Origin of the sequence: Pedobacter sp. MR2016-19 (genome assembly GCF_014947265.1) — a bacterium.
GTDB lineage: Bacteria > Bacteroidota > Bacteroidia > Sphingobacteriales > Sphingobacteriaceae > Pedobacter.
Window position 1 is genome coordinate 57,672 of sequence record NZ_JADCNK010000014.1, and the last position, 57,671, is coordinate 115,342.

Here is a 57,671-nt window from a genome sequence, read left to right on the forward strand (position 1 = left end):
CGATGGTAATTTTTCCCTTTTGCATTATGCTAATCGAAAAATTTCCTTTTTCATCAGCCATACCCGATGCAATATTTTTCCCTTCCAGATCTAGTATAGCAATGCTTACAAAAGGTATTTCTATGTTTGAGCTTTTTTCTTTTACCTGACCGGAAAATACCCGTTCTTTCAACTGAGCAGAAGACTTTCCGCAAAAACAGATTAAGAGTGTGTAAATGATGGCGATTTGTTTCATATAGCAAGGTTAGTACTGCATCGCCGGATGTAAATAAAAAAACATGTGAACGGCTCTATATACTTTTAAAATGCACTTAGCCCGGTTATCTTTATATTACATTTGAAATATGAAACGCTTACTCCCATTCATCATTTTGGCTATTCTATTTTGTTCCTGTAAACAGCAAGTATTTTTTGAAGAACATGATCCGGTTTTTAAAACCGGGGATAATCCTACCTGGGCTGCGAAAAACTTAGACGAGCGGGATTGGTTAGCGGATCGCGGATTTACGGGTCGTCAGGTATTCTGGATCAGAGCACACGCAAAACTGCCAAGTGATATTCCTGGCGCACTGGGTATTCAGGTGAATGCTTTTGGTGGTTATGAAATTTACTGGGATGGTATTAAAATCGGGACGAATGGAAAGCCTGGCTCACCTGAGGCCCAGGAAATTCCTGGTACAGAAACCATGTATTACCCAATCCCTGACTCGCTATCGGTACCTGGAGCACATACGATAGCCATTCGAAGTACCCAATTTAATTATCCTGGATTGCAACGCGGCATGGGTTTCAAAATTGACACCTATGTTAACTTAATCAGAAAGCCTCTTTTTGTTTCTTCATTAATGTTTATAATGGCAGGCGCTTTTCTTGTGGCCTTCATTTATTATCTTCTACTATATTTCAATAGCCACAAGAGGCAATATCCGATATTGATATTTTCGGTTCTTTGTCTGCTATTTTTCTCGCTACTCATCTTGGAGTATCTAAAATTTTATATTGATATCCCCTACCCCGATTTTTTTATACGACTGGAGATTATAGGCTGGCTTACCTTTTCCATTTCTCTGCTCGTGCCCCTGTATTTCTGTATTCAGTTTGGGGTCAAAAGGAAGTACTTACTCCTGTCGCTCTTATTCAGCGTATTGTTGTTTATTTACTTCTATCATTATGGCCATTATGATATTACAGCATTTAATTATAGCCGTGTGATGTGGACAGTTATGTTACTTATTGCCATGGACGCCATTTACAGAAAAGAAAAAGGCAGTTTACTTGTTATGGCTGGTATTATTGCAGGTGCGATAATCAACTCCCAATTGTTTTACGATTTTGGTATATTCATATTTTACACCTTTATTCTACTCTCAATGTTGTATCTCCACACGATCAGAATGAGAAAAATTGAGCAGGAACATTCAGATGCTTTGCTGCTTTCATCCCGTTTACAACTCGAATTGATAAAAAAGAATATTCAGCCCCATTTTATTAAAAACACATTAACCTCATTAATGGACTGGGTGGAAGAATCGCCAAAAAAAGGGGCTGAATTTATTCAGGCGCTAGCAAGTGAATTTGATATTATGAATAGTATTGCTGAACAGAGCTTAATTCCGATCAAACAGGAAATTTCCTTGTGCCAGATGCATCTCAAAATTATGGGTTTTAGAAAAGAAATACTTTATATCTGGGAAGATGATGGAATTATCGAATCAGAAACTGTCCCTCCGGCAATTATTCATACTTTAATGGAAAATGGAATCACGCATAATATGCCTGATAAAAATGGAATGATAGGCTTTAGACTCTATTTTACTAAGGCGGCCGACTATCGCGAATATATATTTGAAACCCATGGTTATAACAGAGAAGAGCATCAAGGTCGGATTGGTGGAAATGGCTTTAAGTATATCAAAGCAAGGCTCGAAGAAAGTTATCCAGGTTGCTGGACATTCGAATCAAAAGCATCATCGCAAGGATGGGTTAGTAAAATTAAAATTACCAAAAAATTGAAATGAAGATACTGATTATAGAAGATGAAGCAAGGATTGCAAGGCGAGTTGAGCGGATGGCAGCACTTCATTTTGAAGGAAATGCACTAATAAGCATTTGCGATTCGTTTAAAAAAGGAATGGATTTTCTGGACAGGGAAACAATCGATATTTTATTGCTCGATCTTAATCTTAACGGAAGAGATGGTTTCGAGTTATTGCAATCCGTTACCTCCAGATCTTTTCAAACGATAGTTGTTTCTGCAAATACGGAAAATGCAATGCGGGCTTTTGAGCTTGGTGTATTGGATTTTGTAGCAAAGCCTTTCGATCAAGACCGCCTGTCTCTTGCCCTAAGTAGAGCAACAACGATTAAAAAAGAACTAAATGGCGCACTACGATTTCTAACGGTAAGAAAGAATGGTGGTGTTCGGCTGATTGAACTTACCAAACTCAGTTATATTAAAGGTGCAGGAATTTATAGTGAATTACATTTATTGGATGGAAGCAGCGTACTTCATGATAAAGGCCTCGATTCATTGGAAAAAATTCTCCCATCAGATTTCGAACGTATTCACAAGTCCTATATTATCCCAATCGGGCAAACAGATAATATCCTGATTGCTTCTGGCAGCAAATATTTATTGCAACTAAAAACCGGAGAAAACCTACCTATTGGGAGATCAAGATATAAAGATTTTAGAAAGCGTTTAACTTTAACTGACCATGACGTTGCTGCAGGTTCTTCCGAAGCTATAAGATCCCCAGACTATAAATGAACAAATTGACAGACAAAACCCACTCTGCTCATATTTGTAAGGGTACCTGGCCCCGTCCCTAAAGATGACCATAACCAATTGTTTTACCCTATAAAAATACCACTATATATGATTCAATGATCGTTAAGCTAAGTATTAGTTTGTAGCAATTCTGCGAAAACAGCTTCCGTTAATATCTTGAAAACTCTTTGATATGATACCTTTGCGTGACCATCATACACACTTTATTACTGATAGGTTCTTTTGTAGCTTTAAGCTCTTCAACAATTTCAGCACGATCGTACAAACGCTCTAAACGACTAATATCTTCTGGAAAAGTATTGATTCTTTCGATCAACAAATGAAGAATAAAAAGAAAGATCGTAAAACGTTGATAGATAAAATTGCTGCGCTCAATGCAAGAATAGAAATGTCAAGAGAAAGGATGTTGGATGATCAAATCGAGCCATCTGAATTTCGCAAGATCAAGGGAGAGACAAATCTTGAGATTGAGACCTTAGAAACAGAACTTTTTAGTATCGAGCCAGAAAAAAACACCTTCGCCTCTGTAAAACGTACTATTGAACAAGCCTTTGAATGCCTAAAAAATATTGACAAATATTATGACTTAGCAAGATTAGAAATGAAAAAAGAGATCATAAGTACCATTTTTCAGCAAAAATTGCACTCTCTGAAGGCATAGATCGACAGGTCGACAAATGCATTTGAGCGTATATATCTGATAAAAAAGAAATTAGAAGGCAAGAAAAAGGGGCAAAAGATTATTAAAAATCTCTTGCCCCGTTAAGGGTGGCTGATGGGGCTCGAACCCACGACCCTCGGCACCACAAACCAATACTCTAACCAACTGAGCTACAACCACCGTGTTTTTGATGTCACAAAAGTACGACTTTAAATATTCCTTGCAAATATTTTTTTCAATGTTTTTACAACAAATTTTTAATTCCTTAACATTCAATTATTTGAAATTGAAAAAAATATTCAGCAGCAGATAAAACAAGCTATTTTGAAGCTAAAAACATAACTTTACGGCGTTTATGATCGAAATTTATACAGACGGAGCAGCTAGCGGTAACCCCGGACCAGGTGGTTGGGGTACAATTTTAAGAGCAGGACAACACTATAAAGAATTAAGTGGTGGCTTTAGAATGACCACAAATAACCGCATGGAATTGTTGGCTGTAATAAAAGGATTAGAAGCACTAAAAAGCTTGAACCAGCAGGTAACCGTTTATTCAGATTCGAAATATGTAGTAGATGCCGTAGAAAAGAAATGGGTTTTCGGCTGGGCAAGCAAAGGTTTTAAAGACAAAAAAAACAAAGACCTTTGGATGCGCTTCCTTGAATTATATAAACTTCACAAAGTTAAATTCATCTGGATTAAAGGTCACAACGATCATCCTGAGAATGAGCGTTGCGACCGTTTAGCTGTTTTTGCTTCGCAAGACAAGCAAAATTTAGCGATTGATACTTTTTTTGAGGTAGAAAGAAGTAAAGCACAGCTTTAATCCAATCCACCGATAATATTTAAATCTTCCAGTTTAGCATCTACTTTAGCCTCAACAGAGATCGATTTTGCCGTGTATAGCAACATCATTTCTTCGGCTTTTTCAACCATTTTTTTTGATCCGATAAAAATCGGCACCCTTTGATGCAGTTCAGTTGGGTTAATATCGAGGATCCGTTCAAAACCTGTACTGGCCTTGCCCCCAGCCTGTTCAATAATAAAAGCCATTGGATTACATTCGTACAACAACCTTAATTTTCCATTTGGCGAACGTGAAGTTGTAGGGTAAATATAAATCCCGCCTTTAATTAAATTCCGGTGAATATCGCCTACCATCGATCCGATGTAACGGGATGTATACGGCCGTTTGGTCGCCTCATCTTCTACCTGGCAGTATTTAATATACTTTTTAACCCCATCAGGAAAATGCACATAATTACCTTCGTTTAACGAGTACATATAGCCTGTTTCTGGTATTTTCATCTGCGGGTGCGAAAGGCAAAACTCGCCGATTGATGGGTCTAAAGTAAAACCATTAACACCTTTTCCAGTGGTGTACACCAGCATGGTTGATGAGCCATAAATAATATAACCGGCAGCAACCTGTTGTGTACCTTTTTGCAATACATCTTCCAAACTGGCCCTCCCCTCAAGCGATTTCCTTCTGTAAATGGAAAAAATAGTACCAACTGCTACATTCACATCCGTGTTTGAGGAGCCATCTAATGGATCGATACAAACAATATATTTGGCATTCTGCGAAACCGGCGATTCAATATGAATAATCTCGTCTTCTTCTTCAGTTGCCACTATACAGCATTCACCACCACTGGTTAGTGCAGCAATAAACTGCTTATCAGCATAAACATCTAATTTTTTCTGTTCTTCTCCCTGGATATTTGTAGTGCCCATATCGCCAAGAATATCAACCAAACCTGCCTTATTTATTTCTCGGTTTACGATTTTTGCGGCAATACCAATGTCTCTTAGCAGCCTGGAGAGTTCACCTTTGGCATAAGGAAAATCTGCCTGTTTTTCTATAATAAATTGTCCTAGTGTTTTAACGCCACAAACCATACTTAGTGTACATTTTACATTATCTAACCGATAACTCTATGACCTCTAAGGTATGAATATTTTCATCAGTAATGCAAAATCTAACCAGGGTTCTCACCTTGTGCCAGCCATGTTTTCCCGCTGCACCGGGGTTTATATGCAAACATTTAATCTTTTCATCGAACATTACTTTCAAAATATGCGAATGCCCGGCAATAAATAATTTAGGAGGGTTAGTGTATATTTCAGGCTTTACAAAAGAAGAATATCTACCAGGATAGCCACCAATATGCGTCATCCATACATCTACACTTTCGCAGCTAAATCGATTTTGTTCAGGGAACTCCGCTCTGATTGTACCATCATCTATATTTCCGAACACACCACGCAAAGGCTTAAATTCGGCTAATGGCTCGGCTACATGGGGTCCAAAATCTCCGGCATGCCAAATTTCATCTACACCATCGAAGTGTTTAAAAACCGCATCATCTAAAAAACCATGTGTATCAGAAATTAATCCTATTTTTTTCATTATGTAAAGTTAATACCCATTGCGTTTTACACTTTTATTACGGGTAAATTATTTTTCGTCCTTTAAAAACAACTATAAAAAAGAAGCTTTTCAGCTTAAACGGTAAACAAATCCCAATAAATTATCATTTTTATTTATAGGATATTATCATTTGACAGAGATCATAATTAAGCCCGATAATCAGATTGTTCTTTTAGTTTTGCCTTACCTGCTTAAATGTTCCGTTTGGTTGTATAAACGAAACGGACGAAGCTGTTGATACGCCCTCTTTTTTCTCAAATTTTAAACTAAAGCCTTTTAGATTTTTAAAATTAAAAGTATCGCTTCCTACTGAAATGGTTTCATATTCTGGCTGACCGGGTACTGAAACAAATAAAATTTTGCCTTTTAAATACACCTTGGCCATCCCCTTTTCGCCGTAAGTACCGACATAACTTTCTAAGTCCGCAGCACTCAACTCAACAGTTCTTGGTTTGTATGTAAAAATGGTTGGTTTCATTCCCCGCTCAAGCGGAATGCTGATCCCTTCAATTTTGCCGTCCTGTCCGCTGATAAAATTAAAACGCAGATTACTTTCTGCAGTATCAATCTTCCCTTTTTTATCGATACCGCTGATACTGAACACATCATAATGATAGTGCCTAAGCAAAAGTTTCTCTTTTCCCATCATAGCAAAAAGTGAATCATTTCTAAACGATACATTGATTATACCATAAGCAGGATTATCAAACAGCCCATCGTAATCTTTTAAAGGATGTGAAGGTTTGGTATTTAAAACGTGGGTGCTTTCAGCTGTTTTTTTTGTTGCCTTCTCCCTTTCTTTCGCTTCTGCTTTAGCTTTAGTAACCCTCCCGTTCCAATCGATAGTTTTCAATCCTAACACCCTATCGGCAATACTGCTGTATACGATTTCCGGAACACCTGAGGTGTTTTGATTGGTTAAAACTACAATACCCAAACTATCGGTCGGAAAAAAGGATACACTAGCCGAGAAACCATTAATATTACCCCCATGCTCTACCATATAATGGCCTCGGTAGGAGTTGATCATCCAGCCAAAACCATAAGTAGACAGGTAAATATCATTGTCCTTTGCCGGCAGGCCCCCATCTCTCACCATTTGAGAACTCGCGGCCTCTCTAATATAAGAAACGGGTAAAATTTCTTTTCCCTTATAAGTCCCGCCGTTGATCCACACTTTTAACCAATGCGTCATATCGTTTACACTGCTATTGATGCTTCCCGCAGGTCCCATTCCATCTATATTAAAATAATCGATCTTTTCAATAGCACCTTTATCATTTATGGTATAGGGTAAAGAAGCATCATTATCCTTTTCGAATTCAAAAATATTAGTATTGGAACGGTTCATCTCCAAAGGATCGAAAAACTTTTCTTTAATGTTCTCCTCCCAGGTATTTCCGGTCAGTTTTTCAACAATCATACCCTGCGCCAAAAACATAAAGTTATTGTATTGCCATTTCTCACGCACAGGAGCGGTTGGCTCCATATAACGCACCCTCTGTATAATACTATCGCGATTGGAAGTATTAAAAATAAACCACGATAAGTCATAACGCGATAAACCGGTTCGATGGCACATCATATCGCGCACGGTAATCTGGCTGTTCATATTATCATTATAAAACTTTAACTGCGGTAAATAAGAGGTAGCAATGCCATCAAATGATAGCTTTCCTTCTTTTTGCTGCAAACCATGAGTGCGGAGGTAAAAGATTTAGTACTAGAACCAATAGCAAAAAGTGTATTCGGCGTAACCGGTTTTTTGTTTTCGACATCGCGGTAACCAAAACCTTTACTATAAATTACCTGATCGCCTTTTACCACAGCTACTGCAAAACCAGCCACCTGCTGATCTTTCAAGATTCTGTTTAGCAAAGTATCAATCCCGGCTAAAGGATCGCCGGTTTTTTGTTTTTTGGATTGAGCAAAAGAAGATAGTGCCATGAAACACAGCAAGAACACTTTTAGAATACGTTTCATTTTTAATTTAGGTGAGATTATGCCTCCTAAATTACAAATGATAATGAGATTAATCAGATATTGTTTGTGCTTTATTTGGTTTGATTAAGCCCTGCGGGGTTTGTGTTCAATATTTTTCAAAATTAAATCATCGTTTATGAACACAAAACCACTGCGTTTCAGGTTTGTTAGTACCAATTTACCTGAACTGCAACTGTTTTTTTGATTTTACCAGCTCCTGGGATTGACGGCGTTCTTCGGTAAACACTCTTGCTTTTCGAAAGGAAGCTTTTAAACCAACTCTAATAAGCCAGAAAAAAATCTTTCAGTAAAAGCTTATATGCTTTGGTATGCTCATTTAAAGATTCGTAAATATTAAAATCACTTTCTTTTAAAAGCGTTTTGCCTTTTTTCAAACAGATCATCTGCCTGAAAGCTGGCTTATTTTCATCGGAATGAATATTGATCCGTTCAGCAAGCGATAAATCATATTGGGATGCGATCGCAATCACTTCATCCGCCTGTTTTATTGGCAGAATAAGCCAGATCAATCCTCCATCAGCCAAAAGTGAGCTTGATTTTTCAACCAATAAGCTGAAAAAATCTTCACCTGCATGCCGGGCGATACCTTTTCTAATCTCTTCGTTCTTTAAGTCGTTTACAAAAAAAGGTGGATTGGAAACAATCAGATCAAATTTTTCATTATTGTTATATTGTTCAATTGCGATATGGTTAATACTTAACCGCTCACTGAAAACTGACGACTTGAAATTCTTTCCCGCTGTTTCTGCTGCTTGTCCGTCTATTTCTACTGCATGTATATTTGCATCAGGAAAACGTTGCGCCAACATCAATGCAATTACTCCGGTACCTGTTCCGATATCCAATATGTTTTTAGGCGCATGGTGATTTGCCAAAGCGCCAATTAAAACCCCATCGGTATTAATCTTCATGGCGCAACCTGTCTGATCGACTTCAAACTGCTTGAATTTAAAAACACTCATCTTAAACCTCGTACAGTTCTAGTGGTAAACCATCCGGATCAGCAAAAAAAGTAAAACGTTTATCCGTAAATTCGTCAATGCGGATCGGCTCAGTCACAATCCCCTGATCATTTAACCGCGAAATCTCCTTCTCAATATCTTCCACCTCAAAAGCCAAATGACGTAAACCCTGAGCCTCTGGCCGCGACGGACGTGCAGGTGGATTTTCGAAAGAAAAAAGCTCGATCTGATACACACCATTTACGGCAAGATCTAGTTTATACGATTTCCTTTCAGCACGGTAAACCTCAGCCAAAACAGTAAAGCCCAATTTATTCACATAAAAATATTTCGATTTTTCGTAGTCAGAACAAATAATGGCAATGTGGTGGATGCGAAGCATAAATAATGATTGAATTTTGACTGAGTAAATGAGCGACTTAGCGCTTAACAAAAATGCGCATTCTCTAACTGAATTAACCAATAATTATTTCAACATTCTCATTCAAAATTCACTCATTCCATCATCGGCCATTCTCTCATTCAATAATTCTCTCATTCAATCTTTATATTTTGACATTCAATCATTCAAAATTCAATAATTCAATCACTGTAGCACACCAGTTTTTTCATTTTAAAAAGCTATTTTTGCAACTTCAAAAAAAAAGCATGATTCATTTCTTCCTTAGTCAATCGCAGGCGATTTTTGTTCTACAAACAGACAAAGCGCTTTCTACCACTGATATTACTAAACTTGAATGGTTATTTGGCGGCGCCAAAATCTCGCAAGAAACAGCCCTGACAGGTTTTTTCGTTGGACCAAGAGCGGCAATGATTACCCCCTGGAGTACCAACGCTGTAGAGATTACCCAGAACATGGACATGCAGGGAATCATCAGGATTGAAGAATTTAAGCAGGTTGAAGAAAACTTTGCTGATTACGACCCGATGCTTTCTCAAAAATACGATAAGCTTGATCAGGAGGTATATACCATCAACATCAAACCTGAACCGATTTTAGAAATTATCGACATTGCGGCTTATAATAAACAGGAAGGACTTTCTTTAAGTGATGAAGAAGTTGAGTACTTAAATACATTAGCAAAAAAACTAGAAAGACCTTTAACCGATTCTGAGGTATTTGGTTTCTCGCAAGTGAATTCAGAGCATTGCCGTCACAAAATCTTTAACGGAAAATTCGTAATTGATGGTGTAGAGCAGCCGACTTCATTGTTTAAGCTGATCCGCAAAACTTCTGAAGAAAATCCGAACGATATTGTTTCAGCATATAAAGATAACGTAGCCTTTATTAAAGGCCCGAAAGTGCAGCAATTCGCACCTAAACGTGCAGATGAGCCCGATTATTACACTACTAGCGATTTCGACTCAGTAATCTCTTTAAAAGCAGAAACACACAATTTCCCAACCACAGTTGAGCCTTTTAACGGTGCCGCAACCGGTTCCGGTGGCGAAATCAGAGACCGTTTGGCTGGTGGCCAGGGTTCTTTACCTTTAGCCGGAACTGCCGTTTATATGACTGCGCTTTCGCGTTTAGAAGATAACCGCCCATGGGAACAAGGCGTTGAAGAAAGACAATGGCTGTATCAAACGCCAATGGATATCCTGATCAAAGCATCAAACGGTGCTACCGATTTTGGTAATAAATTTGGGCAACCGCTAATTACAGGTTCGGTATTAACTTTCGAACATGAAGAAAACAACAGAAAACTTGGCTTCGATAAAGTAATTATGCTTGCCGGCGGTATTGGTTATGGTAAAGCCAGCCAGGCGCAAAAACTTAAACCACAGGAAGGCGATAATATCGTGATCTTAGGTGGCGAAAATTATAGAATCGGAATGGGTGGTGCAGCAGTTTCATCTGCTGATACTGGTCAGCACGGAAGCGGCATTGAATTAAATGCCATCCAGAGATCGAACCCTGAGATGCAAAAACGTGCAGCCAATGCCGTTCGTGGTATGGTAGAAAGCGATCACAATTCGATTATTTCTATCCACGATCACGGAGCAGGTGGTCACCTAAACTGTTTATCAGAACTGGTTGAAGAAACCGGTGGTTTAATTAACCTCGATAAACTGCCAGTGGGCGACCCTACCCTTTCGGCCAAAGAAATTATTGGTAACGAATCGCAGGAAAGAATGGGATTGGTAATCGGCAACGAGCACATCGAAACCTTACAAAAAATTGCCGACCGTGAACGTTCACCTATGTATACTGTAGGTAAAGTTACCGGCGATCACCGTTTCACCTTCAAATCGGCCAATACCGGTTTAAAACCTATGGATTTTGAGTTGGCCGACATGTTTGGCAGCTCGCCAAAAGTTGTAATGGAAGATACCACGGTAGATCGTAAATACAGTGCACTTAATTATGATGCTACCCAATTAAATACTTACCTGGAACAAGTGCTTCAATTAGAAGCGGTAGCAGCTAAAGATTGGTTAACCAATAAAGTAGACCGTTGTGTGGGTGGCCGTGTAGCCAAACAGCAATGTGCAGGTCCCTTACAATTGCCATTGAACAATTGTGGTGTAATGGCTTTAGATTTTCAGGGAAAAGAAGGGATTGCTACTTCAGTTGGTCATGCGCCACTTTCAGCATTGATTGATCCGGCTGCTGGTAGCCGCAATGCCATTGCCGAATCACTTTCGAATATTGTTTGGGCCCCTTTAAAAGATGGATTAAAAAGTGTTTCACTTTCTGCCAACTGGATGTGGGCTTGTAAAAATGAAGGTGAAGATGCCCGTTTATATGCAGCGGTAAAAGCCTGTTCTGATTTTGCCATCGATTTAGGAATCAATATCCCAACCGGAAAAGATTCATTGTCGATGAAACAGAAATACAAAGATGGTGATGTAATTGCGCCAGGAACGGTAATTATTTCTGCCGGGGCAAATTGCGATGACATTACCAAAGTAGTTGAACCTGTATTGCAGAAAGATGGCGGATCGATATACTACATCAACCTTTCTAATGATACTTATAAATTAGGCGGTTCATCTTTCGCACAGATTTTAAACAAAATAGGTACAGAAACACCAGATGTAAAAGAAGCTGATCAATTTAAATCGGCTTTCAATACATTACAGCAGTTAATTAAAGCTGATAAAATACAAGCTGGTCACGATATTGGTAGTGGTGGTTTAATTACAACCCTATTGGAAATGTGTTTTGCCGACCGCGACTTAGGCGCTTCTATCGATTTGTCTTCTTTAGCAGAAGCAGATAGCATTAAAGTATTATTTGCAGAAAATATCGGCATTGTTTTCCAGGCCGATGCTTCAGTTGAAGAAACTTTTGCCCAGGCTGGCGTTGCTTTCCATAAAATTGGTGAGGTGAATACATCAACTAAGCTGGAAGTTAAGAATGCTGCAGATAGTTTCAACTTTGATATCGACCATTTACGTGATGTTTGGTTTAAAACTTCTTATCTGTTAGATAACAAACAAACAGGTAACGGTTTGGCGAAAGAACGTTACGACAATTATAAAAACCACGTTTTAAATTACACTTTCCCTTTACAATTTGATGGAAAGAAACCTGTAATCGACGAAACTAAACCTAGACCTAAAGCAGCCATTATCCGCGAAAAAGGAAGTAACTCCGAACGCGAATTGGCCAATGCCATGTATTTAGCCGGTTTTGATGTGAAAGATGTACACATGACCGATTTAATTACGGGAAGAGAAACTTTAGAAGATATTCAGTTTATAGGTGCAGTAGGTGGTTTCTCTAACTCTGATGTTTTAGGATCAGCAAAAGGTTGGGCAGGAGCATTTTTATACAACGAAAAAGCAAGAGTAGCTTTAGAGAAATTCTTTGCCCGTCCTGATACTTTATCTGTTGGTGTTTGTAATGGTTGCCAGTTATTTGTAGAGTTGGGCTTAATTAATAAAAACCACGCAGAAAAACCTAAAATGCTGCACAACAAAAGTGGCAAGCACGAAAGTATTTTCACTTCTTTAACCTTACAGGAAAACAATTCAGTGATGTTATCAAGCCTTGCTGGAAGCACTTTAGGCGTTTGGGTATCACATGGTGAAGGCAGATTCTCGTTACCATACACAGAAGACAAATATAAAATCGTAGCTAAATATGCTTACGAAACTTATCCGGCCAGTCCGAATGGTTCTGATTACAACACCGCAATGTTGTGCGATGAAAGTGGTCGCCACCTCGTGATGATGCCGCACATTGAGCGTTCATTGTTCCAATGGCACTGGGCAAATTATCCGCAAGGCCGTAAAGATGAAGTTTCTCCATGGATGGAAGCCTTTGTAAATGCACGCAAGTGGATTGAGAACAAGGGATAAGAGTTAATGGATAACGTAAAATGGATGATGGAATGAAAAAACATCATCCATTTTTTATTTATTAGTTATCCTTTCGAGCGGAGTGCCTTATAGCGCCGTCATCTCGACTGAAGCGAAGCGAAATGGAGAGATCTATAATAGATTTCTCGACTGCGTTGCTCTACGCTCGAAATGACGCAACTATTTAAATCAGATTACATAAAAAACGGCCTGGGCACCGCCCAAACCGTTCAATCCACCTAACCCTACATCTCCCTAAAAACCAGGAGCGTTAATAGAAAGTCCCCCATCATCCATCTTCCATCGCACATCTTCCATACCTTTCTAATTAGAAATCTGAAAGTTAATGGCCATATTATACCTTACACGCACCGGAACACCTTTATTTTTCCCAGGTTTCCAAAGCGGCGATTTTTTAATCACTTTAATTGCTTCCTCATCGCAGCCAAAACCGATTCCTTTAATTACCGATACATCAGTAATAGAACCATCTTTTTCTACCACAAAACTTACAAATACTTTTCCGGCTGCGCCTTCATCCTGAGCTCTTGATGGATACCTTAAGTTACGCTCCATATATTTAGACCAGGCTTTGGCACCGCCTGTAAATTCAGGATATTCATCAGCTCCTAAATAAATCTCTTTATCTTCAGTGGGTCCATTACCTTCTTTAGCGGTTCCTGCTCCATCACCATTACCTTTTGTATCTGGAATAACCAAATTTGGAGCTACAATCCCATCTTGTGTTCTATCACTGATCACAGCATTCTCGATTTCTTTAATCGTTGGCGGATCCGGAAGATTTACTTTATTTACGACAACTATATTATTGGATAAGGCTACTGTTTTAACCTTTACCGGTTCTGCTTTTTTTGGTTCAGGTTTTTCCTCTGGTTTAGGCAGATCCGGTTTCATCTGGTGAATCACATCCGTTAAGTCTATAATTTTTGCCGTTTCTACAACCGCTTCTTCTTTAGGAACCAATTTTGCATAAATTAAGGGAGAGAAACAGGCAAGTACAAATAAACTTCCAGATACAAAAAGTGCCCTTGTCATAATCTTCGAAGATTTAGACCTTAAATCGTAAGCACCATAGTTTTTGTTGCGGTTTGCAAATACAAGATCGAGCCACTCGGTTTTGTATACGTTAATTGAAGAGTTGAACATAGCTTTTATTTTTATACCATGATGCAGCGAAATCTTCAATTCCATAAAACATTCGAAAAATCTATTTTCTTTACAAAAAATGAAATTTCTCACCCGAAAAACATTTTTTTATTTCATTTTCAATAAAATTCATAAAAACAACACGATTCTTTGACGAGAATTAATAAAATATACTATTTTTGACAAAAAACATAACGAATTAATGAAAAGCTTAAGAACCATCGCATTAAAAGAGGCTCAAAACAGAATTTCACCAGAAGTTAAAGCACCAGCGGCAAAAATTTCTGACTTTTTTGGCGCTAATGTATTTGATAAGAAAAAAATGAGAGATTTCTTATCTAAGGACGTATATGAAAAATTAATATCATCTATCAACCAGGGTGAGTTAATTAATTCAGACGATGCCAACCAAATTGCAACCGCTATGAAAGCGTGGGCAATGAGTGCCGGTGCAACGCATTATACGCACTGGTTCCAGCCGTTGACAGGTACAACAGCTGAAAAACATGATTCATTTTTTGAGCCAAGTGGCGATGGAGCTATTGAGAAATTTGCAGGAAGCGCTTTAGTTCAACAAGAGCCAGATGCTTCTAGTTTCCCTAACGGTGGTATCCGTAATACTTTCGAAGCCCGTGGTTATACTGCCTGGGATCCATCATCTCCAGCATTCATTATGGAAAGTAAAGCAGGTAAAACCCTTTGCATCCCTACTGTTTTCGTATCTTACACAGGGGAAGCGTTAGATTATAAAGCACCTTTATTAAAAGCATTAGCTGCACTAGATAAAGCTGCTGTTGATGTTTGCCAGTATTTCGATAAAAGCATCACTAAAGTAAATGCATCTTTAGGTATTGAGCAAGAATATTTCCTTGTTGATGAGTCGTTATTTAACGCCCGTCCGGATTTATTGTTAACTGGTCGCGCTTTATTCGGACACATGTCTGCTAAAGGCCAGCAATTAGAAGACCATTATTTCGGTTCTATTCCTGAGCGCGTATTCAGCTACATGGTAGATTTCGAAAACGAAGCTTTAAAATTAGGCATTCCTTTAAAAACCCGTCACAATGAGGTTGCACCATCTCAGTTTGAGTGTGCACCAATTTACGAAGAAATCAACTTAGCAATCGATCACAACCAATTGTTGATGGATTTGATGGAAAAAGTTGCCCGTCGTCACCACTTCCGTGTTTTATTACACGAAAAACCATATGCAGGTATCAACGGATCAGGTAAACACAACAACTGGTCGCTAATTACCGATACAGGTAAAAACTTATTGGCACCAGGCAAAACGCCAAAAAACAACTTAATGTTCCTTGCTTTCTTTGTAAACACCATCAAAGCAGTTAGCGAGCATGCCGATTTATTACGTGCAAGTATTGCATCAGTAAGCAACGATCACCGTTTAGGTGCTAACGAAGCGCCGCCTGCAATTATCTCTATCTTCTTAGGTTCACAATTGAACGATGTATTAGATGAGATTGAGCACTCACGTATCAGCAAAAAAATCAAAGAAGATAATGCACTTTGGTTAGGTATTCCTAAAATCCCTCAGATTTTATTAGATAATACCGACCGTAACCGTACCTCTCCTTTCGCATTTACAGGTAACAAATTTGAGCTTAGAGCTGTTGGATCTTCAGCAAACTCTTCTGCCCCAATGACGATCTTAAACGCAATTATGGCCGAGCAATTGGTTAAATTTAAAGTTGAAGTTGATAAATTGATCAAAAAAGGTGATAAAAAAGACATCGCTTTATTAACTGTGATCAAAAAATACATCAAAGAATCTAAAAACATCCGTTTCGAAGGTAATGGTTATAGCCAGGAGTGGGAAGATGAAGCTGCAGCACGCGGTTTATCAAACATCAAAACTACACCAAAAGCTTTAGATGCTTATTTAACGGAGAAATCTGCTGATTTATTTGCTACTACTGGTATTTATAGCGCACGTGAGATTCATGCCCGTCATGAAATCATGTTAGAAAACTTCTACAAAAAATTACAGATCGAAGCACGTGTAATGGGCGAAGTAGCTAACACGGCTATTATTCCTGCTGCAATTGCTTACCAAAATTCTTTAATCGCAAACGTACAGGGATTAAAAGCAATTGGTGTAGATAGCAAAGTTTCTATTGATATCGTTAAAAAATTAACTGAGCACTTAGAAATTGTAAAAACCAATATCGATGCGATGTTAGAAGAACGTAAAGTAACCAACAAAATCGAAGATACCCGCGAAAAAGCGATTGCCTACGATGAGAAAGTTAAATCTTACTTCGATATCATCCGTTACCATGCTGATAAATTAGAGCAAATTGTTGACGATAGCGTTTGGCCTTTACCAAAATTCAGAGAATTATTATTCATGAAATAAGAAAGGCGTAAGCTAAAAGGTTTAAGGCGTAGGGTTTATACTCTACGCCTTTTTTGTTTTCATAAATCCGTCATTGCGAAGAGGAACGATGAAGCAATCTTACAACGATCGCTACTAAGTAAGTCCATCAGCTGCAATTCCGAAGTAGCGTACTCCTGAACTTGGTTCAGGATCTAATCGAAATTGCTTTACGTTGGCAAAGGCTTTTTTCTGGAAAAGCAATACCAGTACTTCTCGGTTATAGCAGTCCTGCTTTTCTTACTGCTGTAATTTTTTTCTATGTCTTTAATTCATCGTTCACAGCATCCATCCAATCAGGTTTATTTAAACCAGGCCTGTGCAAAATATCATTAAGTTCAGGGATAAATCTCAAAAAGATGTCACCCTGAGGGGTAATCTATGGTATAAATCAATATGAATGACAGATTTTTAGCGAATTATAGGCTGCAAGAAATCGTCATTCCCAACTTGATTGGGAACCACGGAGTGCTCATGAATGCCTTTGAAACAAGGGAAACTTATGAATAATCGTAATGCAAGCGCTTTAAGATTCCCGCCTGCGCGAGAATGACGGCCGTACTGAGAGGTTCTGTCTATCATAACGTAGTCCAAGGGCATTTATTTGCGATTTATCAACCACAAGAAGTCTTCGACTACGCTCAGACTGACAACCGCCGCGCTTAACTTAATGACATTGGCCTGTAGAAGAAAAAAATCAGCCACAAGGAACCAGCCCGCTGTACCTAAGCCCGATTGTACGGATGCCGTTTTAATCGAAAGTTTTTTAATACCCGAAATTTAAAACGGCAGGAGGAAAAGCGGGTCCGAAAGCCGCCATGGAATACGAACGTTCACTTCAAAACCTCTTAAATTAGCTACCGTTATCCCCACCACAGCGTCCTCCTGAACTTGGTTCAGGATCTAATCGAAATTGCTTACGTTGGCAAAGGCTTTTTTTTTGAAAGCAATACCTGTGCTCATTGGTTAATACAGTCCTGCTTTCCTTCCTGCTGTAAATTTTTCACCGGATTTTTAATTCATCGTTTACAGCATCCATGCAATCAGGTTTATTTTAGATAGGCCTGTGCAGGAAAAAACCCAGCCACAAGGAATCAGCCCGCTGTACCTAAGCCCGATTGTACGGATGCCGTTTTAATCGACAGTTTTTTTAATACCAGAAATTTAAAACGGCAGGAGGAAAAGCGGGGCTGAAAGCCGCCATGAAAAATGAACGCTCACTTCCAAAAAAAACGAACTCCTACCTTTTACAACCTTAAATCTTTGTGCTCTTTGTGCCTTTGTGGTAAACAAACCAGGTACTTAAGGTGGTAAAAAAGCCTTGCCATTTAGCCATAAAAAACCTTAAGTATTTAGCTTTAGTCTTTCCCCTTAAAACCTTATCTTTGCGGCAACATGAGTGATAACAGGTACAATCAACGCGGCGTTTCTGCCTCAAAAGAAGATGTGCACAATGCCATCAAAAACATCGACAAAGGAATTTTCCCTAAAGCGTTCTGCAAAATCATCCCCGATATTCTAGGTGGTGACGAGGATTATTGCAACATCATGCACGCCGATGGTGCCGGTACCAAATCTTCTTTAGCTTATGTATACTGGAAAGAAACCGGTGATATTTCGGTATGGAAAGGTATTGCACAAGATGCCATTATCATGAATATCGACGATTTAATCTGCGTGGGCGCTACCGATAATATTTTGTTATCCTCAACCATTGGGCGGAATAAAAACCTGATTCCCGGAGAAGTAATTGCGGCTGTAATTAACGGAACAGAAGAAATTTTAGCCGACTTACGCGAACAGGGCATCTCCATCTACTCAACAGGTGGCGAAACGGCAGATGTTGGCGATTTGGTAAGAACCATTATCGTCGATTCTACGGTGACTTGTCGCTTAAAGCGCGAAGACATCATCAGCAATGATAACATTAAACCTGGCGACGTAATTGTGGCCTTAGCTTCATCGGGACAAGCGACTTACGAAACCGAATACAATGGTGGCATGGGATCGAACGGATTAACCTCTGCCCGTCACGATGTTTTTGAAAAAGCTGTTGCCAATAACTACCCTGAAAGTTTTGATCCGGCAGTACCTTTCGACCTGGTTTTCTCCGGAAAGAAACAATTGGCCGAAGAAATCGAGATTGAAGGTTTCGGCAAAACCACTGTAGGTAAACTGGTATTATCGCCAACGCGCACGTATGCACCTGTAATTAAAAAGATTTTAGAAAGCTACCGCAGCCAGATCAATGGAATTGTACATTGCAGTGGCGGCGCACAAACAAAAGTATTACATTTCATCAATGATGATATCCATGTCATCAAGAATAACCTCTTCCCTATTCCGCCGCTATTTAAATTGATACAGGAACAATCGGGCACCGATTGGAAGGAAATGTACAAGGTATTTAATATGGGTCATCGCATGGAACTATATGTACCACAAGAAATTGCAGATCACATTATCGAAATTTCTAGAAGCTTTAATATCGATGCGCAAATTATCGGTCGCGTAGAAAAAGGTGATCAGAAACAGGTAACTATCGAAAGCGAAAAAGGAACTTTCGTTTATAATTAACGATCAGGATACAATTTAAAAAGCCTGCTGAAATTTAATTTCAGCAGGCTTTTTTGTTATTCACGCTCTACAAACTTATGAAAGGTACTTTCTTCACCATCTGCTTTTTTATCCTGATACAAAAAATCAAGTTTGTTGTCATCAAAGGTCTTAAAAAAAGTATCCCAATCTGTTTCCTTTAAGTCTGAAGAACTATCGCTGTGTTTTGGAAAGTGTATCCTTAAAATACCACCACCATTTTTTTTATCTGTATCTGCAACTATTGCCGGTACACCGCCATGTTCCTCTGCTCATGCTTTTATGGTAGCATGATCATGGGTTTGTTTTGAACTGCTCATTGTTTTATAATTAGTTTTTTAATAAATAGATTAATATTAAAATCGCTTTTGAGCAGAAATGGTTTTGATTATAATAAAAAAGCTATCTATCTAATGACTTAACTTTATGAGATTCTCAGCCCTTATTACAAATCGGCAAGAACAATCAGGTTCTGATTGGGAAGAATTTCTAAGGCGTTAACTAGAGTACCGAATGGGGCTTTAGGCCTTTCAGAAGGTTATGGAAAAATTATCAAAATTTCTAAAGCTTCAATATTGATACATGTTTATAGGTTTCGTAGAAAAAGGTGAGCAGAAATAGCTAATTATAGAAAGTGAAAAAGCAACTTTCGTTTATAATTAAGAAATATTAAAAAAGGCTGAAGTAATTTCAGCCTCTTTTTTTAAAAAATAATCATAAAAATAATTTATGAAAATTATGGTTAGGTAGAACTAATTTTAATTTTATAAAACTCTAAGGCGCCAAATGGTAACCACCAAAAGGGGCTAAAGAATAACCGCTCGTATTATTTTGTATTTCGGTTCCATAAGAATATGTAATATCTGTTACAAAAGTACCTAAATCATAAGAGGTAGCACCATTGGGAACTAAAAATACTCTGGTCAACTGCGAACTACCAGAGTATTCGAATACTTTGACTACAAAGTTATTACTTGTTGTATACGGTACTGTTAAATTTTGATCCTGATAAAATTCTAATGTAAAATTAGTACTTAATAAGGTACGATCATCACAGCATCCAATTAGGTAACTTTCATCACTTATTAGTGTGTTAACTTGCTTCACATATACATTTCTTAATCTTGGATATGTTCCATTTAAAGCCAATATATCTTCATCAATAAATGGTCTATCAACTCCATTTGCACATGCTAACATCCAAGACCCACTTACAGGATCTGGCGATGTTCCTCTAACATGATTTGCATTGCCTCCTTCATTATTCCCTTGAGTTACTTGACCACAACTGAATGCTCTGTTCATATAATCCGTATGCCTAAATCCAATAGCATGACCAATCTCATGAGCAAAAGTAGAGGCAATGTCAGAATAAAAAGAAGAGGTATTGTAATAATAAGTATTAACCAAAATTTGATTATACGGATTTCCATTTGAAGGCAAACCGGATGCCATTAGGTAAGCAGTTACATTACTTGGTTTATTATTTGGATCAATAAAAGTTGTTGATATTACAATGTTAGCAGAGGATGAGCTCATACTTCGTGAAAATGTTAAGCCGAATTCTAACGCATTATATCTTGCTATCGCCAAATCTAATCCATCTATAATGTATTGTTGAAAAGAGGGAGGTATATAGATGCTGATATTCTTAACTCCACTATTAGCAGTTAATAAGTTAGATACATAATGGCCAACGGGATCTTTAGATTGTAATAATCGATCTTTAATATTCAAGCCAAGAGTAATTTTCGACTTAGGATTTTCACTTAAACCATCAATATCAGTTTTCGTCAATAAAATATCGCCTTCTACAATATAACCATCGCCATGCTTATGTAATCCTTCGGTAGTATCAAATCCAGCTGCTTTTAACTTTTGAATAATTTCAATGGGTATTTCAGTATTATTTTCTGCACGGCCATTATCTTTTTTACAAGCACTAAGAATTGTGATGAGTAAAAAGAAAGCGTAATAGATTTTTTTCATGTTTAAATGTTTTAAATTTTAATTCATATAGATTTAATCGTTAGGTAAAACAATGGATGATCTATTATAGAAAGCACAAAAGTTTAGGTATTAAATTGAATCAGATTAGGAGGGATGAACTGCTTAAAAGCAAAACATTATAATCTAATTGGCGAAAAGGAATATTTTCGTAGAGAGCGTGCGTTTCATAATAGTATTTTGTTTTCCGTTATAAAAATACTTATCTACTATTAAGCAACTATTGTTTTTTACATGAAGTAGTTAGTTTATTACACGAAATACTTCCCTGAATAGATAATTAGCTTGTTTTAAAATGGTGGTAAAAAACAAAAGCCCCGATCGAATGATCGGGGCTTTTGTTTTTATATAATTTAGTAGGTATTAGTTAAAAATATAACGAACACCAAACTGCATATAATATGTAGATAAAATGGTTTGAGATGTGCCAAAGGTATTTCTAACGATATCACCTTGTGCCGCACCTAGAATAAATGTTGGTTTTGTAGTTCCATTAACTAATGCAGCATTTTGAGGAACCAAAATAGATGCATTATTAACAAAGTTTACGTTACCCCATTTACGGTTCAACAAATTACCAACGTTGAAAATATCAGCTGTAAATTCAAAAGTATTTTTTGACTTACCGTAATTCTTGAAGATTTGTTGAGTGATTCTTAAATCGAATTGATTTCTCCATGGAGAGGTTGCCGCATTACGTTGCGCATATTCGCCCCTATGTTTGCTCAAATATGGATCCTGCGCTATATAAGTTTCAAAAATAGCACTTTGTTCTGCAGCAGTATATGATCTAGGATATGCTCTGGTTACAGTAGAAGTACTTACTAAGTTGGCTGGTACAGCAACAAAATTTATTTCAGATGCATCTTTAGGGATATAAATCAAGTCATTTCCAGAAACACCATCTCTATTGTAATCAGCTCCATAAACATACGAATATCTTCCTTGTTGAGACCCCTCATAAAACAATGAGAATGAAGTAGCAAGGTTCTTCAAATATTCTTTTCTATAAGATACACTTGCGATAATGCGATCTGGATTTAAATTTTGAGAATAACTCAAAGTTGGTATATTAGGATTGGTAGATGTTGCTGGGATAGACCATAAGTTACCTAGCTGATCTCCGCCACCATCTCCATAATTACGTTGATCAGAACGTGTATAAGCAAGCATTGCTGATATTCCACTATTAAATTGCTTAGTTAACTGACCAGTAATCATCCAGTTATAACCGCCTTTAGCATTGGTCATCTCTGTTACGTTTAATGCAGATGTTCCGTTAGTAGTTGGAATACCAGCACTGTTGATGTCTACCTCTTGTCTTCCAGCAACAGAGCTAGGATATAATGGTCTATTATCTGGATAACCTGAGATATTAGTTGTAGTTGGATTTACCAAGTTGATGTTTTTAGCAACAGCGACATTTAAATCTTTACCATAAATACCTTCTAATGTTCCTACAATTCCCCAAGGTAATTTAACATCAAATGCTAAACTTGATTTCCAGGTCTGAGGGAATTTCAAATCAGGAGCCATAACACTAATCGTTCCTGGTATACTTGTTCCAGCTGCTGGTTTAGTCGCGGTAAGTAAGTTCGGAGCAATACTTGGATTAAATGAGGGAACAATTCCACCACTAAGGCTTGAATAAGTTTGTAAATATTGTAGTAAACCTGCATCACTAGATTGTGATACAATCCATACAAAAGGAACACGGCCAGTAAATATACCTGTTCCACCACGAACTTGTAACGAACGATCTCCCATAACGTCCCAGTTAAAACCAAAACGTGGCGAATATGATAATCTATTTTCAGGTAAAACACCTGTATCTACTTTTCTTCCATCATGAAAAGTTTGAGCAGCTACTAAAGGATGTGTTTGAATTTCTGGAGCGTCCGGATAAGTTGCTTGTTCAATACGTAAACCAGCAGTTAATTTTAAGCGATCAGAAACGGTAAATTCATCCTGTAAATACGCTGAATATTGAGCGAACTTAAAGCTAGGGAAGGCTTGAGAACCATCAGCAGTTAATGGATAAGTTACAGAATATTGTAGTGGCTTAGCTCCATTTTTGAAGTCATCCCATGATTTGAAAGTATAGAAACCAGTACCAAAACGCTGAAATCCATTTTTAGTAGTACTGAATTCCGCTTGCAAACCTAAGGTAATATTATGCTTTCCTAAAGCTAAGCTCAAGTCATCAGAATAAGTATATCCTTTAACATCTCTTAAGTTCCCGTAAGTGAATGGTTCGTACCCAAAAGTGGTCAAAACATTTCCTGCATTTGAAGCATTTTGAGTTCCATCCAAGATATCAACTAAAGGAAATGGAGAACTATCCGAATTTCTTGGATCGTTTTGATGCGAGTAAGTAGCACGTGCAACATTTGTTAGTTTGCTACCAAAGTTCGACGTCAACTCAGCAACTGCAGAATATAGGTTTGCCGCTTGGTAATAATTAGAATTATAAAAAGGTAATCCCGCATTATTTGCAGTACCCGACCTATTATTGTTATAACTCAACGCACCAGTAACTCCTGAGTTGGTTACAGATGTACTCGCTGGAGAAGGGCTTTGACTTTCAACCTGATTATACCTTACACTAAAACGATGATTTTTAGTAATATTCCAGTCTAAGCGGGCAAACATTTTTTCGTTATCACTTACATTTGAATATCCTTGATATGGTCCTGTTTTATAACCATATTTAGCATCTAAATACGAAGAAATTTCGTTCAAAAGCAATTGACTAGCCGGCACAACAGTATTCGGGGTACCTGGAGCTCCGTATGGCAAGCCAGGGGAAGAAGCTATTCTTGTTGTTCCTGGTTGAATAGTATGCTTTTTTTCGTAATTAACAAAAAAGAACAATTTATTTTTTACAATCGGCCCACCTAAACTAAATCCATAATTTTTCTCGTCCAATTTTTGAATTGAAGCATCAGGAATACGATACGTCTCACCAATTCTTTTACCTTGTTGTTCTTCACCACGCATGGTATAGAAAGCACTACCTTGGAAAGTGTTGGTACCTGAACGTGTTACAGCAGAAATTGAACCACCAGTAAAACCTGTTTGACGAACATCGTAAGGTGTTACATTGATCGAGATTTGCTCTAACGCATCAATTGAGATTGGAGAACCACCCGCAGGAATGTTTTGACCGATGCCAAATTGGTTGTTAAAGTTAGCACCATCTACAGTAAAATTGTTAGAGCGATAGTTACCACCACCAATAGCACCCTGAGTGCCCGAAGATTGTGGCGTTAAACGGGTTAAGTCGTTAACGCTACGTGTAATCGTAGGTAACGATTGAATTTGCTGCCTTGAAATTACTGTAGAAGTTCCATTTTTGTTTGAATTCAAAATACTATTAGCGCTTTGACCAACAACTTTAACCTCAGATAATGTTGAACTATTGTCAGTTAAAGTTAAGTTTACCAAATAAGGCTCACCTATTTTTAAGTAAACTTCAGTTAATTTTTCAGGTCTGTAACCAACAAAACTAACTTCAATGGTATAAGGCCCACCAACACGCATACCACCAATGGTAAAACGACCATCGCTATTGGTAGACACAGAATATACTGTACCCGTTGGCGTATGTGTTGCTTTAACACTTGCACCAGGTAAGGCGCCTTTGGCGTCTTTAATGGTTCCTGTCATTGACGATGTGGTTACCTGTGCTTTCGCACCAACAGTAATACCTACAAATGTAACAATAACCAGTACTAATCTTAAAAGTAAAGATTTCTTCATACTTTGTTTTTTTAAATGTTTTTTTGTTGTTGAGTAATCTAATTAATGATATTATTCCGCAAATGTACCCAATAAAATTTAACACATTTTAACATTCAATGTTAAATAATTATTAAGTCAGACAAAACTTTTCAACATTTAACACATATTGCGCAGATTATAACTTTCAGTTTATCAACACTTTGATAATAAAGCTAAATTTTTAATAACGAAACAATCAGTTGATTATAATTTAAGCATAAAACTTATGTTAATATTGGTATTTTTCGAATAATATATATTAACGCCATTTTTTCAACCATAACATCCCGGTTATTTAACTTTTTGTTACCCCATCAATATATTATTCTGTAAATCAACTTGATTATAGCTATTGTTTTAGCATAAAATATTCAAAGCAATATTCATCCATTGTAATTTTTAAAAGCTATCTCAACATTGCCCTATTCAATTGACATTTTTTTTTTAGTTTTGAGCGATTGTTGCGAGATGAAAATCTTTTAACCTTTGTAATCAGGTTGTAGGCAACCCATATTAAGGGATAATGAAGCAGATTACAGGTATAAAACAATTAAAAACAAATCTCTTTAAAATAGATTAAAAACAGATGAATTACGACGTTATTGTTTTAGGCAGCGGCCCAGGTGGTTACGTAGCTGCAATCAGAGCTTCTCAGTTGGGACTAAAAGTTGCAATTGTTGAGCGTGAATCATTAGGTGGTATTTGTTTAAACTGGGGCTGTATCCCTACTAAAGCACTTTTAAAAAGTGCTCAGGTTTTCGAATATATTAATCATGCTGCTGATTACGGAATTACTACTGCTGGTGCAACTGCAGATTTTGCTGCTGTGGTAAAACGCAGCCGCGGTGTTGCAGACGGCATGAGCAAAGGCGTTCAATTTTTAATGAAGAAAAATAAAATTGACGTCATTATGGGTACTGGTAAAGTAAAACCAGGAAACAAATTAGAAGTTAAAGGTGCTGATGGTTCTCAACAGGAACTAAGTGCTAAAAATATCATCATTGCTACAGGTGCCCGTTCAAGAGAATTGCCTAACCTGAAACAGGATGGCAAAAAAATTATCGGCTACCGCCAGGCAATGGTACTTCCTGAATTACCAAAAAGCATGGTAGTGGTAGGTTCTGGTGCAATTGGTGTTGAGTTTGCTTATTTCTACGCTACTATGGGTACCAAAGTAACCATCGTAGAATTTATGGATAACGTTGTTCCGGTTGAAGACGAAGACGTTTCTAAACAATTATTGCGCAGCCTAAAAAAAGTGGGTATTGACGTAATGACTTCGGCAAGTGTTGAATCGGTTGATACCAGCGGTGCAGGTTGCAAGGTTTCTGTTAAAACCGCTTCTGGTATGCAAACTATCGAGGCCGACATCGTACTTTCAGCAGCAGGTATTGTAGCCAACATCGAAAACATTGGTTTAGAAGAAACAGGTATCAAAACAGAGAAAGGCAAAATTGTTACCGACGAATTCTACAATACTTCAGTTAAAGGTTATTATGCCATTGGCGATGTAGTAGGCGGACAAGCTTTAGCACACGTTGCTTCTGCAGAAGGTATTATCTGTGTAGAAAAAATCGCTGGTCAGCATGTTGAAGCATTAGATTATAACAACATCCCGGGATGTACTTATTGTACTCCGGAAATCGCTTCAGTAGGTTATACCGAAAAAGCAGCTAAAGCGGCTGGTTACGAATTAAAAATCGGTAAATTCCCATTCTCTGCATCAGGTAAAGCAAGTGCTGCCGGTGCTAAAGATGGTTTCGTAAAATTAATTTTCGATGCTAAATACGGCGAATTATTAGGCGCACACATGATCGGTGCCAATGTTACTGAAATGATTGCCGAAATCGTAGTTGCCCGTAAACTGGAAACTACTGGTCACGAAATGATTAAATCTGTTCACCCTCACCCTACCATGAGCGAAGCCATTATGGAAGCTGCAGCTGATGCTTACGGAGAAGTGATACACTTATAGTCCAAAGTCTGTAGTCCAGAGTCTACAGTCGAAATATATAGAAACCCTTTAGTTAATCCTAAAGGGTTTTCTTATTTTACCCAATTCGAGTCTTGATACCAGATACTAATTACTTGATACTGTTAATTCTAAAGGGTTTTCTTATTTTTAGCCAATTCCAATCTTGATACTTAATACTAGCTTCTTGATACTAATTACCTGATCCTACAAAAATGAAACTCCACACCATAAATACAGGCTTATTTAAATTAGACGGCGGCGCAATGTTTGGCGTTGTACCCAAGGCCATCTGGCAAAAAACCAACCCGGCAGATGCCAATAACCTATGCACCTGGGCCATGCGTTGTCTGTTAATAGAAGAAGGCGACCAATTGATTTTAGTAGATACCGGAATTGGAAACAAACAGGACGAAAAGTTTTTCAGTCATTATTATCTGCATGGGGATGATTCGATGGAAAAATCCCTGGCACATTTGGGCTTTAATACAGCCGATATTACTGATGTTTTTCTTACACACCTGCACTTCGATCATGTAGGCGGAGCAATAGTGAGAGAAAATGACAAACTGGTGCCTGCGTTTAAAAATGCACACTATTGGAGCAATGAAAAGCATTGGCAATGGGCGGCAGAACCAAATGCAAGGGAAAAAGCTTCATTTTTAAAAGAAAATATTTTACCGATCCAGGAAAGCGGACAACTTAAATTTGTGGCCGAAAAAGAAAATATCGAATGGCAAAAGAATATCAATATCAGCTTTGCTTATGGCCATACTGATGCCATGATGTTGCCTAAAATCAATTACAAAGGCAGAACCATTGTGTACATGGCCGATCTTTTGCCTTCAGTCGGTCACTTGCCCCTGCCCTACGTTATGGCTTATGACATGTTCCCTTTAAAAACGCTAACCGAAAAACAAGCCTTTTTAGAAGAAGCGGTTAACAACAATTATATCTTGTACTTAGAGCACGATCCCATTAACGAATGTTGTACCCTGCAACGCACCGAAAAGGGAATCCGCATGGCAGAAACCTTTAAGTTAAGTGAAATATAATGATCAGACCAGCAAGCCCTTCAGATGCTACAGCAGTAGTGCCATTGATTATCCAGGCGATGGGCAAACTGGCACAGAAACTAACCAATGTTGAAGATGAACATGTGATCAATCAAATTTTAAAACACTTCTTTATGCTGCGGGGTAATCAATACAGTTATGAAAATACGCTGGTTTTTGAAGAAGAAGGGAAAGTTTTGGGATCATTGAACGCTTATGATGGAGGAAAACTGCCTGAACTCCGCAAACCATTTCTTCATTATGTGGCCGTACACCACCATTCAAGCGGCCTTAATCAAGACACTGAAACCGAAGCCGGGGAGTTTTACCTCGACAGTATCAGCGTTAACCCTTCAGCTCAGGGAAAAGGAATTGGAAAACAGCTGATTAAAGCAGGTATAGACTGGGCTAAAAAACTTGGTCACCATAAAATTGGGCTATTGGTAGAACAAAATAACGACAGAGCATTAAAGCTTTACCAAAATATGGGTTTTGCTATTCAAAATGAAAAACAATTTATGGGCGGATTATACCATCACATGGTTTTTAAGATCAAATAATTAGCCTCTGGACTTCAACTCTGCACCGCCAAACGCCCAACCCCAACCGCTTCCAAAATTTATTTTCTCTTTTATTTGTATTTAATCTAAATAATGCCAATTTTTGTAATCAATGGAAAAAGCATGTATCGATATCAACGAACTGGTTAACGTATTCTCAAATACCCAGGGTTCTGTTTATCAATCAGATAAGTTAAACTGCTTTTATGTAGATTTTGGCGGTAAGTTTGCACGCTACAACTGCCTGTCGCTTCAAAAATTAAAAGCTGTTGTAGAACAGATTGATATTGAGGCGCTCCTTTTAAATACCCACAAAGCCGATTTCGAACTGGTTACCTTTAATGGTTGCGAACACATCTATTTGTTAAGTGCATTGGAAATTATCGCTTTAAAAGATTTGTTGCATGGTACTTTCACCATGTTCAAACTCAACCACATCATCAGCGACTGCCTTTATAGATTGGTTTATTAATAATGGAAGATGTTTGATGTGAAATGGAAGATGTACATACTCATTAAGTAAAGTATATTTTTTCAACGATTATTCAAATCTTTTTTTCATTGTTACTTTGAGCTGGTTGATTGAAATCAGAACGTCGAATTGATAACCGCAAATTGAAAACCACCAACTTAAAATTGCGAATTAAAAACTATATGGTAATAGTATTAATTACATCCGTTTTTCGCTCTATTCCATGCAGTGCGTCATACTGAACTTGTTTCAGTATCTATCACGTTGGGAAGATCCTGAGATAAACTCAGGATGACGATCGTGAGGTGGATTCAATATCCTACGCCATTCTTTAATCCTCAGTTATTCACATGGACTTAATCCATTGAAAACTGAAAATTCCCAATTGAAAACCGTCAACTGAAAAATTGCCAACTGAAAACCGATCTTTATCCTTCTGACCCTCAACAACTATCCGTCTCGCGTTATTCCATTTTCCCTCTTACATTTTACATCCCTTTCGCCTTATTTAAACTGATTACAAATAACTAATTATCAGCAATTTAGACTAATTTCATATAGCAAATAAATCACACAATCTGTTTAATTTGCTGTTATCTTTGTATCATTAGTTAAGCAAAGAAAATTATGAAAGACTTAATGCGCATTAAATGTTTAATATCACAGGATATTGAAACGTTATTAAATCAGCAGATCAAAAAAGAAGCTCACTCTTCATCACTATATTTATCAATGTCATCTTGGTGCGACCAAAATGGATTCGATTTTTCAGCAGATTATTTTTTAAAACAATCTGAAGAAGAAAGAGTACACCAATTGAAATTGTTCAAATATGTTTTGGATATGGGTGGAAACGCGATATCTCCCGAAGTTTCGGGTATTAAAACCGACTTCGCCGGATTTAGAGAAGTTTTCGAAGATGCTTTGGAAGCAGAGATTGCGATTACCCAGAGTTTTAAAAACCTGGCAGCTAAATGCCATAAAGAGCAGGATTTTGTAACCATGGAATTCTTGAACTGGTTCCTGAAAGAGCAACGCGAAGAGGAATATAAAGCACGTAGGGCACTAGAATTATTTGAAGTAATTGGCGAAGAAGGTACCGGAAGATGGGAAATCGATAAACATGTGAATAAAATCACTTACTCAGAAGCATAACAACAACAAAACCTATATTGAAAAGCTATCCTAAAAAGGGTAGCTTTTTTTTGTTTACCAGTACATCGTCATTCAAGAACAACCTAAGACTCTACGAAGCAAATCTCTGAAATCTCTAATATATACACTTTATAGATCTCTCCATTCCGTTTCACTTCAGTCGAGATGACGACTCTTCTTTGAAACCTATAATTGTTTTAACCTCCAAAATCCGCTAAATCTGCGTTTCTTATCTTCTTAAATCTGCGGAAAAACCTTACATAGCAAATTCATTTGTTTCCCGCTAATCGCGCAGAAAAGCACCGCTGATCTAAAAAGATTTTACTAAGTCATAAAGCATTAAGATCCACGCATGCGCGAGGATGACGAACTACTACCCTTTTCGCCACGCTTTATCCGATAATTATTGAGATGCTATACAAAAAAGAAAAGCCCCAGTTTTGCTGGAGCTTCTTGGTTTAGGTTGTTTGGTTTATGTTGATTATGAATAAGTCTTGAAAGTTTTATAAAAAAAGCGCCGTTGCCAGCGCTTTTTTTAAACCAAATATATAATAATAATTAACGAGCATCACAAAAGTACAAATTTTATTCATATCAGCAAACAATTTGATTAAAAAAATTAAAATTTATCATAAAAAAAACTAAAACACTAATATTAAGACATAAATAACTTAAATAAACATAGATAATTAACGATAAAAACAAATATTACTACATAAAAGTTAGTTTTTAACTCAAAAAATTATAATTTAAGGGAATATTCAAGAAAAATGATAGAAGATTTTATAAAAAATTACTTTAATCATCCCAAAACTTATGATGAGATGTTTCTAAATGGTGACAATTACAGAAATCACTATGCAAACTTCATCAGCAATTTCTCTAAAGAGTCGCTCGAAAACCTAAATAAAAAGGAAGAACTCGCTAAAAAGTTATTTATGAGTCAGGGAATAACCTTTACCGTATATGATAGCGGCGAAGGCATCGAAAAAATCTTTCCCTTTGATATCATCCCCAGAATTATCACCTCAACAGAGTGGTCTTTTATCGAAAAAGGAATAAAACAAAGGTTAAAAGCGCTAAATCTTTTCCTTAAAGACATTTATAGCAATCAATTTATCTTAAAAGACCAGATTGTACCCATAAATGTAATTTATTCTTGTCCGCATTTTTTAAGAGAGATGCACAATGTAAATGTATTGCACGATATTTATATCCATATTGCCGGAATAGACCTGATCAGAGATCACGACGGCACTTTTTATGTGCTCGAAGATAATCTCCGTACCCCATCAGGCGTAAGTTACATGCTCGAAAACAGGGAAATCACCAAAAGACTCTTTCCTGATCTTATTCCGCAATGCGGCGTAAGGAGCGTAACCGAATACCCTGCCATTTTATATAAAAATTTAATGAGCCTCTCTCCCAGAGCGGTTTCGAACCCAACAATTGTACTGTTAAGTCCGGGCATGTATAATTCTGCATATTACGAACATACTACCCTGGCCCGCTTAATGGGCGTAGAACTGGTAGAAGGGCGTGATCTGGTGGTTAAAAACCAAAAGGTATTTATGAAAACCACTACAGGCCTGCAGCAGGTAGATGTGATTTATCGCCGGGTAGACGACGACTATCTCGATCCGCTGATTTTTAATCCAAACAGCGTATTGGGCGTAGCAGGCCTGATGGGCGCTTACCGTAAAGGTAATGTAGCGATTATTAACGCAGTAGGCAATGGCGTAGCCGACGATAAAGCCGTTTACACTTATGTACCGGATATGATCAGGTATTACCTGAACGAAGAACCCATATTAAAGAATGTACCCACCTATCAGCTCAGCAATCAGGATGAGCTTGATTATGTTTTTGCCAACATCAATACCATGGTAATCAAAAAAACTAACGGAAGTGGTGGTTATGGCATGTTAATGGGACATGCGGCAACTGAACAGGAAACAGAGGAATACAAAATTGAGGTATTGAAAGATCCCCGCAACTTTATTGCCCAACCCACCATCAGCCTGTCTTCGGCTCCATGTTTTATTAATGGGAAACTGGCTCCGCGCAGAATCGATCTTCGTCCATTCGCCTTAAACGGGCCAGATGGTATCTCGATTGTTCCAGGCGGCTTAACCCGGGTAGCTTTAAAAGAAGGCTCACTCGTGGTAAACAGTTCGCAGGGCGGTGGCAGTAAAGATACATGGGTTTTAACTTCTTAGAATACAGCATATGTTAAGTAGAGTGGCATCAAGCCTATATTGGTTAAGCAGGTACGTTGAGCGCAGCGACGGTATGTTGCGCATGTTAAAAATAAATTACGCTTCCTCTCAGGATACCATACAGGAATTCACCTGGAAACCCGTGATCAGGATTTTTTCATCGGATGACGAAAATGAACTGTTAAATATCCAGCACGATAGCCGCGCGGTAATCGAATACCTCTTGTTAAACCGCGAGAATCAAAATTCAATTTTAAACATCGTTACCCTGGCCCGTGAAAATGCAAGGAGTGTCCAGGAACACATCCCTAAAGATTTATGGCAATGTTTAAACGAATATTACCATGCGGTAAAAGACGAAAAATTATTGTGGTACGTACAGAAGGATGATCCTGTTACCGCTTTAGATGTTTTGATTAAACAGGTAATGTTATATAACGGAACTGCCGACAGTGTGATGGAGCGTGGAGAAAGCAGGAGTTTTATGAATATTGGCAAACACCTGGAGAGAAGCATACAGTCAGTCGATATTCTCGACATTAAATTCAGCTCGATAAGCAGCAATCCTGATCTGTTGACTGATATCTCCTATTGGAAACATTTATTATTATCGTTGGGTGGTTATGAATTATACCTGAAAACCTATCGGCAAGGGTTTGATGCGAAAAACATTATCGAACTGGTAATGCTTAATAACGATTTTCCACGTTCAGCATTATATGCCATGAACAATATTGAACGATATTTTAACCGGCTAAAGAGTGAAAGTAATATCGAACACTACAATAACCTGTCTTTTAAAATAGGACGTTTAAAAAGTATGATTACCTACAGTTCTGTTAACACCATGAATGAAGAGCAGTTGCATCATTACCTTACAGAAATCAGGGCAGAGCTTTTCGGCATCGGCAACCTGTTAAATGAATATTATTTCGCAAACTCATAATTTTTAACCACAGATGAGCACAGATATTACTTCCTTTATTGATTTCCCATCTGTGTTTATTCTTTTTATCTGTGGTAACTTATAATAATAAAAACCAATATGCCAATTTTCAAAATCAAACATATCACCAATTACAAATACGAGTTACCTGTTCGGGATAGTGCGAATCAGATTATTCTATTTCCCATTAAAGATGATTTCCAAAAGGTGGTTAAACACGACCTGAATATCTCCGGAAGCCCGGAAATTGAAATTTTTATCGATTACTACGGAAACGAGGTGGGCACTTTTACCCAAAACGAACCGCACACCCAACTTAAAATCTTTTCGAAGGTATGTGTAGAAACCTTCCCGAAGCCATTGCCGCAAGACGATATGTTTAGCAGCGAGCAGTGGAACAGTTTAAGTGCCCTAAAATTCGAAGTACCCTATATCGACTATGTAAGGCAGGAAAGTTTTGAGGGTATCGCTCAGTTAAAGGAAACAGCTTTAAACATTAAGCACACTGAAGATACGCCTTACCAAACCGCTATAAAATATTGTGCTCATGTGTTCAACAATTTCGATTACATTAAAGGAGTAACGGCAGTTGATACCACTATTGATGAAATTTTAAAACTAAAAGCCGGGGTTTGTCAGGATTTTGCCCATGTATTAACCGCCATGTTGCGTTTAACAGGCATCCCGGCACGGTACGTAAGCGGCTATATCTGCCCTAACAGAGACGGCATGCGGGGTGAAGGTGCAACCCATGCCTGGGCGGAAGCTTACCTGCCCGAATATGGCTGGCTGGGTTTAGACCCGACCAATAATTGCATTGTAAACGAAAACCATGTGCGTTTGGCCGTTGGCCGGAATTTTACCGATTGCTCACCCGTAAAAGGCGTTTACAAAGGTGGTTTCGAGCATATTATGGAAGTAAATGTATCAGTAGGTTATAACGATGAAGACTTTAACGATCAGGAAACGTATTTCCAGCCGAAAGAAGTGAATTACAGCAAGCCCACAGGAACAATAAGCACCGTGAGAACCAAAAACAGCTATCAGCAATACATGGAAGCTATGCAGCAACAACAGCAACAACAACAGTAGGCAGTTTTCAGTTGGCGGTTACAGTTCAATCGACTAAAAAATAAAGTGGCAGGGCCTTACCTAATAGCTCTGCTGCTTAAAATTTCATCGATTTTCTCATTTTCAATAATCCACATACCTATCCGTTCATCGGTAATTCCATTCATAAGATTATACGTAAATGTAGGTTTGTTGTGTTCCATTTTGGTCGATAGGTATTTAAACATGATACTTTCGTTCTCTTTTAATATTTCGGCAACCTCAATAATATGAGTTGAAATCATGAAATAACAGTCTTTTATTGCAGAAAATGATTTAATCACAGATAAAGACCCATCAAATGCATCTTTAACATTAGTCCCTCTAAACAGCTCATCAAAAATTACAAAAATATTTTTGGAAACTTTGATCTTCTCTGCAACATGTTTTACCCTTAAAACTTCATTGTAAAAATGGCTAAACCCTTCGTTTAAATTATCAGGCAAGTTTATGGTCGACACCAATCCTTGCCAAATTCCTGTTTCCATATATGCTGCAGGAACCGGAAGACCTAAATGAGCCAAATAGACAGAAACCCCAACAGATTTTAAAAAAGTAGATTTCCCAGCCATATTACTTCCCGTTAGGAAACATACATTCTTACCAATTTCAAATTCAATATCATTAGCAACCGGATGATTTAAAAAAGGATGAAAAACACCTATAATACGCAGATGGCACTCTTTTGCATTCACGTTTGGCAAGGTCAAATTGTATTTCCTGGCTGCCTTAACAACAGCATAATAAGCATCAATCTGATAGACTAAATCTAAAAACCGTTTGATTGTCCTTAACTCAGTTCCCCTAAACATAAAATCAAGCGCTTCTAATTCGAATAAGTTAATCTTTTTCTCATCCCGCTCAACAATAGCTTTAATTAGTTTCTGTTTAAATAAAATTCCAACAATCTCATTAAATTCTTTAACCAGCACTGGCTTAACCTCCTGATCTAAGGCCGCAAAAACTCCATTAAGTTGTTTAAGCAAAGAAATAATCTCTCCTATGCCTTTTTCTTTTACATAATATGCCTGATTTGGATAAAAGAAATAATTGATAGACTTAGTTAGTGCGGAAATCTTTGAATAGAATTTGATTTTGCCATTTTGCACCAGATAACTTTCAATAAAGTCTATGTTCGTATGGTCAAAATTTAAATCGTCGCTATAATTAGATAGATATTTTATTAAACCTTGTCTTTCCGTAATGATCTGAATATCTGTGGAAGGCATTCTGAAAATTTCAGATAATTTATCATTGCCTTTAATGGTGAAAGTAAAGTTGAACAGCGAAAAAATACTTTTATTTGAGCCATGAACCTCAAATATGTTTAAATCAGTTAGGGTTTGTTTATCTATATCAAACTTATTCATGATGCGCTGTAGATGGATATGCTAAAATTGTTTTATCTATAAATCTTTTCAAGATAAGAATTTACGATAACAGTTGGCAGTTTTCAGTTCCCAATTAACAGTTCGCAATTTTCAGTTGGCAGATAATTCATCCTAAAAAACTGAAAACTGTATACTGAAACCTGCTAACTGATACATTTTTTTTTCTAAATTTGCGCCTTTTACAAATAACAATATGATTAAGAGACAGCAAATTAAAGATTTATTAAAGTCGACAGCATTTGACACAGAAGTAACGGTTATGGGATGGGTTAGAACTTTCCGTAATAATCAGTTTATTGCCTTAAATGACGGGTCTTGCATGGGCAATATCCAGGTTGTGATCGATTTCAATAATTTGCCTGATGAGCTGTTAAAAAGAATAACAACCGGCGCTGCCATTTCTGCAACAGGTAAATTGATCGAGTCTTTAGGTAAAGGTCAATCTGTTGAAATTAAAGCAACAACGGTAGAAATTTTGGGTGATAGCGATCCTGAAAAGTTTCCATTACAACCAAAGAAACACAGTTTAGAGTTTTTACGCGAAATTGCTCACCTGCGTTTCCGTACCAATACTTTTAACGCCGTTTTTAAGGTGCGTCATGCCTTGGCTTTTGCCATTCACCAATTCTACAACGAACGTGGTTTTGTGTACATGCATACCCCTGTAATTACCGCAAGTGATGCGGAAGGTGCTGGTGAGATGTTTAAAGTAACCACTTTAGATTTCGACAATACACCACGTACGGAAGACGGTAAAGTAGATTTCTCACAGGATTTCTTTGCCCGTGCAACCAACTTAACCGTATCCGGACAATTGGAAGGTGAATTGGCAGCAATGGCTTTCGGACAGATTTATACTTTCGGTCCTACTTTCAGGGCAGAAAACTCTAATACTACACGTCACTTAGCAGAATTCTGGATGATTGAACCTGAAGTTGCTTTTGCAGATTTAGAAGACAACATGCAGCTTGCAGAAGATATGATGAAGTATGTTATAAAATATACTTTAGATAACTGCAAAGATGAATTAGAATTTTTAAATACCCGTTTAGCGGAAGAGGATAAACAAAAACCGCAGAACGAACGCAGCGAATTTAGTTTGTTAGAGAAGTTGGATTTCTGTCTGGCAAACGAATTTGAACGTTTAACCTATACGGAGGCAATCAGGATTTTAAAATCTTCTAAACCAAACCAGAAGAAACAGTTTAAATACCTGATTGATGAATGGGGTGCTGATTTACAAAGTGAGCACGAACGTTACCTGGTAGAAAAACACTTTAAAAAACCGGTAATCTTAACCGATTATCCTGCTGATATTAAATCGTTCTATATGCGCCAGAATGAACCAGATGCTGAAGGCAGGCAAACTGTTGCAGCCATGGATATCTTATTTCCAGGTATTGGCGAAATGATTGGCGGATCGCAACGTGAAGAACGTTTAGACCGTTTAACCAAACGTATGGAAGATTTAAATATCCCTCAAGACGAACTTTGGTGGTATTTAGATACCCGCCGTTTTGGATCAGCGCCGCATTCGGGTTTTGGTTTAGGTTTTGAGCGACTGGTATTGTTCGTAACCGGAATGACCAACATCCGTGATGTAATCGCTTTCCCAAGATTCCCGAAAAACGCAGAGTTTTAGGAGGGTTTAGGGTTTAGGGTTTAGGGGAAAACAAATAGCCCATTATCAAAGAAGTCAAGTTTTTAAAACTTGACTTCTTTTTTTGCGTTATTAAAACCTTGAGAAAAACTACCATTGACAGATTCTAATATAAGGAATCGTCATTGCGAGAAGGCTTTTTCAGCCGACGAAGCAATCTTACAACGATCGCTATTAGCGTGAGCATTAAGGTTGCTTCATTCCTCGCCATGACGATTTTTCTATCGGATTATGTGAATGGTAACTTGTTTCAGCATAAAGATCCTGAGATGAATTCGCTAAAAAAATCTGTCGCTCATATTGATTTTTATAAAATAAATTACCCCTCAGGGTGACGACTGGGTTAATATAATCCTACACCAATCTATGATTTTGAACAATCGTCCCGGCGGGACGCCTGATGGGTAGCCAATTGTATAATTGGCATTTTCGTTCCGTAGGAACGTTTGGTGATTTAAACATTGATCTCCTTCGGTTGTGGCCACCTAAACCTGATTGGCGCGGAAAGCCCGCATCCCGATTCTTCATCGGGAGAGGACTTGCAGCAAAAAGCAGGACTGAACAAACCCAAATGCTACTGTCCCTGCTTTACAAAAAATAGCCCAAAACCAAAGAAGTCAAGCTTTTAAAGCTTGACTTCTCTTAGTGCTATGGAAAGACTTACGAAGTTCTGCCTATACTTAACCCTTTTAAACTTCGGAAGTCATCCCTCACTGTTATCGTCCATCCTCATGCATGGTATCTCCATACGGATTGGCGTGCGAATAATCTACTGCCGAAACCTTATAATCTGTTGGCGCAAAACTGGCAGAACTGCTCAGTGCCATACCCAGTTCATAACGGGTTGGATAAGGTGTCTGCAACAGGCTACCTGCCGGGATATAAGGAAAAGTCTCCAGATAACTCTGCATTACACTTGGGCTTACGCGCCTGTTGATATAGGCTCTGCTTAACTGATGTGTTTCTCTTAAACCCGCAGCACCTAACAATTCTACCGCACTGGCTACGGTTAGGTTATGGAAGTTTTTAACACGAACCGTTTTATCTTCCACTACCAAGCCTTTCATTAAACTCTGATCTTGGGTGGCTACTCCTGTTGGGCAGGTATTGCTGTTACACTCTAAAGCCTGAATACAGCCCAAAGCGAACATCATTCCGCGGGCAGCATTACACATATCAGCACCAAGGGCTATGTTTTTAACCAGATCGAAACCTGTTGCCACTTTACCCGAAGCAATAATTTTAATGTGCTTTTTCAGGTCAAAGCCATTTAAAACATCATACACAAAAGCCACACCTTCGCGCAAAGGCATACCTACCGAATTCGAAAACTCCTGTGGTGCGGCACCTGTACCACCCTCACCACCATCAACAGTAATAAAATCAGGGTAAATTCCGGTTTCTACCATAGCTTTACAAATGGCATAAAACTCGCTTTTACGACCAATACACAATTTAAAACCAACTGGTTTACCCCCTGATAAATCGCGAAGTTTTTTAACAAATTCCAGTAAACCGATAGGTGTATTAAAAGCTGAGTGCGCCGGTGGCGACAATACATCTTTACCTTCGGGTACCAAACGAATCCTGGCGACTTCCTGTGTTACCTTTTTGGCTGGTAACATACCACCATGTCCTGGCTTGGCACCTTGCGAAAGTTTAATTTCAATCATTTTTACCTGATCGGTTTGTGCCCGCTCGGCGTAAGCATCATAATTGAAGGTACCATCGGCATTACGACAGCCAAAATATCCCGTACCAATCTGCCAGATTAAATCGCCTCCTGGCTTACGGTGGTAATCGCTTATCCCGCCTTCGCCCGTATTGTGTGCAAAATTTCCCATTTTGGCACCACCATTTAAGGCTAAAATGGCATTCTGACTTAAGGAACCAAAACTCATGGCCGAAATATTATAAATACTGGCTGAATAAGGTTTTTTACATTCTGGTCCGCCAACAGTAACACGCGGATCTAAATTTAATTCATGGTGTGATATAGCCGCAATACTGTGGCTCAACCACTCATAACCATTATCGTAAACATTTAACTGCGTTCCAAAAGGGATCGTATCGTTATCTTTTTTAGCGCGTTGGTAAATTAAAGAACGGTTTAACCTGTTATAAGGCGTACCGTTGGTATCACTTTCTACGAAATATTGATATACTTTCGGCCTCAACTCTTCCATAAAATACCTTAAACGGCCGAAAACCGGATAGTTTCTCACAATACTATGCTTTGGCTGGTATAAATCGTAAACACCAAGCAGTACAAAAGGACCGGTAAAAATGAATGTCCACCATAAAAAGGGATGATATAAGCCCAGCATAATGGTTAGGGCGATTAAAAATGCGGCAATCGCGACGAAAGCTTTTCTCATGTTTTGTTATTTATTAGGTATGGTATCTGCACTGTAGAAAAATAATTTTGTTATCTTCTACTTTGTATACCAGTCTGTGTTCTAAATTAATCCTCCTCGACCACCATCCGGAATATTGGTGTTTTAATGGCTCAGGTTTCCCGGCACCTTCAAAAGGAGTGCGTTCGATTTCTTTTATCAGTGCATTTATTTTCTTCAGAATCGATTTATCAACCGATTGCCAATAGAGATAATCCTCCCATGCTCCATCAAGAAATAATTTAATCATTATCAATCAGGTCCTGCTCCTTAGCTAAACCATTCTCATAATCTTTTAGTCCCTGCTCTAGCCTAAGCGCATTTTTTGGACTTTTTAACAGATAAAAAGTTTCTTGCATACTATCATAGTCTGCCTTAGAAAGAACTACAACATCTTCCCCTTTCGCTCTGGTAACAAACAAGGGAGTATGGTTAGTAAAAACCTTATCTAAATAAGACTTTAAACTTTGCCTGAATGAGGTATAATTTGTGATTTCCATGGTAATGTATTCTAAAAATCAAAAGTAAAGATTATAAAATAGCTGTACAACTATTTGTACATATTTAGAATCTGTATGATTAATATGTTCTCTAAACAACAAACGTTTAATTTTGTTATTTTTACGCTATGCTTATTAAGATCTATCCAGAGAATCCCAACGAAAGGGCCATTGAACAAGTTGTTGAAGTGCTGAAAAAAGGCGGTTTAATCATCTACCCTACCGATACTATTTATGGTTTGGGCTGCGATATTACCAATCCGAAAGCAATCGAAAAAATTTGCCGCATTAGGGGCATTAAACCAGAGAAAGCTAATTTCTCTTTTATCTGTCATGATTTAAAGCACATTTCTGATTATATCAAGCCAATTGATAACACCACTTTCAGGGTGTTAAAAAAAGCTTTACCAGGACCATTTACCTTTATTTTTAATGCCAATAACAATGTACCCAAGTTATTGAGTTCGAATAAAAAAACGGTCGGTATCCGTGTGCCCGACAATAACATTGCCCGTTGCATTGTGAAAGAACTCGGCAATCCGATCCTTTCAACTTCTATAAAAGATGATGATGATGTAATTGAATACTCTACCGATCCGGAATTGATTCACGAAAAATACGAAAATCTGGTCGATTTGGTAATTGATGGTGGTTATGGAGATAATGAAGCCTCTACCGTAATTGATTGTACCACTGGCGAGTTTGAAGTGATCCGTGAGGGTAAAGGAAATATTGAAGAATATTTGTAGATCTTCTGCATTATAAAGCTAGATAACCTGTCTATCAGACATATATTAGCGCTATTTTTTTGGAAGTGAAGGTCCTGGTTCGCTGTGGCAGCCTCCTGCCCTGCTTTACTCTCCAAGTCCTCATCCGATAAAGGATCGGATTGCGGGCTTTCCGTTCCAATCAGGCTTAATAACAAAGTCTGTAACCACCAGGCGCAAACCTTTATATGATAAAACCTGCGTTTATTCGCTTAAATCAGCGGGAAACATCAATAGTATGCCATCAACCAAAGCCATGATGATGGTTTGTTTCATAAAAACGATATAAATAACAGGAGAATTTAAACAATAAACCTCCTGATTGTGGTCATTGCGAGTAACCATAAGGTCTGTGGCCTGAAAAAAATAGGAATGACGTCCTATATACGCTTTCTAACGTATTAGGTTTAAGATTTTGCATCCTGCAAAACTCATTGAGCTAAGATGTCTAAGGTGGTCATAAAAATTAAAGACTACGCTGTTTAATTCACCACCTTAGACACCTAAGAACATCTAATTCATTAAATAATCCTTTAGGCTTTCACACCATATAAGAACATGTAAACTTATATGGTCCTTAAGTGTCTTATATGGTCAAAAAAATAATACTAAATATCAGTTATTTACATAAACGTCATTATAAGAAGGCTCTTTCAGCCGACGAAGCAATCTTTATGGCAGGCATTACCGGCACGAAAGATTGCTTCGTCGTTCCTCCTCGCAATGACGACCTTTCTTTAATGATTTCTCCTGAAGAATCTTTAAACCGAAATTCAAAAAAGCACAACAACGTCTGCAGAATCAGAAAATTATCCCTTATCACATTTATTTTTCCACAATCATTCAAATTAACATTAAGTTAATCTGATTATAAGGCATTTGCCTATACATTTGTTATAAACAAAACTTACCATATGAAAAGACCTTTACTTCTCATTTTACTTTTTCTGGTTTTCTCAAACTATTTATCTGCCCAGGTTTCATTAACGTCAATAAATACCGCAAAATCAGAAAATTTTGACGGCATGACGGCAACAGGAACTTCGACTATTGCCGGGTGGAGTGCCGTTAAAGCAAGTGGCACAAACACAGCAGCCATTGGCTCAGCTTTAGCATTAACGGTTTACACCGCTTCGTCAAATAGTGGTGCTGCCTATAATGCGGGAACAACCGGAGCGGCCGACCGTTCGTTAGGAAGTCTCGCCTCTGGTTCGTTAACGCCGAGGTTTGGCGCTGGTTTCCAGAATAACACAGGTGCAACCGTAACTTCAATTGATTTATCGGGCGTAATGGAGCAGTGGAGAACTGGTTCAACGGCCACGGTTAACGAAAAACTAAATTTCGAATATAGCTTTAATGCCACAAGTATTGCCGATGCATCGGCCACCTGGCTCCCGCTTACCGGCATGAACCTTAACGAAAAGTTAATAACAACTACCACAGCAGCGGGCATTGATGGCAACTTACCAGCAAATCAAACGGCTATTTCGGGAAGCATCACCACAATTACTTGGGCAGATGGCGCTACGCTTTATATCCGCTGGACAGATACCGACGATTTAGGAAGCGATGGCATTTACACTGTCGACGATTTTAGCATCACACCAAAAGGCAGTACTACAGCTACCCCTGTTTTATCGGCATCAAATACTTCATTGCTTTTCGGCGATCAAAATATCAATTCAAATGCTACAGCACAAAGTTATACATTAGGGGGAGCCAATTTAACGGCTGCTGTTTCCGTAAATTCAACAGCACCTTTCTTTGTCTCTAAAGACAATACTACTTTCAGCAATTCCATCAGTTATACCACAGCCGAAGTGGCTGCATCTCCATTGGTTTATGTACGTTTCAGCCCAACAGCAGGCGGCAATGCCACCGGAAATATTGCCAATACAAGCACTGGTGCCAGCCCTGTTAATGTTGCGGTAAACGGAAATGGATTATCAACAATTTTAACAGTAAACCAAACGGCTTTCGATTTTGGTTCCCAAAATACAGGCACCAATTCTACGGTACAAACCTTTAGCCTCAGTGCCACAGGCTTAACCGATGTCGTAAATATTACCACTGCAGCACCTTTTACGCTTTCGAAAGATAATGTGACCTACAGCACTTCTTTAGTTTACACAGTGGCAGAGCTTGCCACAGGCAAAACAGTTTCGGCACGTTTTAGTCCAACAACACCTACAGCAGTTTCGGGCAATATCAGTATTGCAAGCACTGGCGCAAGCACGCAGAACATTGCACTTACAGGCCTGGGCACAACACCCCCTGCTGCCCTAACCCACGTGGTCATTTCCGAAATTTATGGTGGCGGCGGAAACACTGGTGCAACCTTCAAAAATGATTTTATCGAATTATACAACCCAGGTAACACCGCAGTTGATTTAACCGACTGGAGTGTACAGTATTTAAATGCTGCCGGAACAGGCAACTGGACCAAAACAGATTTAACAGGCAGTATCCCTGCAAAAAGTTTCTATTTGGTTCAGGAGATTGCTGGAACTGGCGGAACCGTTAATTTGCCTACACCGGATGCAACCGGAACTTTAGCCTTGTCCGGTACAACCGGAAAAGTAATTTTAAGCAATTCAAATGTGCTTTTAACCGGTGCCAACCCATCAACCACTGTGGTAGTTGATAAAGTAGGCTTTGGCCCAACAGCCACCGGTTTCGAAACCGCACCTACCCCCGTAATCTCCAATACAACTTCAATTGAACGTAAAGCAAGTGCAACTTCAACAGCAGCAACTTTAGCCATTGGAGGTGCCGAAGAGTTTAATGGAAACGGTTACGATACCGACAACAACAGTACCGATTTTGTAGTTACGGTTCCAAACCCGCAAAACACTTCGACAAAAGAACCAACAGGTGCTAATCATGTGGTCATTTCTGAAGTTTATGGCGGTGGCGGTAACAGCGGCGCTACCTATAAAAATGACTTTATCGAGCTGTATAACCCAACACTTTCAGCTGTAGATTTAACCGGCTGGAGCGTTCAGTATGCAAGCGCTACCGGTACAGGCAGCTGGGCAGCAACCACCTTATCGGGCTCTATCGCTCCCAAAGGTTTTTACCTCATCCAACAATCAGCAGGCACAGGTGGTACATTAGATTTACCAACACCTGATAAAATTGGCACGCTCACTTTATCGGGTACAACCGGAAAAATATTGTTAAGCAATTTGGCTACCCCACAAACAGGTGCAAACCCGGTTAATGCAAATATTATTGATAAAGTTGGTTTTGGAACAGCAAATGGCTACGAAGGTACTGCCCCTGCACCTGCCACAACCAACACCACATCAATTGAAAGAAAAGCAAGTGCAACATCAAATGCCACCACGATGGGTATTGGTGGTACAGAAGAATTTGCAGGTAATGGATACGATAGCGATGAAAATTCGTCAGATTTTGTATTGAGGTCACCAAATCCACAAAACAGTTCGGTAACCGAGCCTGCTTCAACCACCGGTCCCTATTTAGTTGTTACGCCAAAAACACTGGCCTTCAGCAACCAGGCATTAAATACCACATCAGCTTCAAAAAGTTATGTACTCTCTGCCGGAAACTTAACCAATACCACTACTTTAACAACAACAGCTCCTTATGCTATTTCTAAAGATAACGTTACTTTTTCTACTACATTAAGTTATAGTGTAGCCGATTTAGCCACAAACCAAACGGTGTATGTAAAATTTAGTCCAACAGCTGTGGGCAATTCAACCGGTGCCGTTTTACATGCCAGTGCGGGTGCAACTTCGGTTCCACTTTCATTAACCGGCGCGGCGGTTGACCCTAACCAAACGGCTTTCAGCTTTGAGAACTGTACTACCGTGGGTAGCGCAGCCCTATCCGATGGTTTTTATCAATACAGCGTAACCGGCGCACAAACCTGGGGCTGTACCACTACTTTCGGACATGATGCCAGCGACCCAACTGGTGTAGCCAGCGCAGGAAATGCCCTCCAGATTAATGGTTATGCGGGTGGTAATATTTTAAATGAGGATTGGTTGATTTCGCCAGCCTTAAATATCACTTCGTTTAACTATGCCATTTTATCTTTCTGGACGAGATCAGCTTTCGCGGGAGATAAATTACAACTCAAAATTTCTACAAACTATACCGGCTCGGGTAACCCTGCACTGGCCACATGGACCAGTTTAGATGGTAAATTCCCTGAAACGGGTAGCGATAAATGGACCAAATCAGACAATATAGACTTGTCGGCATACAAGGGCACACCGGTTTATGTAGCCATTGTGTATAATTCTACTACTTCTTCGGCCAGCCGTTGGACGGTTGATGATTTTGCAGTAACCAACTCAAGCACGCCACCAGCGGTTGACATTACCACTTCGCCATCAAGCCTTGCTTTCGGTTTCCAGGCGGTTAATACCACTTCTGCTGCAAATAGCTTTGGTTTCTCTGCAGGCAACTTAACGGGCGATGTCACCTTAACCGCGCCGGCTAATTTTACCTTATCAAAAACAACTACCGGAACCTATAGCAGTAGCATCACTTACCCAAAGGCCGAGATCAACAATACTTCACCAACGGTTTATGCTAAATTTTCGCCAACGGTGGTGAATACCAGCTATACCGGCAATGTAAGCATTGCTACTCCTGGTTCGGCAAATAAAACCGTGGCCTTAACCGGAAACACTTTCGATATTGCCAACACTTTAGAAGTAGTGAACTGGAACATCGAATGGTTTGGTAGTCCTGCTCAGGATCCATCGAACGATCCACAACAGGCGGCTAACGTTAAAACCGTAGTGAACAACCTCAATGCAGATATTTATGGTTTTGCAGAGGTGGTAGATACCACTTTGTTTAGAAATACCGTTTTACCTGCCGGATACAATGTTTTATTCAGCGAGTTCGGATCCTATGCTGATAATAAAGTCGATGCCGACTATCCATTGGCACAAAAACTGGCTTTTATGTACCGCACCGATCTCATTAAGCCTATTTCTACTTTAGGTATTTTAAGAGATACCTATAACCCTGCTGTACCCGCAACCAGTGTTGATGGTACCCCCTACAAAAACTGGTCATCGGGCCGTTTTCCTTACATGATGCAGGCGCAGGTGAAGATCAACAATAAATTAGATACCGTTTATTTTATAGAAATTCATGCGAAAGCAAACACAGGCCCAACAGCCGATCAGATTGATGCCTATAACCGTAGAAAAGGCGGAAATAAACAATTGAAAGATTGGCTGGACGCAAACCTCGCTGGTAAAAAAGTGATTATTCTTGGCGATTTTAACGATGTACTGGATGCTGATAAAACCATTGCACCAATGCCTGCAGGTACCGGCACTTCCTATTCCGATTTCACCCAGGATGCAACTAATTATTTCCCTGTAACCTTACCACTAAGTTTGGCAGGGAAACAATCTACCGCCGGATTTAATACCGTAATTGATAACGTCATCATCACGAAAAACCTAAACCAAAACTACATACCCGCCTCGGCCGAGGTTTTAGATGCCGTTAAAAACCTGGTAACCAATTACAGTTCTACCACAACAGATCATTATCCGATTAAAACGAGGTATTTATTCGGCAATGGTGCACCCGCAATCGATGCAGTGGCCAACCAGGCGGTTTGTTATTCACCAGAAAACCAAAGTATTTCTTTAACCGGAATTTCTGCTGGTCCTGAAACCACACAAAGCACTACACTTTCTGTTACTTCAGATAACGCTAACCTGTTCGATGTATTAACAGTAGCAGCAAACGGTGCCGATAAAGGAACGATTACTTATCACTTAAAAAACAATGTAAGCGGTGTTGCCAATATTACCGTTACCGTAATGGATAATGGCGGAACAGATTTTGGTGGTGTAGATAAAACCACTAAAACTTTCAAATTAACGGTTACTTCAACCGCTACAGCTAGTATTGCCGGCACATCAGCAGTCTGCTTAAACGGAGCCGCTCAAACCATCACCTTTACCGGGGCAAACGGAACTGCACCTTATACTTTCACCTATAACATTAACGGCGGAACAAGTAAAACGGCAACAACAACCGCAACAAGCACATCGGTAACGGTTTCGGCACCCACTAATGTAGCCGGTACCTTTGCCTATAATTTAGTAAACGTTAAAGATGCAAATTGCGGTCAGGTACAAACCGGAACCGCTACTGTAACCATAAATGCCTTACCTCTGGTTTCCATCAGCAGCAATAAAGGCGTAAGCATCTCTAAAGGCGATGCCCTGATTTTAACCGCTGTAGGCGGAGTACAATACAGCTGGACAGGTGCAGAAATTACCAGCGGGCAAAATACGGCATGGGTAACCATCAGGCCGAAACAAAGCGGCACCTATAAAGTAACCGTTACCAATGCCAGTGGTTGTGTAAGCGATCAGACGATTTCAATTACCGTAACTGAAGATTATAAGTTAGAAGCCAGTACAGTAATCACCCCTAATGGTGATGGGTATAATGATAAATTTATCGTAAAAAACATCGATTATTATCCAAACAATACCTTAAGAATATTTGATAAGGCCGGGCGGGTTTTATATACCAGGCAAACTTATGCCAATGATTGGGATGGAACCATAAACGGAAGCCCGCTAAACGAAGGCACCTATTACTACATCATCGATCTCGGTAAGGGCATCGGTACATTCAAAGGTTTTATCAACATCATTAGAGACTAATTACAGACATGAGAGCAATTACCAAAAACATAAAGCAAATGCGTCGCGTAACGTTTCTATTTGCAGCCAGTATATTATTTTTAGGGTCGGTAAAAGCACAGATCCTTCCACTTAATGCACAATATTTCCAGAACCGCTACCTGGTTAATCCATCAATGGCGGGTATCACCGAAGGTTTTAACATCAACGGAAGTTTCCGCAAGCAGTGGTCTAACATTCCCGGTGCACCTATTACCCAGAGTGTTACTTTAGATCAGCAGGTAAACAAAGTGGGTTGGGGCATAAACATCTACAACGAGAAATCGGGTGGCATCCAGCGCACCAAAGCCGTTGGAACCTTTGCGTATCACCTTCCCTTGAACAGTGACGATCAGAAACTAAACTTCGGGATTTCATTCGGTGCAAGTCAGGATAAACTGGATTTAAGCAGTGTAAGAAACAGCGACATTAACGACCCGTCCATCGCCCGTTTTAACGACCGGGGTTATTACCTGGATGGCGATTTCGGGATCTCTTATACTTCGAAAGGATTAACTGTTGAAGGTGCCGTACCGAACATGCGTTCCGTTTTCAGAAAAGACGATTTAAACTTTGCCAACAAACCTACATTTTATTCGGCGGTGAGTTATAAGTTCATGCTGGGATCGGGCATTAACGGAATCAGCCTGGAGCCTAAAGGTGTTTTCAGGGGAATTAAAAATTATGATAATTTATGGGATGCCGGCTTGAATGCCAATTTTGCCAACGATAAATTGTACGTAATGGCCATGTACCACAATACGCAAAACGCTACCGTTGGTTTTGGCATGAATTACAAATCAACCTTATATTTTATGGCTTATTACAATACCGCAACATCCGCCATCAGTGGTTATACCGATGGCGATTTTGAAGTGAATATCAGGGTAAACATTGGCAAGAAACCATAATTTAAGCGATTGTCGTCATCCTCGCGCATTCGGGGATCTTAATGCAACAATATGCGTTATGCTGAACTCGTTTAAGTTTTAAAGAACGTTCGTCATCCTCGCGCAGGCGGGGATCTTAATGCAATAGAAAACGAAAAGCCACAGATTTAAACCTCTGTGGCTTTTTTATTGGTTGCAGTGCCTTACCTCTACCCGCCTATCCGCACCTTTCCCCTGAAAGGGAAAGGACTAAAAAACAAATTATCGCACCCTGCGATAGGCCCCTCGCTATTTGCTCCCTGCTATCCGGCCTAGCAGATTTTCGCAGGAAAAAGCACGGAAATCTTTGCAGTTCCCCTCATTACCCCACAGCCCAAGGCAGGATCAAGCGGGTGCGATGGGATAAGCCAGGGTAAGAGCCTCGATACTGGCGCTATTAAGATTTCCGTAGGTTTTTACAAGAAATTGCGTAGCAATCTTTTATACCTATAAAAACAACATTATCAGATAAAAAACGATGCAAGCCTTGGGTTTTTGTTTCTTTTGGGCCAAGCCAACCTGCGAAGCAAGCTTGAAGGCCTATAAAAAAATATACACAACTGAAAAAAGAAAGAGCCTCTCGGCGGCGGTCAGCCGAGGCAAGACCGAGCAAGGGTAAAAACTTACAATTGTCATTCTGAACGCAGTGAAGAATCTTTAGGTAAAAGATCCTTCGTACCTCAGGATGACAGAAAACAGCCAGACAAAAGCTACATATTTGATTACATTAATAGCGAGAGCATTAAGGTTCCCGCATGCGCGGGAATGACGATAGTATTAGATAACTTCCAATAGAACTTAAATCCATACCATTAAAATAATAGATTTCCTCACAAAAACTTCCCCTTCCCCTTTCATTTTTCCTATTTTTACCCCTATGGCTAAACTTATCAATCTCGAAGTATTTCAGCGTTTCTTCCGCTCCGGACAAGTTGGCGGTTTCCTATTACTGATCTGCGTAGCCATATCCTTACTCATTGCCAATACCGCTTCAAAAGAAAGTTTCGAAACCTTTTTAGCTACAAAAATCGGCTTTGGCGCCATCAACTACAGCATTTTAGCCTGGGTAAACGACGCTTTAATGGCTATATTCTTCTTATTAGTAGGATTGGAAATCAAACGCGAACTGCTCGAAGGCGAATTATCTTCTGTTAAAAGTGCAGCCTTACCCGTAATTGCAGCCCTGGGCGGCATGCTTGTTCCAGCGCTAATTTATTCGTTGTTCAATAAAGGTACAGAAACTGCCGGAGGCTGGGGCATCCCTATGGCTACCGACATTGCCTTTGCCCTCGCCATTATCGCCATGCTCGGTAAAAGCGTACCCACCAGTTTAAAAATATTCCTGGCTGCGCTGGCCATTGTCGACGATCTTGGTGCCATTCTTGTGATCGCAATCTTTTATACCAACCAGATTCATTTCGAATACCTGGCGATGGCAGGAGGTACCCTCGTTCTTTTAGGCTTAATGAACTATTTCGGTGTAAAGAAACTTGTGTTTTATCTTATCCCGGGCGTATTCCTCTGGTATTTCATCCACCACTCCGGCATCCATGCTACCATTGCAGGTGTATTACTGGCTTTCACCATCCCTACCAATGAAACAGATGTTGAATCGCCTTTAGAAAAACTGGAGCATTTTTTAACCACTCCCGTTAATTACCTCATTATGCCGGTTTTCGCGCTGGCCAATACCAATATCACCTTCCAGAAAGAAATGCTTACGGGATTGGTTTCTCCTTTGGGTCTCGGCATTATCGTCGGTTTATTTGTAGGGAAAACCATTGGCGTAACCTTTTTCAGTTGGCTTGCCGTGAAACTGAAATGGGCTGATTTACCCACCGGGGCAGGCTGGAAACACATCTTAGGTTTGGGCATGCTCGCCGGAATCGGTTTTACCATGTCGATTTTTATTGCGCTGCTCTCTTTTAGCGAAGTGCTGCATGTATCAGAAGCGAAGTTTGCGATTTTAACCGCATCTGTTTTATCTGGTGTAGTGGGGTTTGTGTTTTTGAAATCGGTTAAAGCTCAGGAATTAACCATAGAAGGCAGTTTAACCACAGAGGACACCAAGTAAGACACAGAGAGGCACAGAGCCCCCTATCCGCCTATCACCCCCTTTACCCTAAGAGAATAGAAATAAAAGAGAATTTCCTCATAACCACCCCCACCCCTCCTAAATTAGGAGGGGAGTTCACCTCATAGTTTCAAAGGGATCAATTTATGGACGCTGCCTCTACTCCTTGCTATCGCATCATGCTATCCGGCCTAGGAAATGATGGAAGGAGAAAACGTTAAAGCTTTAGCACCTCCTTTCGACCTACCACAGCCCAGAGGCAGCACGCCCTCCCCGATTTTTCATCGGGGAGGGCGTGCTGGCGACCAAAAAAGCTTTGACGAATTTATCCGACATCAGATCCTAGCCTTGATTTTTTGTTACTTTTTCATCAAGGAAAAAGTAAAAGCCCTTCGGTGGCTAACCGAGGCAAGACCGAGCGAAGGGAAGAATAGCGAAAGCATTAAGATTCCCGCATGCGCGAGTATGACGACCGTATTAGAAATTATACCTATATATCATGCTATCTGCCCCATGCTATCCGGCCTGGGAAATGATGGAAGGAGAAAACGTTAAAGCTTTTGCACCTCCTCTCAACCTACCACTACCCCGAGGCAGCACGCCCTCCCCGATTTTTCATCGGGGAGGGCGTGCTGGCGACCAAAAAAGCTTTGATGAATTTATCCGACATCAGTTCCAAGCCTTGATTTTTGGTTACCTTTTTATCAAGAAAAAGGTAAGAGCCCCTCGGCGGCGGTGAGCCGAGGCAAGACCGAGCGAAGGGAAGAATTAGCGAAAGCATTAAGATTCCCGCATGCGCGAGTATGACAACCGTATTAGAAATTACACCTATATATCATGCTATCTGCCCCATGCTATCCGGCCTGGGAAATGATGGAAGGAGAAAACGTTAAAGCTTTTGCACCTCCTTTCAATCTACCACTACCCCGAGGCAGCACGCCCTCCCCGATTTTTCATCGGGGCTTGTGCTGGCGACCAAAAAAGCTTTGACGAATTTATCCGACATCAGTTCCAAGCCTTGATCTTTTGTTTCTTTTCTATCAAGAGAAAAGAAAGAGCCCTTCGGTGGCTAACCGAGGCAAGACCGAGCGAAGGGAAGAATAGCGAAAGCATTAAGATTCCCGCATGCGCGAGAATGACGACCGTATTGAAAATTATCCCTATATATCATGCTATCAGCACCTTGCTATCCGGCCTAGGAAATGATGGAAGGAGAAAACGTTAAAGCTTTTGCACCTCCTTTCAACCAACCACTAGCCCGAGGCAGCACGCCCTCCCCGATTTTTCATCGGGGGCTTGTGCTGGCGACCAAAAAAGCTTTGACGAATTTATCCGACATCAGTTCCAAGCCTTGATCTTTTGTTTCTTTTCTATCAAGAGAAAAGAAAGAGCCCTTCGGTGGCTAACCGAGGCAAGACCGAGCGAAGGGAAGAATAGCGAAAGCATTAAGATTCCCGCATGCGCGAGAATGACGACCGTATTGAAAATTATCCCTATATATCATGCTATCAGCACCCTGCTATCCGGCCTGGCAGATTTTCGCCGGAAAAAGCACGGAAATCTTTGTACCTCCCCTCATTAACCCACAACCTAAGGCAGGATCAAAGCGGGAGCGTTGGGATAAGCAAGGGGTAAGAGCCTCGATGCTGCCGCAATTAAGATTTCCGTAGGTTTTTACAAGAATTGCGTAGCAATCTTTTATACCTATAAAAAACAATATGATCACATAAAAAACGATGCAAGCCTTGATCTTTTGTTTCTTTTCTATCAAGAGAAAAGAAAGAGCCCCTCGGCGGCGGTGAGCCGAGGCAAGACTGCGCGAAGGGCAAAGAAATGAACGGTAGTGAATAAATGATTTTAGTGGTCAGTTACAAAAAGATCCTTCGTACCTCAGGATGACAACCAGGCTAGCTACTCCCCTAACAAATTTTTATGCTTTACGCCCCAACTTTCGAGTGCATTAATAATCGGTCTCAATTCCAGGCCAATTTCGGTTAGTTCATATTCTACCCGTGGCGGAACTTCTGCATAGACGGTTCGCTTAACAATTTTAGCTGCTTCTAATTTACGTAGCTGTAAAGTGAGCATGCGCTCGGTAATATTTGGCAAATGTTTTTTTAACTCTCCAAATCTGAGTTTACCGTTCATTAACCACGAACAGATCACCAAAGCCCATTGCCCGCCGATAATGTTGGCCGTATAAACTTCTAAACACTCATCAGCTAAAGCTTGTTTGTTAGCATAGTTGGTAGAGGTTTCCTTGATTTTAGACATACTTACATTTTTTATAGTACCTTACAATTGGTGGCTAATGTACAAAATAAGCGGTGATGCATCTATTTTTGCAATTATAATCATCAAAATCTGTAAAAATGAAAACATTGATCATCGTCACCCATCCCGATATTAAAAGCTCCGTAATTAACAACCGGTGGATTGAAGAATTAAGTAAATACCCCGATAAATATCTCGTCCATCAACTACATGAGGCATACCCTGATGAAAAGATTGATGTATTGGCAGAACAAAAACTGGTTGAACAGCATGATAAAATTGTATTCCAATTCCCCTATTATTGGTTCAATTGCCCCTCACTTTTAAAAAAATGGATGGATGAAGTACTCACTCATGGATGGGCCTATGGCAGTAAAAGCGGTTATAAATTGGCTGACAAGAAAATTGCTCTGGCCATTTCACTAGGCGTTGAAAAACACGAACTGCGTCCATCAGAAAAGTATAAATATACATTAGCAGAATTAACCCGTCCGTTCGAACTTTCTTTTCAATATGTAAAAGCCGATTACCAACCCCTGTTTGCTTATTATGGAATAGACAATAACCCATCGGAAGAGTGGATAGAAGAAAGCGTCCCTTTGTATTTAGATTTTTTAGATTCGTTATAAAGAGGATAAAGCGAATATTTAACCGCAAAGAACACGAAGTAAAATCAGTCGTCATTTCGACTGGAGCGCAGCGGAATGGAGAAATCTTTGAACTGTGTTTTCGCTTACTTTCAAGCGCCCTAAGCCCCTATCAGCCTATCGGCACCTTTCCCCTAAGGGAAACGACTAAAAGAAAATTCTCCTCATAACCACCCCCACCCCTCCTAAATTAGGAGGGGAGTTCCCCTCATAGTTTCAAAGGAATCAATCTATGGATGCTTTTCTCTAATCCATGCTTTCTGCACCCTACAATCCGGCCTGGCAAATTTTCTTAGAAAAAATCAGTCGTCATTTCGACTGAAGCGCAGCGGAATGGAGAAATCTTTGAACTATGTTTTCGCTTACTTTTAAGCGTTCTAAACCCCTATTCCGCCTATCAGTACTTTTATCCTAAGGGAAAGGACTAAAAAACAAATTACCGCACCCTGCAATATGCCCCTCGCTATCTGCTCCATGCTATCCGGCCTAGGAAATGATGGAAGGAGAAAACGTTAAAGCTTTTGCACCTCCTCTCAACCTACCACTACCCCGAGGCAGCACGCCCTCCCCGATTTTTCATCGGGGGCTTGTGCTGACGACCAAAAAAGCTTTGACGAATTTATCCGACATCAGTTCCAAGCCTTGATTTTTTGTTACTTTTTCATCAAGGAAAAGTAAAAGCCCTTCGGTGGCTAACCGAGGCAAGCCCGGGCTAGGGCAAAAAACCAGACAGTAATCAGCAAAAGAAACAAGTGCTAAACACTAAGAATAGCAATACCACAGATTTCGTTCTGCATTAAATAAGATTGATAAGCCACTTCAAAAGCCGATCGCTTAAAATCTGTATCCAACAATTCCATTAATTCGATAATAAAATCTGACCGATTACTCTTCTGAACAAAATTAAGCTCACCATAAGCTTTAATAATATGATCTAATACTTCAATATCATAATCAGAAAATTGTGAGTCATCAAAAGCTTCAGCCGGTGCTAAAAGAATATCATCACTCAAAGGATTTAGCGGTTCAGAAACTTCCAAATGTTTGATCATCTGACTACCATTACCTTTTTGATACTGATGGTGCGCAAATTTTACCTGCTGATAAATATCTTCAGGAACTGGCCCTAGCTTCCAAACTTTATAATTGAGCCAGGTTATCGGTACACCAGTTTGCCTAACAGCCATTTCATCGGCTAAATAAAGCAGGTTAATCGCTTTAGTTAGGAATAAAGGCTTAATCCTTTCAGCAAGATACACAAGCGCATTAAAGGCCTTATCTTGTGCTAACGTGAATTCAATATACCGATAGAATGGCTGAGTAATCATATAAACAAAGTTCAACTTTACCTATGCAATGTATTTGCACCACAAAAATTATCGTAATTAAACGCGTTTAACCTCATACCACCGCTCCACCCCCTCAAAAAAATCCTGATAATACCCTTTCGGTACCTGTACCCTAAAATTTACCTTACTAAAAAACCAAACTAGTTTATAATCCATTTCAGCCTCAAGCAAATACCATAAATACGGTTTAACCCTATCGCAAACTAAAAATAGGCCAGGCTTATCGGTATTAAAATGCAGCAGTTTTCCTTTCACTTTAAGCTTAAGTTCCAGTTCGTAATAATCGCCCTCATCTTTTAAAACAAAGCTTAAAACAGGCACCTCCATCGAGAATTCAACCAGTTTCATATCCCGCATTACAGGTTTGCCAGTAACATTGCGCAGGCCATAACTATAGAAGTAATGTGTAAAACGCTGCTGCATCAAAAGCGGTAAAGCCTTGTTCCATAACTTAAAAAGCGCGAGTTGGTTAGCATCATTAATCGCATTAATTTCGGGCAGGTTACCATTTGCGCTAAAGCGTATGGCCGCTAGCTGTTTCATGGCGAAGCAAATGCTGTTCAGCTCCTGTTGCTGTGGCGATAAGCTTATCCCATCCACATCGTTCGCATTAAACACGAAACGTTTAAAAGATTTAACCGTTTTAAGGTAGGCCGTGGCCGAAAAAACATAAGGAATTAAAAAAGGATAATGGTTGCTGTGGAAATTCTGCAGATCTGTATTGGCGAAACAATAGCCAATGCTAACCGGTGCCAAGCGTGCCATAGCATATTTATCCAAAAGCCTTTCCCTTGGTAATACCACCCGTTCGGTAACAGCCGGAAAATCATCACCAGGCCTAAACAAACCGCTAAATTTTTTCTTCAATGTAATGGTAAAACTGCCAGGTTTTTTAACCACATCTACATATCTCGAACGCTTATTACCCAAAGCAAAACATTCCGGCCAGTAATATTCCTTAAAATCGCAGTAACCACTCCGCATCATGGCACGCAAAGTAAGGTAAGCATAACGCCCAAGGTAGGTTTCATCAGTATCTACACTACAGCTCACCAGCAGGCAATCGTATTCTACCGCGATGTAAACCTTTGCTTCTTCCCCTCCCAATTTAACGTTAACGGTTAACAACCCCTGATCAAAAGAAAGCGATGTTATGGCCAACGGCTCAGGTTTTTTACCTACGCTAAAGGTGCTGTGCAATCCGATAGCTATCTGATCCAGCACCGCTAACTTTAACACCCTGCTCCCCTTTTCGAAAGGCAGTTGATAAAACCGCGAAAGCGGTTTCCCTGCAATTGTAATTGGTTTAGTCATCATACTCGTATGGTTTTACGAGTCTTGTTGGGGTAAAATATAAAAGTGGGCTTCTACCTACCATAGCTCCTTAAAGTTTCTCAGGCCTTACGTTGATATGGAATTACAGCAGAAACCCACTCTCATTTAGAAATGCTAAAATAGCATAAACTACACAAGAATGGGCTATAAATCTACTGTTTTGCATCAACGGCCTGAGATGTGGAGCTGCAAAACTCTTATTTATAACTCTTTATTAATTAATCAAATATAACAAATCAAAAACAAAAGGACAAATAAGTCCTAATATATTTTCAATAATATGCGGATTTTGCGTTGTGGGAAAACAATATCGCGATCAAGAGTATCTAGTCAAAATTGGAAAACGCATTGTGGAAATTCGTGATCTTAGAAAAATCACACAGGAGAAGCTGGCAGAACTAACCGGAATTGATACTAGACAAATAGGTCGTATTGAAAGAGCTGAAACCAACGTTTCGATCAGCAGCCTTAAATTGATTACTGACCATTTAAAAATATCGGTATCTGATTTATTGGATTTTTCTAAATCGCAAGAAAAATAATAAGCCCTTGGTATTATATTAAATACATTTTATACTACCAGTAGCGACAATTCAAGATTAATTGCCAGCTCATTAACTATCAGCCCACCTCTAACACGATTGAAAAAATTGCAGACTTTTACAACGATTATTGGCAAGCGAAAGAGAGAAAGTGGAGCTATTGGAAAATAGATAGTTTTGAATTAATATTTTAATCTGTTCTGATTATTTTCCACTCTTTAACTTTTTCATGAAAGGTTTTCCAAGTATTCGCACTACTGGGAGATGGCAAAACTCCATATATCATTAAATCAAATTCTCTCCTAACATGCTTTAAATAATAAGTTTTTGCAGCTTTACTTGCAAAGTATATTGTTTTAATATTTGGATAATTTAAAAAAAATCCAGCAAAATCATTTGGCTTCTCCTCAATTATATTACTATCTGCACTTCCTTCCCTCTCACAATATTGAATTACATCCCATAACGCAATCTGGTTATCAAGTAAAATTTGCTTTTTCTTAA

The 57,671-nt window shown here is 39.2% G+C and carries 40 protein-coding genes and 1 tRNA gene (2 of these 41 cut by a window edge); 22 read left to right on the forward strand and 19 right to left on the reverse strand.

The features are described 5' to 3' along the window. Positions 1-235, reverse strand: partial view of a TonB-dependent receptor domain-containing protein gene (locus tag IM793_RS17185; RefSeq protein ID WP_193423465.1) — the 5' portion only. Its footprint begins 2,141 nt before the window's first position; the window shows 235 of its 2,376 coding nt (coding positions 1-235); it begins with the start codon at positions 233-235; the stop codon falls past the left edge of the window. A 109-nt stretch (positions 236-344) separates the two neighbouring features. Here IM793_RS17185 and IM793_RS17190 point away from each other — a divergent pair, with 109 nt between their 5' ends. The 3 genes from IM793_RS17190 (at position 345) to IM793_RS17200 (ending at position 3,452) form a co-directional block, all read left to right on the forward strand. Beyond that, positions 345-2,018, forward strand: coding sequence for a histidine kinase (locus tag IM793_RS17190; RefSeq protein WP_227256300.1), 1,674 nt, complete (start codon positions 345-347; stop codon positions 2,016-2,018). Beyond that, on the forward strand, positions 2,015-2,770 hold the full coding sequence (locus IM793_RS17195) for a LytTR family DNA-binding domain-containing protein (RefSeq protein ID WP_193423467.1): 756 nt from the start codon (positions 2,015-2,017) through the stop codon (positions 2,768-2,770). The genes IM793_RS17190 and IM793_RS17195 overlap by 4 nt, the downstream gene beginning before the upstream one ends. Before the next feature lie 340 nt (positions 2,771-3,110). Then, positions 3,111-3,452 carry a hypothetical protein gene (locus tag IM793_RS17200; RefSeq protein WP_193423469.1) on the forward strand — a complete coding sequence of 114 codons (342 nt, stop codon included), beginning with the start codon at positions 3,111-3,113 and terminating at the stop codon, positions 3,450-3,452. A 106-nt stretch (positions 3,453-3,558) separates the two neighbouring features. Here IM793_RS17200 and IM793_RS17205 read toward each other — a convergent pair. After that, positions 3,559-3,632 (reverse strand) — tRNA-His (locus IM793_RS17205). Between the two features lie 175 nt (positions 3,633-3,807). Between IM793_RS17205 and rnhA the strand changes: the two genes are divergently transcribed. Continuing rightward, the gene (gene rnhA / locus IM793_RS17210; RefSeq protein WP_132396469.1) at positions 3,808-4,278 is read left to right on the forward strand and encodes a ribonuclease HI; all 471 of its coding nucleotides are present in this window, start codon (positions 3,808-3,810) and stop codon (positions 4,276-4,278) included. On the opposite strand, the gene fbp is transcribed toward rnhA, so the two are convergent. The 6 genes from fbp to IM793_RS17240 all read right to left on the reverse strand — a co-directional run bounded on the left by fbp (position 4,275) and on the right by IM793_RS17240 (position 9,234). Further along, positions 4,275-5,354 carry a class 1 fructose-bisphosphatase gene (gene fbp, locus IM793_RS17215; RefSeq protein ID WP_193423471.1) on the reverse strand — a complete coding sequence of 360 codons (1,080 nt, stop codon included), beginning with the start codon at positions 5,352-5,354 and terminating at the stop codon, positions 4,275-4,277. The genes rnhA and fbp overlap by 4 nt on opposite strands. Before the next feature lie 19 nt (positions 5,355-5,373). After that, positions 5,374-5,865, reverse strand: a complete 492-nt coding sequence (locus tag IM793_RS17220) for a metallophosphoesterase (protein WP_193423473.1) — start codon at positions 5,863-5,865, stop codon at positions 5,374-5,376. 193 nt (positions 5,866-6,058) lie between these two features. Beyond that, entirely contained in the window at positions 6,059-7,579 is a 1,521-nt protein-coding gene (locus IM793_RS25000; protein WP_193423475.1) for a serine hydrolase, read from the reverse strand. Next, positions 7,516-7,869, reverse strand: coding sequence for a serine hydrolase (locus IM793_RS25005; RefSeq protein ID WP_193423477.1), 354 nt, complete (start codon positions 7,867-7,869; stop codon positions 7,516-7,518). The genes IM793_RS25000 and IM793_RS25005 overlap by 64 nt, the downstream gene beginning before the upstream one ends. Before the next feature lie 281 nt (positions 7,870-8,150). Next, the gene (locus IM793_RS17235) at positions 8,151-8,852 is read right to left on the reverse strand and encodes a tRNA1(Val) (adenine(37)-N6)-methyltransferase (RefSeq protein ID WP_193423479.1); all 702 of its coding nucleotides are present in this window, start codon (positions 8,850-8,852) and stop codon (positions 8,151-8,153) included. Between the two features lies 1 nt (position 8,853). Next, positions 8,854-9,234, reverse strand: coding sequence for a VOC family protein (locus IM793_RS17240; RefSeq protein ID WP_193423481.1), 381 nt, complete (start codon positions 9,232-9,234; stop codon positions 8,854-8,856). A gap of 203 nt (positions 9,235-9,437) precedes the next feature. On the opposite strand from IM793_RS17240, the gene purL reads away from it, so the two are divergent. Continuing rightward, positions 9,438-13,163, forward strand: coding sequence for a phosphoribosylformylglycinamidine synthase (gene purL, locus IM793_RS17245; RefSeq protein ID WP_370629808.1), 3,726 nt, complete (start codon positions 9,438-9,440; stop codon positions 13,161-13,163). 324 nt (positions 13,164-13,487) lie between these two features. Here the strand turns inward: purL and IM793_RS17250 are convergent, their stop codons facing one another. Beyond that, positions 13,488-14,375 (reverse strand): energy transducer TonB, encoded by an 888-nt coding sequence (locus IM793_RS17250; RefSeq protein ID WP_193423486.1) that lies wholly within the window; start codon positions 14,373-14,375, stop codon positions 13,488-13,490. A 157-nt stretch (positions 14,376-14,532) separates the two neighbouring features. On the opposite strand from IM793_RS17250, the gene IM793_RS17255 reads away from it, so the two are divergent. Both IM793_RS17255 and IM793_RS17260 read left to right on the forward strand, forming a co-directional pair. Continuing rightward, on the forward strand, positions 14,533-16,707 hold the full coding sequence (locus IM793_RS17255; protein ID WP_132396485.1) for a glutamine synthetase III: 2,175 nt from the start codon (positions 14,533-14,535) through the stop codon (positions 16,705-16,707). A 1,413-nt stretch (positions 16,708-18,120) separates the two neighbouring features. Beyond that, on the forward strand, positions 18,121-19,302 hold the full coding sequence (locus IM793_RS17260) for an AIR synthase related protein (RefSeq protein ID WP_193423488.1): 1,182 nt from the start codon (positions 18,121-18,123) through the stop codon (positions 19,300-19,302). Between the two features lie 792 nt (positions 19,303-20,094). Here IM793_RS17260 and IM793_RS17265 read toward each other — a convergent pair. Continuing rightward, complete coding sequence (locus tag IM793_RS17265) at positions 20,095-21,309, reverse strand: M57 family metalloprotease (protein ID WP_193423490.1); 1,215 nt, start codon at positions 21,307-21,309, stop codon at positions 20,095-20,097. Positions 21,310-21,690: 381 nt separating this feature from the next. Beyond that, positions 21,691-25,089 carry a TonB-dependent receptor domain-containing protein gene (locus IM793_RS17270; RefSeq protein ID WP_193423491.1) on the reverse strand — a complete coding sequence of 1,133 codons (3,399 nt, stop codon included), beginning with the start codon at positions 25,087-25,089 and terminating at the stop codon, positions 21,691-21,693. A 607-nt stretch (positions 25,090-25,696) separates the two neighbouring features. Between IM793_RS17270 and lpdA the strand changes: the two genes are divergently transcribed. The 8 genes from lpdA to IM793_RS17310 all read left to right on the forward strand — a co-directional run bounded on the left by lpdA (position 25,697) and on the right by IM793_RS17310 (position 34,581). Continuing rightward, on the forward strand, positions 25,697-27,085 hold the full coding sequence (gene lpdA, locus IM793_RS17275) for a dihydrolipoyl dehydrogenase (RefSeq protein WP_132396493.1): 1,389 nt from the start codon (positions 25,697-25,699) through the stop codon (positions 27,083-27,085). A 212-nt stretch (positions 27,086-27,297) separates the two neighbouring features. Continuing rightward, positions 27,298-28,137 carry an MBL fold metallo-hydrolase gene (locus IM793_RS17280; RefSeq protein WP_193423494.1) on the forward strand — a complete coding sequence of 280 codons (840 nt, stop codon included), beginning with the start codon at positions 27,298-27,300 and terminating at the stop codon, positions 28,135-28,137. Continuing rightward, positions 28,137-28,697: a GNAT family N-acetyltransferase gene (locus tag IM793_RS17285; protein WP_193423496.1), complete on the forward strand. Its 561-nt coding sequence runs from the start codon at positions 28,137-28,139 to the stop codon at positions 28,695-28,697. Before IM793_RS17280 ends, IM793_RS17285 begins: the two co-directional genes overlap by 1 nt. Positions 28,698-28,809: 112 nt before the next feature. Then, positions 28,810-29,169, forward strand: a complete 360-nt coding sequence (locus tag IM793_RS17290) for a hypothetical protein (protein ID WP_132396499.1) — start codon at positions 28,810-28,812, stop codon at positions 29,167-29,169. 627 nt (positions 29,170-29,796) lie between these two features. Then, positions 29,797-30,324 (forward strand): ferritin, encoded by a 528-nt coding sequence (locus IM793_RS17295; protein WP_132396501.1) that lies wholly within the window; start codon positions 29,797-29,799, stop codon positions 30,322-30,324. A 770-nt stretch (positions 30,325-31,094) separates the two neighbouring features. Continuing rightward, positions 31,095-32,543: a circularly permuted type 2 ATP-grasp protein gene (locus IM793_RS17300; protein ID WP_193423498.1), complete on the forward strand. Its 1,449-nt coding sequence runs from the start codon at positions 31,095-31,097 to the stop codon at positions 32,541-32,543. Positions 32,544-32,553: 10 nt separating this feature from the next. Continuing rightward, positions 32,554-33,489, forward strand: a complete 936-nt coding sequence (locus IM793_RS17305; RefSeq protein WP_131534150.1) for an alpha-E domain-containing protein — start codon at positions 32,554-32,556, stop codon at positions 33,487-33,489. A gap of 99 nt (positions 33,490-33,588) precedes the next feature. Continuing rightward, entirely contained in the window at positions 33,589-34,581 is a 993-nt protein-coding gene (locus tag IM793_RS17310; protein ID WP_193423500.1) for a transglutaminase family protein, read from the forward strand. Positions 34,582-34,637: 56 nt separating this feature from the next. On the opposite strand, the gene IM793_RS17315 is transcribed toward IM793_RS17310, so the two are convergent. Further along, a complete protein-coding gene (locus tag IM793_RS17315; protein ID WP_193423502.1) occupies positions 34,638-35,969 on the reverse strand; it encodes a hypothetical protein in 1,332 nt (443 codons plus the stop codon). Positions 35,970-36,183: 214 nt separating this feature from the next. Here IM793_RS17315 and asnS point away from each other — a divergent pair, with 214 nt between their 5' ends. After that, positions 36,184-37,632, forward strand: coding sequence for an asparagine--tRNA ligase (asnS, locus tag IM793_RS17320; protein ID WP_193423504.1), 1,449 nt, complete (start codon positions 36,184-36,186; stop codon positions 37,630-37,632). A 734-nt stretch (positions 37,633-38,366) separates the two neighbouring features. Here the strand turns inward: asnS and IM793_RS17325 are convergent. Genes IM793_RS17325 through IM793_RS17335 form a run of 3 tightly spaced genes read right to left on the reverse strand, consistent with a single transcriptional unit; the run spans position 38,367 to position 40,546 of the window. Continuing rightward, positions 38,367-40,028: an FMN-binding glutamate synthase family protein gene (locus tag IM793_RS17325; protein ID WP_193423506.1), complete on the reverse strand. Its 1,662-nt coding sequence runs from the start codon at positions 40,026-40,028 to the stop codon at positions 38,367-38,369. 13 nt (positions 40,029-40,041) lie between these two features. Continuing rightward, positions 40,042-40,296, reverse strand: a complete 255-nt coding sequence (locus tag IM793_RS17330) for a Txe/YoeB family addiction module toxin (RefSeq protein ID WP_193423508.1) — start codon at positions 40,294-40,296, stop codon at positions 40,042-40,044. Then, a complete protein-coding gene (locus tag IM793_RS17335) occupies positions 40,289-40,546 on the reverse strand; it encodes a type II toxin-antitoxin system Phd/YefM family antitoxin (protein ID WP_193423510.1) in 258 nt (85 codons plus the stop codon). Before IM793_RS17335 ends, IM793_RS17330 begins: the two co-directional genes overlap by 8 nt. A gap of 128 nt (positions 40,547-40,674) precedes the next feature. Here IM793_RS17335 and IM793_RS17340 point away from each other — a divergent pair, with 128 nt between their 5' ends. The 4 genes from IM793_RS17340 to nhaA all read left to right on the forward strand — a co-directional run bounded on the left by IM793_RS17340 (position 40,675) and on the right by nhaA (position 51,020). Next, on the forward strand, positions 40,675-41,295 hold the full coding sequence (locus tag IM793_RS17340; protein ID WP_193423512.1) for an L-threonylcarbamoyladenylate synthase: 621 nt from the start codon (positions 40,675-40,677) through the stop codon (positions 41,293-41,295). Between the two features lie 932 nt (positions 41,296-42,227). Beyond that, positions 42,228-47,999 (forward strand): lamin tail domain-containing protein, encoded by a 5,772-nt coding sequence (locus tag IM793_RS17345; protein ID WP_193423514.1) that lies wholly within the window; start codon positions 42,228-42,230, stop codon positions 47,997-47,999. 8 nt (positions 48,000-48,007) lie between these two features. Beyond that, positions 48,008-48,928, forward strand: a complete 921-nt coding sequence (locus tag IM793_RS17350; RefSeq protein WP_193423516.1) for a type IX secretion system membrane protein PorP/SprF — start codon at positions 48,008-48,010, stop codon at positions 48,926-48,928. An 895-nt stretch (positions 48,929-49,823) separates the two neighbouring features. Then, complete coding sequence (gene nhaA / locus IM793_RS17355) at positions 49,824-51,020, forward strand: Na+/H+ antiporter NhaA (RefSeq protein WP_193423518.1); 1,197 nt, start codon at positions 49,824-49,826, stop codon at positions 51,018-51,020. Positions 51,021-52,931: 1,911 nt separating this feature from the next. Here nhaA and IM793_RS17360 read toward each other — a convergent pair. Further along, entirely contained in the window at positions 52,932-53,294 is a 363-nt protein-coding gene (locus IM793_RS17360; protein WP_193423520.1) for a helix-turn-helix domain-containing protein, read from the reverse strand. 98 nt (positions 53,295-53,392) lie between these two features. Between IM793_RS17360 and IM793_RS17365 the strand changes: the two genes are divergently transcribed. Further along, positions 53,393-53,923, forward strand: a complete 531-nt coding sequence (locus IM793_RS17365; RefSeq protein ID WP_193423522.1) for an NAD(P)H-dependent oxidoreductase — start codon at positions 53,393-53,395, stop codon at positions 53,921-53,923. Between the two features lie 773 nt (positions 53,924-54,696). On the opposite strand, the gene IM793_RS17370 is transcribed toward IM793_RS17365, so the two are convergent. Next, positions 54,697-55,269, reverse strand: coding sequence for a Panacea domain-containing protein (locus IM793_RS17370; RefSeq protein WP_193423524.1), 573 nt, complete (start codon positions 55,267-55,269; stop codon positions 54,697-54,699). A gap of 57 nt (positions 55,270-55,326) precedes the next feature. Further along, entirely contained in the window at positions 55,327-56,607 is a 1,281-nt protein-coding gene (locus IM793_RS17375) for a hypothetical protein (protein WP_193423527.1), read from the reverse strand. A gap of 314 nt (positions 56,608-56,921) precedes the next feature. On the opposite strand from IM793_RS17375, the gene IM793_RS24860 reads away from it, so the two are divergent. Further along, positions 56,922-57,167 carry a helix-turn-helix transcriptional regulator gene (locus IM793_RS24860; RefSeq protein WP_193423529.1) on the forward strand — a complete coding sequence of 82 codons (246 nt, stop codon included), beginning with the start codon at positions 56,922-56,924 and terminating at the stop codon, positions 57,165-57,167. Positions 57,168-57,357: 190 nt separating this feature from the next. Here the strand turns inward: IM793_RS24860 and IM793_RS17385 are convergent, their stop codons facing one another. Beyond that, positions 57,358-57,671 carry the 3' portion of a DNA-deoxyinosine glycosylase gene (locus tag IM793_RS17385; RefSeq protein ID WP_193423531.1) on the reverse strand. The gene runs 169 nt beyond the window's last position, so 314 of the gene's 483 nt are visible here — the last part of the coding sequence; its start codon lies off the right edge, out of view; its stop codon occupies positions 57,358-57,360.

Coding starts and splice junctions, on each gene's coding strand:
- IM793_RS17190 (WP_227256300.1), top strand. CDS start 345: ATGAAACGCTTACTCCCATTCATCATTTTGGCTATTCTATTTTGTTCC.
- IM793_RS17195 (WP_193423467.1), top strand. CDS start 2,015: ATGAAGATACTGATTATAGAAGATGAAGCAAGGATTGCAAGGCGAGTT.
- IM793_RS17200 (WP_193423469.1), top strand. CDS start 3,111: ATGAAGAATAAAAAGAAAGATCGTAAAACGTTGATAGATAAAATTGCT.
- rnhA (WP_132396469.1), top strand. CDS start 3,808: ATGATCGAAATTTATACAGACGGAGCAGCTAGCGGTAACCCCGGACCA.
- fbp (WP_193423471.1), bottom strand. CDS start 5,354: ATGGTTTGTGGCGTTAAAACACTAGGACAATTTATTATAGAAAAACAG.
- IM793_RS17220 (WP_193423473.1), bottom strand. CDS start 5,865: ATGAAAAAAATAGGATTAATTTCTGATACACATGGTTTTTTAGATGAT.
- IM793_RS25005 (WP_193423477.1), bottom strand. CDS start 7,869: ATGAAACGTATTCTAAAAGTGTTCTTGCTGTGTTTCATGGCACTATCT.
- IM793_RS17235 (WP_193423479.1), bottom strand. CDS start 8,852: ATGAGTGTTTTTAAATTCAAGCAGTTTGAAGTCGATCAGACAGGTTGC.
- IM793_RS17240 (WP_193423481.1), bottom strand. CDS start 9,234: ATGCTTCGCATCCACCACATTGCCATTATTTGTTCTGACTACGAAAAA.
- IM793_RS17250 (WP_193423486.1), bottom strand. CDS start 14,375: ATGGAATTGAAGATTTCGCTGCATCATGGTATAAAAATAAAAGCTATG.
- IM793_RS17255 (WP_132396485.1), top strand. CDS start 14,533: ATGAAAAGCTTAAGAACCATCGCATTAAAAGAGGCTCAAAACAGAATT.
- IM793_RS17260 (WP_193423488.1), top strand. CDS start 18,121: ATGAGTGATAACAGGTACAATCAACGCGGCGTTTCTGCCTCAAAAGAA.
- IM793_RS17265 (WP_193423490.1), bottom strand. CDS start 21,309: ATGAAAAAAATCTATTACGCTTTCTTTTTACTCATCACAATTCTTAGT.
- IM793_RS17270 (WP_193423491.1), bottom strand. CDS start 25,089: ATGAAGAAATCTTTACTTTTAAGATTAGTACTGGTTATTGTTACATTT.
- lpdA (WP_132396493.1), top strand. CDS start 25,697: ATGAATTACGACGTTATTGTTTTAGGCAGCGGCCCAGGTGGTTACGTA.
- IM793_RS17280 (WP_193423494.1), top strand. CDS start 27,298: ATGAAACTCCACACCATAAATACAGGCTTATTTAAATTAGACGGCGGC.
- IM793_RS17285 (WP_193423496.1), top strand. CDS start 28,137: ATGATCAGACCAGCAAGCCCTTCAGATGCTACAGCAGTAGTGCCATTG.
- IM793_RS17290 (WP_132396499.1), top strand. CDS start 28,810: ATGGAAAAAGCATGTATCGATATCAACGAACTGGTTAACGTATTCTCA.
- IM793_RS17295 (WP_132396501.1), top strand. CDS start 29,797: ATGAAAGACTTAATGCGCATTAAATGTTTAATATCACAGGATATTGAA.
- IM793_RS17300 (WP_193423498.1), top strand. CDS start 31,095: ATGATAGAAGATTTTATAAAAAATTACTTTAATCATCCCAAAACTTAT.
- IM793_RS17305 (WP_131534150.1), top strand. CDS start 32,554: ATGTTAAGTAGAGTGGCATCAAGCCTATATTGGTTAAGCAGGTACGTT.
- IM793_RS17310 (WP_193423500.1), top strand. CDS start 33,589: ATGCCAATTTTCAAAATCAAACATATCACCAATTACAAATACGAGTTA.
- IM793_RS17315 (WP_193423502.1), bottom strand. CDS start 35,969: ATGAATAAGTTTGATATAGATAAACAAACCCTAACTGATTTAAACATA.
- asnS (WP_193423504.1), top strand. CDS start 36,184: ATGATTAAGAGACAGCAAATTAAAGATTTATTAAAGTCGACAGCATTT.
- IM793_RS17325 (WP_193423506.1), bottom strand. CDS start 40,028: ATGAGAAAAGCTTTCGTCGCGATTGCCGCATTTTTAATCGCCCTAACC.
- IM793_RS17330 (WP_193423508.1), bottom strand. CDS start 40,296: ATGATTAAATTATTTCTTGATGGAGCATGGGAGGATTATCTCTATTGG.
- IM793_RS17335 (WP_193423510.1), bottom strand. CDS start 40,546: ATGGAAATCACAAATTATACCTCATTCAGGCAAAGTTTAAAGTCTTAT.
- IM793_RS17340 (WP_193423512.1), top strand. CDS start 40,675: ATGCTTATTAAGATCTATCCAGAGAATCCCAACGAAAGGGCCATTGAA.
- IM793_RS17345 (WP_193423514.1), top strand. CDS start 42,228: ATGAAAAGACCTTTACTTCTCATTTTACTTTTTCTGGTTTTCTCAAAC.
- IM793_RS17350 (WP_193423516.1), top strand. CDS start 48,008: ATGAGAGCAATTACCAAAAACATAAAGCAAATGCGTCGCGTAACGTTT.
- nhaA (WP_193423518.1), top strand. CDS start 49,824: ATGGCTAAACTTATCAATCTCGAAGTATTTCAGCGTTTCTTCCGCTCC.
- IM793_RS17360 (WP_193423520.1), bottom strand. CDS start 53,294: ATGTCTAAAATCAAGGAAACCTCTACCAACTATGCTAACAAACAAGCT.
- IM793_RS17365 (WP_193423522.1), top strand. CDS start 53,393: ATGAAAACATTGATCATCGTCACCCATCCCGATATTAAAAGCTCCGTA.
- IM793_RS17370 (WP_193423524.1), bottom strand. CDS start 55,269: ATGATTACTCAGCCATTCTATCGGTATATTGAATTCACGTTAGCACAA.
- IM793_RS17375 (WP_193423527.1), bottom strand. CDS start 56,607: ATGATGACTAAACCAATTACAATTGCAGGGAAACCGCTTTCGCGGTTT.